Below are 54505 nucleotides of genomic sequence, written 5' to 3' on the forward strand. Positions count from 1 at the left end.
GCGCCGTGGCCGCCCTCCCCGCCCCGGCCCGGCCTCAGGCGAAGCGGCGGCGGGGGACCGCTTCGTGGTCCTTCATGACCATGCCCGTCACCGCGTCCACCTCCTGCAGCGCCACGTCGTAGCCCCACAGGTTGGCGAGGTGACGTAGCACCGCCTTGGCGTCGCTCTCGTCGAGCAGGATGCCGTTGACCACCCGGTGCTGCAGCATCAGGCGCCGGTTGCCGGCCAGATCGACGTCGACCACCTGGATGTCGGGCTCCACCCAGGCGATGTCGTACTGGCGGGCCAGCATCTCGCGGACACGGCGGTAGCCGCGTTCGTTGTGGATGGCCTCCACCGACAGCATGGGCTCGTCGGCGTCGTCCTCGATCTCGAACAGGTGCAGGTCGCGCATCACCTGCGGGCCGAGGAACTGCAGCACGAAGCTCTCGTCGCGGTAGTTGGCCCAGCAGTCGCGCAGCACGGCCATGGGCTCGCCGCAGCCGGCGATGTCGGGGAACCACTGGCGGTCCTCGTCGGTGGGGTCGAGGCAGACGCGCTCGATGTCCTTCATCATGGCGAAGCCGAGGGCATAGGGGTTGATGCCCGAGTAGCGCGGGTCGTCGAACTCCGGCTGGAAGACCACGTTGGTGTGGCTTTGCAGGAACTCCAGATAGGCGCCGTCGGTGATGAGCCCGCGTTCGTGCAGGCGCGTCATGATGGTGTGGTGGACGAAGGTGGCGCAGCCTTCGTTCATCACCTTGGTCTGGCGCTGCGGGTAGAAGTACTGGGCGATGTTGCGCACGATGCGCAGGATCTCGCGCTGCCAGTTCTGCAGGTTGGGCGCCGTCTTCTCCAGGAAGTAGAGCACGTTCTCCTGCGGCAGCTGCAGCAGCGAGCGGCGGCGCTCTTCCTCCCGCGCCGCCTCGTCGGGCGCCTTGGGGGCGGCCTGGGGCACCGTGCGCCACAGGTCGTTGAACATGCGTTCCTGGTGTTCCTGGCGCTCCAGCGCGCGGATCTGCTCGGACCGCAGGTCGGGCGTCTTCTTGCGCGGGTAGCGGAACACGCCCTGGCTGTTCAGGGCGTGCGCCGAGTCCAGCAGCCGCTCCACCGGCAGCGAGCCGTAGCGTTCCTCGCAGTCGGCGATGTAGCTCTGGGCGAAGGCCAGGTAGTCGAGGATGCTTTCGGCGTCGGTCCACTGGCGGAACAGGTAGTTGTTCTTGAAGAAGTGGTTGTGGCCGAAGGCCGCGTGCGCGATGACCAGCGTCTGCATGGTCGCCGAGTTCTCCTCCATCACGTAGGAGATGCACGGGCTGGAGTTGATGACGATTTCATACGCGAGGCCGCGCATGCCCTTGCGGTACAGCATCTCGTGCTGGGCGAAGTGCTTGCCGAAGGACCAGTGCTTGTAGAGCAGCGGCAGCGCCGACGACGAATAGGCGTCGAGCATCTGCTCGGTGGTGATGACCTCGATCTGGTTGGGGTAGACGTCGAGGCCGAGTTCGTCGAGAGCGATCTCCTCCACCGCCGCATGGACGCGGCGCAGGGTGTCAAAATCCCAGTCGGCGCCGCTGTAGAGGGGCTCGGCGGCGGTATGCACGGCGGGGGCCGCGGGGGATGCGGTCATGTCACCTCCTTCGCGGACGGTTCGGCATTGCGCTGGAACAGGTCGCGGAAGACGGGGAAGATGTCGCGGCGGTGCCGTACCTTGCGCATGGCGAGCGGCACGCCCGGCTGCACCAGCACCTTGTAGGTGCGCCACAGGTCGGTGTCGCGGCGGATGGGGCCGGCCGGCATGAAGTCGTCGTCGCGGCCGACCTCGATGTAGGCGTAGTACTGGCACACCGGCAGGATGACGTCGGCCATGAGCGCCGCCGTCTTGTGGGCGTCGATGGAGGTATTGTCGCCGTCCGACGCCTGGGCCGCATAGATGTTCCAGTCGGAGGTCGGATAGCGCTCGCGCACCACCCGCGCCATTTCCTCCAGCGCCGTGGACACCACCGTGCCGCCCGTCTCGGGGCTGTGGAAGAAGGTGTCCTCGTCCACTTCCTGCGCGATGTGGGTGTGGCGGATGAACACCACGTCCACATGGCGGTAGCGCCGCGTCAGGAAGATGTGGAGCAGCATGAAGAACCGCTTGGCGAGGTCCTTCATGTCCTCGGTCATGGAGCCCGACACGTCCATCAGGCAGAACATGACGGCCCGCGCGATGGGCTTGGGCACGCTCTCGAACCGCTTGTAGCGCACGTCCAGCGGATCGACGTAGGGGATGCGGGTGGTGCGGGCCAGCAGGCCTTCCAGCTGCTCCATCAGTTCGGCGAGGCGGGCCGGGTCCTTGCCGGTGCGCTCCAGGGCCTCGATCTCCTCCCGCAGGCTGCGGATCTCGGCGGCGCGGGGGCGCTTGAGCGCCAGGCGGCGGGACAGGCTGTTGCGCATGGTGCGCGCCAGCGCCAGGTTGGCCGGCGAGCCGGAGGCGGCATAACCGGCGCGCTGGAGGGAGGTGCTTTCCGACGTGGCGAGGCGCCGCTTCACCAGGTCGGGCAGTTCCAGGTCTTCGAGGAACAGGTCGACGAACTCGTCGCGCGACAGCATGAAGCGGAAATCGTCCTCGCCGCCGCCGTCGGCGCTGCCTTCGTTGCCCCGACCGCCGCCCGTCGGCGGCCGGGGGATCTTGTCGCCCTCCAGGTACTCCTTGTTGCCGGGCAACACATAATTGCGCAGGCCGCCGCCGCGGCCGTGATGGAAGCCCGGTTCGCTGACGCCGTCGCGGGGGATGGAAAGCTCGCCGCCCTGTTCCACGTCGCGGATGCCGCGGGACGACGAGTTCTCGTGCACCGCCTTGCGCACCAGGGCCTTGGCGCGCCGCAGGAAGCGCTGTCTGTTGGGCAGGCTCTTCCCTTTGGGATTGAGCCGGCGGTCAATGATGTGCATCGGCAGGTCCTATCTCGCCCGTGAGCGTGTCATCCCGCGTGCTTCACCCGCATGTACCACTCCACCAGACGCCGCACCTGGCGCTCGGTGTAGCCGCGATCGATCATGCGTTCGACGAACTCGGCGTGCTTCTTGTCGGTGTCGCTGTCCTTCTTGGAGCCGAAGCTGATGACCGGCAGCAGTTCCTCCACCTGGCTGAACATGCGCCGCTCGATGACCGTGCGGATCTTCTCGTAGGAGGTCCAGGAGGGGTTCTTGCCGGCGTTGGAGGCCCGCGAGCGCAGGGCGAACTTCACCACCTCGTTGCGGAAATCCTTGGGGTTGGCGATGCCCGCCGGCTTCTCGATCTTGCTCAGTTCCTGGTCGAGCAGGCCGCGGTCGAGCAGCTGGCCCGTGTCGGGGTCCTTGAAGTCCTGGTCCTCGACCCAGGCGTCGGCATAGTCGACATAGCGGTCGAACAGGTTCTGGCCGTAGTCGTGGTAGCTTTCCAGATAGGCCTTCTGGATCTCGTGGCCGATGAATTCCGCATAGCGCGGCGCCAGGTCGGCCTTGATGAACTCCATGTAGCGCTTCTCGGTCTCGTCGGGCAGTTGTTCCTGCCGGATGGACTGTTCGAGCACGTACATGAGGTGCACCGGGTCGGCCGCCACCTCCTGGGTGTCGTGGTTGTAGGTGGCCGCCAGCACCTTGAAGGCGAAGCGCGTCGAGATGCCGTTCATGCCCTCGTCGACGCCGGCCGCGTCCTTGTATTCCTGCAAGGACCGGGCGCGCGGATCGACCTCCTTCAGGCTCTCGCCGTCGTAGACCCGCATCTTGCTGTAGACGTTGCTGTTCTCGTGCTCGCGCAGGCGCGACAGCACGGCGAAGCGCGCCAGCATCTGCAGGGTGCCCGGCGCACAGGGCGCCGTCGCCAGTTCCGAGTTGCTGATCAGCTTGTCGTAGATCTTCTGTTCCTCGGTCACCCGCAGGCAGTAGGGCACCTTGATGACGTAGATGCGATCGATGAAGGCTTCGTTGTTCTTGTTGTTCTTGAAGGTCTGCCACTCCGCCTCGTTGGAGTGCGCCATGACGATGCCCTGGAAGGGGATGGCGCCGATGTTCTCGGTGCCGACATAATTCCCTTCCTGCGTCGCCGTCAGCAGCGGGTGCAGCATCTTGATGGGCGCCTTGAACATCTCGACGAATTCGAGCATGCCCTGGTTGGCGCGGTTGAGGCCGCCCGAGTAGCTGTAGGCGTCGGGGTCGTTCTGGGCGTGCAGTTCCAGGCGCCGGATATCGACCTTGCCGACCAGCGAGCTGACGTCCTGGTTGTTCTCGTCGCCCGGCTCGGTCTTGGCGATGCCGATCTGGCGCAGGCGCGAGGGGTGGATCTTCGCCACCTTGAAGCGCGAGATGTCGCCGCCGAACTCGTCCAGCCGCTTGACGCACCACGGGCTCATGAGGCCGGTGAGGCGGCGGCGCGGGATGCCGTATTCCTTCTGCAGGGTATCGGCCATGCGTTCGGGATCGAACAGGCCGAGCGGGCTTTCGAACACCGGGCTCAGCTCGTCGCCGGCCTTCAGCACGTAGATGGGGTGCGCCTCCATCAGAGCCTTCAGCCGCTCCGCCAGCGACGACTTGCCGCCGCCCACGGGCCCGAGCAGGTAGAGGATCTGCTTGCGCTCCTCCAGCCCCTGCGCCGCATGGCGGAAGAAGCTGACGATGCGCTCGATGGTCTCCTCCATGCCGTAGAACTCGGCGAAGGCGGGATAGACCTTGATGGTGCGGTTCATGAAGATGCGACCGAGCCGCGGGTCTTTGGCCGTGTCGACCATTTCCGGTTCGCCGATGGCCGCCAGGATGCGCTCGGCGGCGGTGGCGTACATCATCGGGTCTTCGCGACAGCCTTCCAAGTATTCCGCAAGAGACATCACCGTCTCGCGGCGACCTTCGTAGCCGCGTGCGAAGTCTCTGAAAAGTTCGTCTGCCAGAACCATCCGACTCTCCCTGCGAGGTTTAGTCCGATCGGCTCGCAACGCCCCTTCCGGATGCGAGCATGCGCAACGCCCCCAATTCAAACGCGAATTGGCCCGGTCCCGTTTCGACTACTGGTAAAAGAGCGCCTTCCACTCTCGCGACGCCCGCAGGCAGCTGGTGTGCGACCGTCCAGCGGGTCGCGGTGCCCTCTTCGGCGGGGCATGGGCGGCTGGAGTCCCTGCGCCGTCGCCGTCAGCCTTCCCTCGATCTCAGGGTAACGCCGAAAACACTAAGCTTTCACCAAAATCTTGGGCCTCTCGTGATTTATCTGGGGGCTTAAGCACGGCGACACCAGGGTGCACAGGCAGTTTTCGGGACCATGAAGTGTTCCGAGGGCGCGGTGCCGCACGCAAAAGAAGAACGGCGCGGTGCCCCCTCGGGGTCCGCGCCGTCCGCCTTAATTTCCGCACCTGTGAGATCAGGCCGCCGGCTGAGACTCCGCCGCCAGCATCAGATCCTGCACCGCCGGCAGGGGCGGCAGGTCGGCGGGGCCGAAGGCGAAGCACTCGCCCGGCGAGCGGATGAAGGCGAAGTCGGCGCTCTCGATCGGATCCATGGTTTCCGTCTCGAAGAAGAACCGGGCGGTGAAGGGGTTGTAGTCGAAGCGGGTGCATTCCACCGCCTGCTCGGCCACCACGTCGGCCTCGGGCAGCCAGGGGAAGGCTTCCTCGACGGTGTCGGAGACGATGGGTTCCTCCACCGCCGCCACGTCGGCGGCGATGAGGCGGCCGGTGACCCAGGCGTGGACGTTCTTCTGCCCGGTGTTCAGGACCTGGAAACGGCCGTGCTCCTGCACGACCATCTCGGCGTCGGCCAGCAGCAGGGCGTCGGCGTGATGGCCGACCCGCCAGATGCGGTGGTCGTCGGGAAACACCACCGACAGGCAGCGTTGGGCGAGGTTTCGGTAGACGCGGACGAGCACGCGCGACCTCCTTTCGCTTCGTGATGAGCCGGTTGTACCGTCGCCCACGGCAGCGCAAGCACCGCCGATCGTCGGCCACCGGATCGGGCGGCGCGGTCGGGACGGAGGGTTCGCAGGGCCGCACCCTACCCGCTCCCGCCCGCCCTGTCACCCCGCGGAGGGCGAAAAATGCCCTGCCGGAGCGCGGGCGCGTGCGTTATGAGGGAACCATGACCGTCTATTTCACCAGCGACACCCACTTCGGCCACGGCGGCGCGCTGGGCTTCATGAAGCGCCCCTTCGCCTCCGTCGCCGAGATGAACGCCGTCATGATCGAGCGCTGGCGCGAGCGCGTGGGTCCCGACGACGAGGTCTGGCACCTGGGCGACTTCGCCCTCACCCTGCGCCCCGACGCGCGGGCGGAGCTGCTCGACGGCCTGCCGGGGCGCAAGCACCTGGTCACCGGCAACAACGACGACGCCGACACCTGCGCCCTGCCCGGCTGGGCGAGCGTGCAGGCCTATGCCGAGATCACGGTGGAGGACACGGCGCTGGTGCTCTGCCACTACCCGTTCCGCACCTGGAACGGCATGAGCAAGGGCGCGCTGAACCTGCACGGCCACAGCCACGGCCGCCTCGCGCCGCTGCCGAAGCAGATGGACGTGGGCGTCGACGTGTTCGATTTCCGCCCGGTGACGCTGGCCGAGGTGCGGGCGGCCATGCGGCGCCGTCAGCCCATGTCCGGCGGGCGGCGGCAGAGCCAGACGCCGTCCTCGTAGACCACGCTGAAGCAATCGTAGGCCGGCAGGTAGCCGAACCCCTTCCACGCCGGGCGGTCGGGCGGCCGGCCGTCGCGGCCCTCTGCCGTGTCGAAGGGGCCGGCCCAGCGCAGGGTGCGGCTGTCCAGCGTGAACAGCCCGACGCCGCGCTGGTAGGCGGCGATGGCGGTGCTGCCCGGCAGATGCTCGCCGAGATGGACCCAGCTGGCGGTGGTGGTGACACCCGCCGGCAGCGGCGTCGCGCCCTCCAGCCGCTCGAAGGTCCCGCCGCCGGGGCCGTCGAAGCGGCGGCAGATCACCAGTTGCGGCGTCTTGCCGGCGGCCCAGGTGAGGTAGGCGGGACCGTCGGCGCCGGCCTCGCGGATCAGGGCCGAGGACGGCGAGGTATAGGTCGCCCGCACGCCGGACCGGCCGTCGGCGATCCGGCCCGGGCGCGTCTCGCCGACGTCGAACACCCGCACCACGCCGTCCTGGCCGGTGTAGGTGAACAGCCGCCCGTCCCCGAGCGACTGCGTCCAGGCGTTGTAGCCGTTGCTGTCGGTGGCGATGGTGTCGGCGCCGCGCCAGCGGAAGTCGGTGTCGTCGATGACCCAGATGCCGCCGGGCTTGGCCGAGCCGCCGGGGAAGCCGGCGCCGCCGTATACGTACAGCCGGCCCCGGTCGGGCATGGCGGCCACACCGCAATAGGTGTGCGTCGACAGCGGCGCGTGACGGCCGCGGATGTTGGGCCAGGGATAGTGGTAGCGGCTGCCATGGGGCTCGGCGCGCACCGGGGCGGTCGGGTCGAACAGGTCCGGCTCCACCGGCTCGCCGGCGCCGGCGCGGCCGACCACGTAGCGGGCGCTGTCCTCGGTGCGGTGCCAGCGGCGGGTGCGGTAGTCGAACACGCCGATCTCGCTGCCGAGCCAGTCGCCGTGGCCGCCGCCGGTGAACACGTACTTGCGCCGCTCCGGCAGGAAGGCGCCGCTGGAATAGGCGAAGGGCAGCCGGTTGGTGTCGTTGAGCGGCTCGTCCGTCTTGCCGGCGTGCCAGTAGTAGGGGTCGAAGCCGCCTTCCGCCGGCCGTCGCACGATGTCGCGGTAGCGGTTGAGGCTGATGCGGCGCCATTCCCCCGGCGCCAGCTCGGCCGCCACCGCCGCCGTCAGGTCGGGTTCCCGGTAGCCGAGGATGGGCTCCTCCGTCACCGGCGGCCGGGCGTCGCGGGCGAACTCCGGCCACAGGGCGGTCGGCTCGGCGGGCGGCGGCCCACGGCGGGGGCGGAACTCGACGACGATCGCATCCCCCGGCGCCATGGGCGGCAGGAGCAGGGTGACGGCCGCTTCGGCGAGGCTGCCGTCGGGGTGGGTGGCGATGGTCTGCTGGTCCCAGTCGAGCACCGGCAGGTCGACGGCGACCCGCGGCTCCACGTGCCAGCCGGCGGGCACCGCGCCGGCCGGGAAGGCGTGGCGCAGGGTGACGTGGTGCATGTCGGGCACGACCGCCCGCGCGGTCAAGCGCCGCGCGCCGGCCACGCCCTCCGCCACCGCCCGCTCCAGCAGGTCGGCATACCAGCCGGCCCCGGCCGCCCGCAGCCGCCGGGCGCCGCCGGCCCCGGCGAAGACGCTCATGCCGGCGCCCCGGCCGGTTCGGGCGGCAGCGCAGCGGGATCGGAGCGGCCGCCCACCAGCGGCTCGTAGACGCCGCGGTAGCGCGCCGCCACCGCCGCCCACGAGCGTTCCGTGGAGACATACGCATGCGCGCGGTCGAGCACCGCCCGCCACGCGGCGCGCGCCGCCAGCACCTCGTCCACCTTGTCGGCCAGCGCCTGCGGGTCGTCGGGGCGGAACAGCCAGCCGGTGCGGCCGTCGCGGATCAGCTCGCGGTGGCCGCCGACGTCGGAGGCGAGCACCGGCTTGCCCATGGCCATGGCCTCCAGCGGCTTCAGCGGCGTCACCAGTTCGGTCAGGCGGATGGAGGTGCGCGGGAAGACCAGCAGGTCGACCAGATCGTAATAGGCCTGCACGCGGTCGTGCGGCACGCGGCCGGTGAAGATCACCCGGTCGGCGACGCCGAGACGGTCGGCGAGCGCCTTCAGGCGGCCTTCCTCCGGCCCGCCGCCCACCAGCAGCACCCGCACCTCCGGCCGCAGCGCCGTCAGGGCGGGCACCGCCCGCAGCAGCACGTCGAGCCCCTCGTAGCCGTAGAACGAGCCGAGGAACCCGAGCACCACCGCCCGCCCCAGTCCCAGCTCCTGCGCCAGGCGCGGGTCCCGGCGGCCGCCGGCCTGGAAGGCGGCGACGTCGACGGCGTTGGGGATGACGGTGATCTTGTCGCGCGGCACGCCGCGGGCGATGAGGTCGTCGCGCAGGCCATGGGCGATGGTGGTGACGGCGCTCGCCCGCTTCACCGCCCAGCTTTCCAGGCCGCGCGTCAGGCGGTAGCGCCAGTTGCCTTCGCGGGCGGTGCCGTGGCTGGCCGCCGCGTCCTCCCAGAAGGCGCGGATCTCGTAGACCACGGGCAGGCCGAAGCGGCGCCCGACGCGCAGGGCGGGCACGGCGTTCAGGGCCGGCGAGTGGGCGTGCAGGATGTCGGGCTTTTCCTCCGCCACCACCTCGGCCAGGCGCTTTTCCAGCGCACGCATGAGCATCAGCTCGCGCAGCACCGGCTTGCTGCCGGCCCCATTGGCGGGCAGCTGCGGGGTGCGGTGGAATTCCAGGCCCTCGACGATTTCGCGCGGCAGGCTGTCGCGCACGTGCTTGGGCGAGGTCAGGTGGCAGGTCTGCCAGCCGAGCGCCCGCTGGTGCCGCAGAATGCCGAGGGTGCGGAACGAGTACCCGCTGTGCAGCGGCACCGAGTGGTCCAGCACGTGCAGGATCTTCATGCGCCGTCCTTCCGGGAATGGAATGCGGCCCTCATGGTGGTCGGGCGGCGGCGCGGCGGCAACCTATCGGGCGGACTACGCCCGGCGCGCCCCGCCCTTCCCCACCCACGAAAATGGGCCGGAGCACCTGGCTCCGGCCCGAGGTTCGTTCGTGCGAGACAGAGGATGACGCCGACGGATCAGGCGGCCTTGTCGCTGCGGCGGCGGCGAATGGCGCCGATACCGAGCATGGCCAGGCCGGCGCCCAGCAGACCCACCGTGCCGGGTTCCGGCACCTGGATCTGAGCATTCACCACGGTGGTGGCGGTGTGGTTGATGGAGAAGTTGTAGCGCACGCCGCGATCGAGGGTGATCGGCAGCAGCACGCTGCCGCTCTCGTTGAAGGCCGCGGAGGTGAACTCTTCCGAGATCGCCACGCCGACGTTCAGGTCGGCCGGGGCCAGCACGAGCGGGGTCGGGCCGCCGAGGATGGTGACGAAGAAGCTGGCGCCGGCGGAGGCGTCCTGGATGCCGCCGTCGATTTCATGCGCCACGAACAGGTCGATGATGTAGTCCAGCGACAGCACGAGGTCGACGGTGCCGGAGCCGTTGAGCTCCAGTTCGAACTCCACGCCGCCCTGCGAGGTGTTGGTCGAGGTGGCGCGGCCGATGGTATCGCCGTCGACACGGGACTCGCCCATCACGATGGAGGTCAGGCCGGTGGTCGGCCGCACGCCGGACACGATGGCGCCCTCGATCGACGCTTCGGCGCGGGCGAAGTCGGTTTCGAGCGGTGCGGAGCAGGCGCCGCCGTTCTCGACGCAGGTCGCGGTCGACAGGGAGTTGCCGGCGACGTCGTCGATGATCGTGGTGCCGTTGTAGCTGAAGTCGTCGGTGACCGTCGGCGCGGTGACGGTGCCCGAGGTGCTGAGGAAGGCGGTGCCGCCGACCGTGTCGGTGAACGACAGGTAGGAGAAGTCCGCCAGGTCCACCACGCCACCGCCGCCCGCATAGTTCAGCGTGACGTTGGAGAACTGGGAATTGGAGTAGCCGTAGACGTCGGCCTTCGCCGCGCCCGCGGTCGCGACCGAGAGCGCGAGCGCCCCGGCCAATGCCACGTACTTCAACGGTTTAACCATCTTTGCCATCCTTCTTGCAGCGGGTTCGGCGCCCTGCGCCACACTGACGGCGGCGTCCGCGACGCGCCTGCCCCGTAAAAGCACGGGCCGTGCCAAGCCGCTCAAGCCTTTGTAAAAGCTGCATTATCTTCTTATCGCGGGGCTTTTCGCGCGGCGGTTTGGCAAGAATTCCGACGCCACCTCCGGCGGGCATCCGGCCCGGATCCGCCATTTCGGGGCTCCCGTCCGCCTCCAGGCGGCAAAGCGGGCCGAACCGGGCGTCGAATGGCCTGTCCGCCAAGGAAAAAGGCCCGTGCGGGGCTGGAAGGCCTGCCGACACGAGCCTTTCGAGATACGCCGGACGGTGAAAGCCGCCGGCGCGGGGCGAACCCTCAGACCAGCACCTCCGCCGGGCCGCCGTGGCCGAGGAAGCCGTGCGGGCTCGCCGAGGCGCCATAGGCGCCGGACTGGAAGATGACGACCAGATCGCCCACCTCCGCCCGTGGCAGTTCGACGCGGTCGGCCAGCAGGTCGATGGGGGTGCACAGGCAGCCGACGACGCTCTGCGTCTCCACCGCCGCCGCCGCCATGCGGGTGCCGAGGACGACGGGGTAATTGCGCCGCAGCACCTGCCCGAAGTTGCCCGTCGCCGCCAGGTGGTGGTGCAGGCCGCCGTCGGTGACCAGGAACACCTGCCCGCGCGACACCTTGCGGTCGACCACGCGGCAGACGTAGACGCCCGCCTCGCCGACGATGTAGCGGCCGAGTTCGATGCCGAGCCGCGCCTCCGGCAGGTCGCGGGCGAGGCGGTCGGACAACGCCGCCATGCCCTCGCCGACCACCGCCAGCGGCAGCGCCTCGTCCTTCTCGTGGTAGGGGATGCCGAAGCCGCCGCCGACGTTGACCAGCTCCGGCGGGCCGGGGGCGTGTTCGGTCAGGCGCAACACCAGGTCGACGCTCTTTTCCTGCGCCTCGCGGATGAGCGCCGGGCGCAGGGCCTGGCTGCCCCAGAACACGTGGAAGCCGACGAAATCGGCGTCCAGCTCGGCGATGCGGCGCAGCAGTTGCGGCACCTCCTCGGCGTCGATGCCGAACTGCTTGGCGCCGCCGCCCATGCGCATGCCGGAGCCGCGCAGGTCGAAGTCCGGGTTCACCCGCACCGCCACGCGCGGCGCCACGCCGATGCGGGCGGCCTCGCGCGTCAGCACTTCCAGCTCCGCCGGGCTTTCGATGTTGACGGTGACGCCCGCCGCCACCGCCTGCGCCAGTTCCTCCGCCCGCTTGCCGGGGCCGGCGAAGCTGACGTGGCTCGGGTCCATGCCGGCATCCAGCACCTTGGCGAGTTCACCGGCCGAGGCGACGTCCATGCCGTCCACCAGCCGCGCCAGATGGCCGATCACCGCCGGCATGGGATTGGCCTTCACCGCGTAGGACAGGTGCAGGCCGGCCGGCAGATGGTGACGCAGGGCGGCCACCCGCTCGGTCAGCAGGCCGCGGTCGTAGGCGTAGAAGGGCGTCGTGCCCACCCGCGCCGCCAGCCGCCGCAGCGGCAGGCCACCGACCACCAGCTGGTCGCCGCTCACCGGGAAGCCGTGGATGCGGCGCAGGTCGGGGTTGGTCACGGGCGCGTTCATGCTCAGGCTTCCTCCCTGCGGAACAGATCCTGGTGGGCGAGTGCCAGACCCTTGCGGTCGGGCTTGCCGTTGGCGTTGCGCGGCATGGTCTCCAGGGCGACGACGTGGCGCGGCACCATGTAGGCCGGCAACTCCGCCCGCGCCGCCGCCAGCAGCGCATCGATGTCGAGCGCGCCGCCTTCCGGCCCGGTCGCCGCCACCACCACCGCCTGCCCGAGGTCCGGATGCGGCACGCCGATGGCGACCACCTCGCCGACCAGGCCGGTGGCATAGAGCACTTCCTCGATCTCGGTCGGGCTGGTGCGATAGCCCGAAGTCTTGATCATCTCGTCCTCGCGGCCGATGAAATAGAGGAACCCCTCGGCATCCATCTTCACCGTGTCGCCCGACCACACCGCCATTTCGGGGTGCGGGATGCCCGCCTCCTGCCCCGGCGCCGGCCTGAAGCGGGCCGCCGTGCGCTCCGGGTCGTTCCAGTACCCCAGCGCCACGAAGGCGCCGCGGTGGACCAGTTCGCCGGGCTCGCCGGGGGCGCAGGGGGTGCCGTCCTTGCGCACCACCATGATTTCGGCATTGGGCACCGCCTTGCCGATGCTGTCGGGGCGGCGATCCACCTCCGACGGCGGCAGGTAGGTGGAGCGGAAGGCTTCCGTCAGGCCGTACATGAGGTAGGGGCGCGTGGTCGGCAGCAGGGCGCGCAGGCGGTCCAGCACCGGGCGCGGCATGCGGCCGCCGGTGTTGGCGATGTAGCGCAGGCGGCGCGTCGCTTCCTCCGGCCAGCGGCACTGGGCCAACTGCACCCACAGCGGCGGGATGCCGGTGATGCCGGTAACGCCTTCGGCCGCCGCCGCCTTCACGGCGTCGCGCGGCAGCAGGTAGTTCATCAGCACCACCCGTGCGCCGACGGCGAAGGCGGTGGTCAGCTGGCTGAAGCCGGCGTCGAAGCTGAGCGGCAGCAGCGACAGGATGCGGTCCTCGGGGCCGTTCTCCAGGTACTGCGCGACGCTGAAGGCGCCGGCCAGCAGGTTGCGGTGACTGAGCACCACGCCCTTGGGCAGGCCGGTGGAGCCAGAGGTATAGAGAATGGCCGCCATGTCGGCGTCGATCACCCGGTACGGCAGGGCGCCGCCGACGGCACCGTCGGCCATCACCTGGGTCCAGCGCAGCACCTCCACCCCGTGCAGGCCTCCGGGCATCTCGGCAGGCGGATCGACCAGGACGATGCACCGCAGGTCCGGGCAATCGCCCAGCACCGCGCGCAGCGCCTCCAGCCGGGCGGTGGAGGTGACGAGGACGCGGACGTTGCAGTCGCCCAGGATGTGCGCCACCTGACGGCCCTTCAGCACCGGATTGACCGGCACGAAGACACCACCGGCGTGGGCGGCGCCGAAACAGCCGATCACCGTCTCCAGCCGCTTGTCGAGGTAGACGGCCACCCGCTCGCGCCGGTGCAGCCCACCGGCCACCAGGCCGCGGGCGAAGGCTTCCACCGCCTGGGCGAGGTCGCCGTAGGACAGGCTCTCGCCGTCGCAGCGCAGGGCGACCGCCAGCGGATCGCGCAGGGCCGACGACAGGATCAGCTCGGACAGGCGATGGTGCATGGATGTCTCCGGAAGAAGAGGAAGCGGTGCCGCGGCCGGCGGTTCAGCGGCGGTCCGGACGGGGCCGGCGGCCGGCGCGGGCGCGGGCCGCAGCCTGTTCGGCGGCGGTCGGCTCGTCGGCGGGCGGCGGCTTCATGCGGCACAGGCCGGTCTGGTCGCGGATGCGCTCCGCCCCGTCGTTGTGCACCAGCCAGTGCATGACGTAGAGCGTGGCGCCGAGCGCCAGCAGAAGCAGTCCAGTCTCCACGGGCGGCGGCCTCCGGCTGAGGGAGTGGGAGCCCGTCCATGAATACCAAGGGCTGGTCGCCCCCTCATCAACTCACGCGGTCTAAGCCGCGGGGCACGGGGACTAAACCCGACGGGTGACTCCTAATCGAGCCCCCTGCATGCCATCGTCTTGTGCGCCTACTCTTCCGCCAGGACCGCCGGGACGCCATGCGCGACATCGCCATCATTCTGTATTTCCTCGCGCTGGTGCCGATGATTCTGCGCTGGCCCTTCCTCGGCATTCTCGGCTGGTCCGTGGTGTCGTACATGAACCCCCACCAGCTGGGCTGGGCCTATACGGAAAGCCTGCCCTTCGCCATGCTGGTCGGGCTCGCGACCATCTTCGCCTTCGTCATCCAGCCGGGGCGCAAGAGCATTCCGCTGCAGCCGCTGACCATCCTGCTGGCGGTGTTCTTCGGCTACACGACGCTGACCACCCTGTTCGCGGTGGCGCCGACGGCGGCGACGTCCAAGTACGTCGAATTCTTCAAGATCATGCTGATGACGTTCCTGACGATCCCGCTCATGGCCTCGCGGGAGCGCATCCATGCGCTGGTCTGGGTCATCGTGCTGGGCGTCGGGTTCTACGGCGTGAAGGGCGGCATCTTCACCCTCATCACCGGCGGCGACCACCGCGTCTGGGGACCGCCGCACACGGTGATCGCCGACAACAACCAGTTGGCGACCGCCCTCATCATGCTGCTGCCGCTGGTGCGCTACCTGCACCTGCAGACGGCCGACAAGTGGGTGCGCTACGGCCTGCTGCTCGCCATGGTGTTCATCGGGGTGTCCATCGTCGGGTCCTACTCGCGCGGCGCCTTTCTCGCCTGCTTCGCCTGCCTGACGTGGATGTTCCTGAAGTCGCGCCACAAGCTGCCGGTGTTCATGCTGGGCCTCGGGCTGGTGGTCTTCATGCTGTTCCTCATGCCCGACCAGTGGTTCTCGCGCATGCAGTCCATCGAGGACTATGCCAGCGACCCGTCGGTGCAGGGCCGCTTCGACGCCTGGACCTACGCCTTGCGGCTGGCCGAGATCCGCCCGCTCATCGGCGGCGGCTTCGCGCCCAACTACAACGAGGAACTGTTCATGACCCTGGTGCCGGACGCCTTCAAGGTCCGGTCGTTCCACAGCATCTACTTCGAGGTGCTGGGCGAGCACGGCTGGCCGGGCCTGATCCTGTTCCTGACCATCGGCGTCACCGGCCTCGTCACCGCCCAGCGCATCGCCGCCCAGACCCGCGACCGCCCGGACCTGACGTGGGCCCACGACCTCGCCTCCATGGTGCAGGTGAGCCTGGTGGGCTTCGCCGTCGGCGGCACCTTCCTCAACCTGTCCAACTTCGATCTGTACTACCACATCCTCATCCTGCTGGTGCTGACCCGCGTCGTCATCGCGCCGGACCTCGCCAAGGCGCCCGAGCCCTTCCGCACCCGCCCCGCCACCGCGGGCGGCGGGGCGGCGCTGCCGGGGAGTGCGGCGTCATGAAGGTGCTGCTGGTCACCGGCTTCTTTCCGCCGCACGCGCCGCTCGCCGCGACCCGCGCGCCCGCCCTCGCCCGCTTCCTGCGCGAGCGCGGCCACGGCGTGCGGGTGATCGGCGCCCGCAACACCGATTTCCCGCCGGTGCTCGACCACGGCCTGCCGGAGGAGGACGTCACCTTCGCCCCCGTGGACGCACCGCAGAGCGCCCGCCTGCTGCTCGGCGCCCTCGTCCGCGGCAACGCCGCCGCCTGGAGGGGCCTCGCCGCGCCGCTGCGGACGGCGCAGGCCATCGCCGCCTGGCCCGACCAGCGCATCGGCTGGTTGCCGCACGCGCTGGAGGCCGCCGACCGCCTGTGCGCCCGCTGGAAGCCCGATGTCATGGTGGCGAGCGTGCCGCCCCATTCCGGCCTGCTGCTCGCCCGCCGCATCCACCGCCGCCACGGCATTCCCTGGGTGGCCGACCTGCGCGACCTGTGGACCGGGCACCCCTACTACGACGGCCGCGGGGTGGTGCGCCTGCTCGACGGCGCGGCGGAGCGGCTGGCGCTCGGCACGGCGGCGGGGCTGGTGACGGTGACCGAAGGCTGGCGCAGCCTGCTCGCCCGCCAGTGGCCGGGCAAGCCGGTGCGGCTGGTGCGCAACGGCTATGAGGAGGCCGACGACACGGCGGACCCGTCGGCCGAGGCCGAGGGGCCGCTGCGCATCGTCTATTCCGGCGTGCTCTACGGCGCCCGCCGCGACCCGCGGCCGCTGTTCGCCGCCGTCCGCACGCTCGGTCTCGGCCCCGACGACATCGCCATCCGCTTCTACGGCAGCGAGCCCGACCTCGTGCGCGCCCACATGGCCGAATACGGCCTCAGCGAGCCGGTCGTGGAGGTGCTGCCGCCGGTGAAGCGGGCGGAACTGCTGCCCATCCAGCGGGCCGCCGACGTGCTGCTGCTGCTGCGCTGGAACGACCCGCGCGAGAACGCCGTGCTGGCCGGCAAGCTGTTCGAATACATCGGCTGCCGCCGCCCCATCCTGTCGGTCGGCCTGACCACGGGGGAAGCCGCCGACATCCTGCGCGACGGCGGGCTCGGCGTGGTGGCCGACGACCCCGCCGTCATCGCCGCGCACCTCACCGATCTGCTGGCCGCCAAGCGGGCCGGCGGCGTTCCCGCCCCGCCCGCCGCCGCCGCCGAGAGCCACGCCCGGGCGCGCCAGTTCCTGCACCTGGAAGACCTGCTGCACGAGGTGACGGCGGCGCCCCGGCCCGCCCCGGCGGCCGCGCCGGTGGGCGCCGTGCGGCGGGGTTCCTAAGGTGTACGTCGTGAAGCCGAATGGACGCCGCTGCCGCCCGCTCCCTACCATCGGGAGGCACGCCGCTGCGGAGGGAAAGAGCATGTTCAGGAAGGCCCTCGCCGGGCTCGTCGTCGCCCTGTGCACCGCCACGGCGGCGGCCCCGGCCGTCGCCGACGGGCCGGAGAAGATGGTCGGCCCCATCTGGAACCCGCACACCAAGTCCTACTTCGGGCTGGTGGACTCGCTCAGCAACAGCCGCACCTGGGACGAAGCGGCGCGCGCCGCGGCGTCGCGCTGGTTCAAGCGCACCCAGGGGCGCCTCGCCGTCATTCCCGACCGCGACACCCACGACTTCGTCATGACCACCTTCGCCAAGGCGCTCAACGACGACACGTGGTTCGGCCTGCGCTACTTCTGCTCCATCCGCAAGCTCATGTGGGTGGACGGGCGCATCCTGGAGACCTCGCCGGCCGGGGTGTGGCACCCGCAGTGGTTCCGCACCGCCAAGTCGAGCTGCGAGGGCGTGCGCTCCATGGGCTACATGCCGGTCTATTACCGCGACATGGGCGGCGTGGCGTCGTGGCAGGCCTCGGGCGAGATCAAGCGGTTCTACGACTACCTGATCGAATTCCCGACCGGAAAGCCCTGAGCCCATGGCCGCCCTCTACGCCGTCTCCGGCCTGCCGGAGGACCGCCTGCGCGCCGCCGCCGACGGCCTGGACGACGCCCTGCGCCGCCAGGGCTTCGGCGGCCTGCGGCGGTTCCGCGGCGGCGCCGGCATCGTCGGCGTCACCGGCCCGCTGGAGGGCGAGGCGGCGGCGCTCGTCCATGCCGAACCCGACGGCAGCGCCACCATGGTCTGCGCCGGCACCTTGTTCTACCGCGGCCACGCCGGCGGTGCCGCCATGCCGCGGCTGCTGCGCGACGTGCTGGCGGGGCGTGTGGAGGAAAGCCTGCTGTGGGGCTGTTTCGCCGTCGCCGTGGTCGCCGCCGACCGGGTGATCGTGTTCGGCGACCGCACCGGCACCTTCCACCTCTACGCCGCCGAGGGCGGCCGGCTGGTGTGTTCGTCCTTCCTCGCCCTGGCCGAGATCCTGCCGCGCCGCACCGTCGATGCGACCGCCGCCTACGACTACGTGTTCCACGGCGCGCCGCACGGCGGCATCACGCCCATCGCCGGCATCGGCCTGCTCGGCCCCGCCACCCGCACCACCACCGACCGCGACGGCCGCCAGATCACCGAGGGCCGCCCCTGCCCCATCCCCGACGAGCGGCGCGGCGAAACCCTGGACCAGAGCGCCGAGCGCTGCCTCGCCGTGCTCGACTCCCGCTTCGAGGACGTCGCCGACGGCTTCCGCGACCGCGCCGACACCGCGCTGTCCGGCGGCTACGACAGCCGGCTCATCGTCGGCATGCTGCGGCGGCGCGGCAGCACGCCCGCCCTGCACGTCTATGGCCGCGCCGACAGCGACGACGTGCGCGTCGCCCGCGCCATCTGCAGCGGCGAGCGGCTCGCCCTCGACCACACCGACAAGGCGCGCCGCAAGCTGCCGCGCGACCCGGCGGAGATGGCGGCCATCGTCCAGCGCAACCTGATCGCCTTCGACGGCTGGCCGTGCGACGGCGTGTTCGACGGCGGCGGCGACCTCGATACCCGACTGTCGCGCGTGCGCGGCGGCCGGGTGGCGCTCAACGGCGGCGGCGGCGAGGTCTTTCGCAACTTCTTCTACCTGCCCGACCGCCCGCTGACGCCCGACGAGATGCGCCGCGTGTTCTGGCGCCAGTACGATCCCGAGGTCGGCGGCGAATTGTTCGACCGCCGCGCCTATGCCCGCGACTTCGCCCGCCGCATCGGCGACACCTTCGGTGTGCCGCCCGACCTGCCGCTCGACCGCCAGCGCATCGACGGGCTCTACCCCTACTTCCGCTGCCGCTGGTGGATGGGGCGCAACACCAGCCTCAACGCGCGCTTCGGCGCCGGCCTGACGCCCTTCGCCGACCCCGAGGTGGTGGCGGCGGCGCTCGCGAGCCCGCGTCGCCATCGCAACTTCGGCCGCCTGCAGGCGCGCATCATCCAGCGCGCCGACCCGGCGCTCGCCGCTTACGAGTCCGCCTACGGCCACGCCTTCGACCGGCCGCCGCCGCTGGTCCGCCGCGTGAAGGAGGGCCTGACGCTGGCCCGCCCGCCATGGCTGCGGGCGCGCGGCTACGGCCTGCGCCGCCTGCCCGCCAAGCTGCCGCCGGCGCTCGACCCGGCGCGGGTGGCGGGCGTGCTCGGCCCGACCATGGCCTATGTCGGGCGGCTGTTCCGCATGGACCGGCTGCGCGACCCCGGCCAGCTCAACCGGGCACTGACGCTGGAGGTGCTGTATCGCCACCTCGACGCCGAATGGGCCTGACACCGTTGCCAGGGAGCCGCCGCATGTTCCGCACCGCCACCCATCGCCCGGCCGACCTGCCGCCCGGCCATTCCCCGGTGCTGGCGGTGATCGTCGATACCGAAGAGGAATTCGACTGGACCAAGCCCCTGTCGCGCGGCAACCGCGGCGTCACCGCCATCGACGCGCTGGAGGCCTCGCACGAGGCGGTCTACGACGCCCTCGGCCTGAAGCCGGCCTACGTCATCGACCACCCGGTGGCGGCGACGCCGTCGTCGGCCCGCATCCTGCGCCGCCTGCAGGACGCGGGGCGGTGCGAGGTCGGCACCCACCTGCACCCCTGGGTCAACCCGCCCGACGCCGAGATCGTCACCAGCACCACCTCCTACGCCGGCAACCTGCCGGCGGAACTGGAGCACGCCAAGCTCGCCCTGCTGACGGACGTCATCGGCGACGCCATGGGCCGCCGCCCCATCCTCTACAAGGCCGGGCGCTACGGCGCCGGGCCGAACACGGCAGGCATCCTGGCCGGGCTCGGCTACCGCATGGACGCCAGCGTGGTGCCGTGGATGAGCTTCGGCGACGACGGCGGCCCCGACTTCCGGGCCATCCGGGTGCAGCCCTACTGGTTTTCCGGCGACGACGACGGCGCCGGCGAGCCGCTGCTGGAACTGCCGCTCACCAGCGGCTTCTGCGGCCTGCTACGCGGCCTCGGGCCGCGGCTGCACGGGCCGGTGACGCGCCCCCTCGGCATGCGCCTGCACCTGCCCGGCCTGCTCGCCCGCAGCCGCCTGTTCGAGCGCGTGCGCCTGTCGCCGGAAGGCTGCACCCTGGCCGAGATGCAGCGCCTGACCCGCGCCCTGCTGCGCGACGGCGTGCGCGTCTTCACGCTGACCTACCACAGCCCCTCGGTCGCCGTCGGGCACACACCCTATGTGCGCAGCGAGGAGCAGCGCCGCGCCTTCCTCGCCACCATCGCCACCTATGCGACGTGGTTCCGCGACAGCCTGGGCGGCACCTTCCGCACGCCGAGCGAGATCCTCGCCGTCCTGCAGCGCCCCGGCGCCGATCGCGCCCCCGGCGTCCCGGCCGACGGCGACCGCCCTGCCGCCGCCGCCCGCGTCGCCTGATTTCCTCCTGCCCCGGGAGACCGCCGCCATGTCCCAGATCCGTGCCGTCCTGCTCGCCGCCGCCCTGTCCGCCGCCGGCCTCGCCGGACCGGCCGTGGAGGCGGCCGCGGCCACCCTGGAGGTCGGGCCGACGCGCCAGTTCTTCCGCCCGAGCGACGCCGCCAAGGTGGCCCGCGACGGCGACGAGGTGGTCATCGACGCCGGCGTCTACGAAGGCGACGTGGCGGTGTGGAAGGCGAACGACCTGGTCCTGCGCAGCCGCGACGGCCGCGCCCACCTGCAAAGCAACGGCGCCGTCGCCCAAGGCAAGGCCATCTGGGTCATCGCCGGCAGCGGCGTCACGGTGTCGGGCATGGAGTTCTCGGGCGCCGCCGCCGCCGACAAGAACGGCGCCGGCATCCGGCTGGAAGGCGGCGGCGACCTGACGGTGCGCGACAGCGTCTTCCACGACAACCAGATGGGCCTTCTGACCGGCAACGAGGGTACGTCGACCATCGTCATCGAAGGCTCGGAGTTCTACCGCAACGGCGAGGGGGTGGAGGGCGGCAACCGCGTCGGCCACAACATCTACGTCGGCGTGGCGAAGAGCTTCACCCTGCGCCATTCCTCGTCGCACCACGCCGTGCGCGGCCATCTGGTCAAGAGCCGCGCCGCCCGCAACCTGATCGCCTACAACGAGCTCGCCGACATGATCGACGGCACCTCGAGCTATCTGGTCGACCTGCCGGTCGGCGGCGACAGCGTGCTGATCGGCAACGTGTTCCAGCAGGGGCCGGGCACCGAGAACCACACGCTGGTGTCCTACGGCGCCGAGAAGAAGAACGCGCCCATCGGCCGGCTCTACGTGGTCAACAACACCTTCGTGAACCAGAACGACGACGGCATCTTCGTCGCCAACTACGGCGTCGAGCCGGTGACGCTCGTCAACAACCTCTACCAGGGCCCCGGCCGGCTGGTGCAGGGCGACCACCGCCAGCAGGCCTTCCTGCACGCGCCGGCCCGCATCGGCGAGAAGGGCCTGGTGGCGAGCGTCATGGAAAACCCCGGCCAGTTGCTCGACCTCGCCAAGGCGATGATCGCCGACGGCGGCGACGTGGGCGGATTCGCCTTCCGCGACCCGCTGCAGCTCGACTTCCACCTCACCGCCGCCAGCCCCGCCATCGACCGCGGCATCGACCCCGGCAGCACCCCCTGGGGCGAGAGCCTGCTGCCCGCCGCCCAGTACCGCCACCCGCTGGCGGAGGAACCGCGCCGGGTGAGCGGCGCGGCGCCGGACCTCGGGGCCTACGAGTTCACCGACTGAGGCGCTTCACCCCGCAAACGGCAGATGGCCGGGGCGAGCCCCGGCCATCGACTTTCCGGGCGAACCCGGCATCCCAGTCCCGCGGTACCGCCGTGGGCCGCGATCACTCGCCCCGGTTTCCGAAGAAACCGCCGGCCGGGCGCATGCGCGACAGGCTGGCGAAGGGCGACAGGCCGGCGAAGGCCGGGGTGATGCGGTGAGCGCCGTCCAGCGCCGAGGCGCGGCGCGGCTCGCGCTCGCGGTCGACGGTCTTCCAGAAGTCCTCGAGATCGTGCGGACCCAACATAGGCTCAATCCCCTCGTCTGGTCGTGGTTCTTGCTTGCGTCCGTTCCGGCCCTGCTGCTCCCTCCTCGGATCAGCAACGCCGGTGCGATGGGCCATGTTGCTCCGCAGCATCCCTGGCGGAATGGCCTCTGGTTGAAGCCGTTACACACCACGGAAACAAATTTGTCAAATGACATCTGCTGACGAAACATCCTTGCGTATGCGCACGACGTGCGGGCGCCGCATAGACCAGAGGATGCAAGCACTTACCCGACAGGTGATACCTAAGGAGCATGCGACCTCGGCAAAGCGGCACCGGGTCGTCCTTCCGAGCTCGTGCCGGCGGCGGCGCGACTCTTCGCATCCGCGCAATGGTGGGGCGCGGCGCCGGCCGGCGGGCGGCCATGGGGGTCTACATGGGCGCCGCCGGCGCCGCTTCAACGGCCGTGGAACGGTTTCCGCTCAGCGGCCCGCCACGCGGTCGCGGATGCGGTCTTCCTGGGCGGCCAGGTCGGGGGTCAGGGCGTCGCCGAAGTCCTCGGCCTCGAAGATCGGGCGGATCTCGATGGCGCTCGGGCCCGGCATGGGGTTGGGGCAGCGCTTCAGCCACGCCACCGCCTCGTCCATGTCGGCGACCTGCCAGATCCAGAACCCGGCGAGAAGCTCCTCGGTAGCCGCGAAGGGGCCGTCGGCGACGGTGCGCGCGGCACCGTCGAACAGCACCCGCTTGCCCTTCGACGACGGGTGCAGGCCCTCCCCGGCCAGCAGAATGCCGGCTTCCGCCAATTCCTCGTTGTAGCGGCCCATGGCTTCCAGCATCTCGGTGGAGGGCATGATGCCCGCCTCGCTGTCGGCCGTCGCCTTCACCAGAACCATCACACGCATGATCGTCTTCCTCCTGGGCAGGGGGGCTCGCATCGGCCCCGTCTCCTGGAAGACGATCGGCACCGGGCGCCCCCGACAGCGCCGGGGTGGATTTTTCAGTCGGTGCAGCGGCCGGCGGCGCAATCGACCGCCTGTTCGACCAGCGCCTTCAGCAGGTTGGACTGGCTGTGGGCGTAGAACAGGAACTCGGGGTGCCACTGCACCCCCACCAGCAGCGGGTCGGCCTCGCGCTCGATGCCCTGCACGACGCCGTGGTCGTCGCGCGCCACCACGCGCAGGCCCTGGCCGGGCTGGTCCACCGACTGGTGGTGCAGGCTGTTGACCTTCAGCCGCCGCCGCCCGCCGAGCAGGCGCGACAGCCGCGAGTCGGCCTCCACCTCCACCCACTTCTTGGGCAGGATGGTCCGCATGTAGGGCGCCTCGTGGTAGACCTTGCGGATCTCCTGGTGCAGGGTGCCGCCGCAGTGGACGTTGATCATCTGCGACCCGCGACACACCCCCAGCACCGGCAGGCCGCGGCGGAAGGCCTCGTCGAGGGCGGCGCGTTCCAGGCGGTCGCGCTCGGGGTCGATGCGCACGTCGAGGGTCAGTTCGCCGCCGTAGATCTCGGCGCCGATGTCGTCGCCGCCGCCGAGCAGCAGGCCGTCCACCGCCCGCAGCGCCTCCGGCCCGTCGTCGGCGGTGATGCGCCGCGGCTGGCCGCCGGCGAGGCGGATGGCGAGGCGGTTGGCCATCCACATCCAGCGGCCGCCGCGCCGGCTGGCCGTCACCCCGATGACCGGCCTCACGGCGTCAGCCATCGCGTCGCCTCCCGCGCCCAGCGCCCGCGTGAGCCCGGCTCGGACCGGCCGCGATGGCGCATCCAGGCGTCGGCCATGGCCTCCAGGCGCGGCCGGTCCTCGGCCAGCATCTCCACCTGCACCCAGTCGTTCCACTCGGCGGCGAGGCTCCAGTCGGGGTCCGACAGGCGGGCGTCGGGCAGGCGGTAGTGGAAGGTCGGCCGCGCCTTGATGAGCGGATCGTCGGCCAGCCGCCGCACCCGCGGCCCGTCCAGGTGGGCGAACAGAGGATAGAGGTCGAGGCCGCGGTTGCGGCTCGGGTTGAAGCGGACATAGTCGTCGATGAGCGTCGGCAGATCGGGATCATAGCCGGGGCGCAGGCAGTGGCGCCCCCAGTCGCCGGGGAAATCGGTGGCGAAGGCCAGCAGCCGGCGGGTGTTGTCGGGCACGATGCGGATCTTCAGCCAGTCTTCCAGCACCACGTAGGCGCGCATGACCGCCAGGATGTAGTCGGCATCGAGGCGCGCCGCCTCCGGGTTGAACTGCAGGGCGAAGGCGTAGACGACGCTGGCGCTGGTGCCTTCCGCGCCGGCGAGGCGCAGGGCGTCGAGCACGCGCTCCATCTCGCCCAGGCGGCCCACGGGCACGGGCGGCGCGACGATCTCCACCGGCAGCCACCGGCTGGAGACGTCGCCGAAGGCCTCGGCGACGCGGCCGCGCAGCTTGTCGAGCAGCTCGCGTGCCTTGCCGGCCTTGGCGGCGCCCTTGGCATCGGGGTGGGCGTACTGGCTGTCGAGTTCGCAGACGAAGGTGCCGTAAGGGGTGTCGCGCACCTCGTGGCGATAGGGGTCGCGCAGGACGATGGTGCCGCCGAACAGATCCTGCACCAGCCGCGCCGCCGCCGCGGCGTCGAGGCCGGCGAACTCCACCTCGACGCCGACGCGCCGCTCGCCGCCGCCCTGGGTGCGGGTGTGCGGCGGCGGCAGCAGGTCCGGCCGCCCGCTGCGGGCGGCGGGAGCGATGTGGTGCGGGCTCACGCGCGGGCACTCCTGTTGTTTCCGGCTCCTGCGGAAGGTACGCGCGAGGGGGCGCCGAAGGTCCGCCGCAGGGCGTTTGCGCCCGGCGCGGCAGGCTGGCATGCTGGCCGCTCGCCTGGTTTCAACCTGCCGAGGAAGGATCCCGCATGTTCATCGCCATGAACCGCTTCCGCATCCGCAAGGGCCAGGAGGCCGAGTTCGAGCGCATCTGGCGCGAGCGCGACAGCCACCTGAACGAAGTGCCGGGCTTCGTGGAGTTCGCCCTGCTCAAGGGCCCGGAGCACGAAGACCACACGCTGTACGCCAGCCACACGGTGTGGCGCTCCGCCGAGGATTTCCAGGCCTGGACCACGTCGGACGCCTTCCGCAAGGCCCACGCCGGCGCCGGCGCCAGCCGCGACGTCTACCTCGGCCCGCCGCAGTTCGAGGGCTTCGAGGCGGTGCAGGTGCTGAAAGGGGCGTGAGGGACGCGCAGGCGGGCTCCCGCGAGCGGCACCGCCCGTTCCCGTGGCCCCGCCGCCCCGCCGCCCCGCCGCCCCTATGATCGATGCTTCCGCCGTCGGAGGACCGCCCATGCCCCTGCCCGTCCGCGCCGCCCTGGTCGGCCTCGCCACCCTCGCCCTCGCCGCCTGCGGTGCGGCGACGGTCGTCGGCAGCAGTGCGGAGGCGATCCTGTTGCGCGTCCCCGACCAGGCCGCCGTGCAAGGCACCCGGGCCCAGGCCGCGGAGCACTGCGCCGAACGCTACCGCACGCCCGTGCTGGTTTCCGCCGACCCGCTGGGGGACGAGGTGCTGGCGCGCTGGGAGTGCCGTTAGGGTCGGTCTGCGTCGCCGCGGGCCGCCAGATAATCGGCCGAATCGCGCGCCTGCCGCTCTTCGGGCGTGAGGTCCGGCACGGCTGCCGCCGCCCGGCGCCGTCGCAGCAGCAGGCCGCCGAGCAGCGCGAGGGCGCCGCCCACCAGTGCGATCAGCAGCCCGCCGGCCGCCACCAGCCCGAGGAACAGCGACAGGGGTCCGTCGCCGCCGCCCGGGATCAGGGTCGCCGCGGCCAGCGCCAGCCCGGCCGCCACGACCGCGCCACCCACCACTTTCAGAAGACTTCCCGCTCCCCGCCGGATGCCGTCGCCCATGGCGCGCCCTCCCCCATGTCACCCGAGGGCGGGCAGCGTAGCGCCCTTCGCGCGGCGGCGGAAGGACCAGCCCCTACGCCTCCTGCACCGCCACCGGCGCCACCCGCTGCGCGTTCTTCCCGCACATGGGATCTTCAACTGCAGGAGGATGCGCCATGGCGCACAGACGTCTCCTTTTCGCCGCCGCCGCGACCGCCGCCGCCGTCCTGGGGCTGGCGGCCTGCGCCGACCCCGAGGTCGCCGCCCATCAGCCCGACACCCTGACCCTGGTGGTGGAAGACGCCGACGAACTCGCCCAGGCCGGCGAGGATGCCGCCGAGTACTGCGGCCAGCAGGGGCTCGGCGCCGATCTGGTGGAAACGACGCAGCTCGACGACGGTGTGGTCGCCCGCTACGTCTGCGAGTGACGCCCGACCGCCGCCGCCGCCCGCGTCACAGGGCCGTCCGCACCGGCTGGCGGCCCTTGGCGCGGGCGTGCTCGCGGGCCAGTTCCACGAAGAACCGGGCCGTCTGCCCGACCGAGCTGCCCTTGCGCCACGTCAGGCCGACGTCCACCGTCGGCAGAGGCTCGGCGAAGGGGCGTACCTCCACCCGGTCGCCATCCAGCGACCACGGGCGGTAGGCCATGTCGGGCAGGATGGCGATGCCGATGCCGGTGCCGACGAGGGACCGCACCGCCTCCACCGACGCCGTCTTCAGCACCACCCGCGGCGCGATGCCCGCCTGCCGCCACTGGGCGTGGGTGAGCACGTGCATGTCGTCGGTGGTCAGCTGGATGAGCGGCTGGTCCGCCAGGTCGGCGACGCTCACCGTTTCCTGCGCCAGCAGCGGATGATTGGCCGGCAGCCACACGCGATAAGGCGAGCGCAGCAGCACCTCGGCCGCCAGCGCGTCCTGGTTCTCCAGCGCCGAGCAGATGAGGATGCCGACGTCGATCTCGCCGTTGATGAGCAGGTGCTCGATGAAGCGGCGCTGATCCTCCACCACCTTCACCGTCACGTCGGGATAGACCCGGCGGTAGCGCGCCAGCAGGTCGGCCAGGTAGTAGCCGGCGACCATGGCCGTCACGCCGAGCGTCAGCGTGCCGCCCACCGTCTGCGCGTGCGCCTTCACGGCCCGCCCCGCGTCCACCACCGCCCCCATGATGCGCTGGGCATGGCGCAGGAACTGGTGGCCTTCCTGGGTCAGCACCACGCCCTTGGCGGTGCGCAGCAGCAGCGCCGCCCCCACCTCGTCCTCCAGTTGCTTGAGCGCCACGGTCACCGCCGACTGCGAGATGCCGAGGTCGCGGGCGGCGGCGGAGACCGACAGCGTGCCGGCGACGGCGATGAAATAGCGGACCTGGCGGAGCGTGATGTTCACGACAGCGATCTCCGAAGCGCGAATTTCGGGCATGCTATCATGTTTTTCGATGGCGTGGCGCCCATCGGCAGCCTCTGGTACACCGGACGGATGAGCCTACGCCCCGTCCCCGCCCTGCCCGTCCGCGTGATCCGTGCCCTCGCCAGGGCCGCCGCCCTGGTGGGCGCGACGCTGCTGGTCGCCGCCGTAGTGACGACGGTGTGGAGCGTGCTCGGCCGCTGGCTGGCGGCGGCGCCGTTGTTGGGGGATACGGAACTGGTGGAGCGGCTGGTGGGGGCGGGCATCTTCCTGGTGCTGCCCTACGGCCATCTGGTCGGCGGCAACATCGTGGTGGACCTGCTGGTCCGCCGCTTTCCCGGCCGGCTGCGGCGTGCCCTGGCGGCCGGGGCCGAACTCCTGTTCGCCGCCGTCGCCGCATTGCTGGCGTGGCGCATGACGCTCGGCGGGCTCGACCTGCACCGCTACGGCGAAACCTCGATGATGCTCGGCTTGCCCACCTGGTGGGGCTTCGCCGCCGGTGTGCCGGCGCTGGTGCTGCTGGCGCTGGTGTGCCTGGTGCGGGCCTTCGCGCCGGGGCAGGGGCAGGCGCCGACGGGCGGCGGCGCCTGACGCGACCCCATCCCGGGCCGGCGCCTCAGCCCTTGGCCTCGGCGGGACGGCGGCGCTCTTCGCGCAGTTCCTCGACCACTTCGGTGTAGAGGTCGCGGTAGACGGCTTCCAGGTCGGGATGCTCCGTCAACAGATCCTCGATCACCTGCTCGGCCCGCATCTCCCCGAGGGTGGTGCGGAAGGTCTTGGACAGGAACTCCTCGATGGACAGGTCCTTCTCGCTGGCGCGCGCTTCCGCCATGTCCATCTGTTGGCGCACCAGCGTCTTGATCCAGTGCCTGAGCGCCTTGCGTTCGGCCGCCACGTCCCGATCCTCCCCGCCGACCTCAGGCCGACCGTCGGCCGGGCTCGTCGCCGGCGGCGACGCGCTCGCACTCGGCGATCATTTCGCGCATGATGCCGACCACATGCCGGCGCATGCCCGGAGCGAGGCTGGTGAACAGGCCGTAGAGCTCGTCGCGGTCGGGATCGTCGCCCCGCGCGGGCGCCGCGGCGGGCGCGACGGCAGCAGCGGCCGGGGCGGCCTCGACCGTGGCGGACTCGGGCACGGCGGCGGGCGCGGGCGCCAGCGGAGCCACCGGACGCTCGCCACTGAACCACGCGAGGTCGACCTGCAGCACCTGGGCGATGCGCGCCAGAATGGCGACAGGCACGCGGCGATGCGCCAACTCGAAGTTGCGCATGCGGGCCGGCGCGACGCCGACGCTCACCGCCAGTTCGTCCAGCGACAGCCCCAGTTCCTCGCGCCGGGCGGTGATCGCCTCGGCGACGGCACTGTCGCCCTGCGGCTCCTCGCGCGCGGCGGCGATGCCTTCGTGTCCGGCACGGGCGCGGGCGGCGCGAGTCGCACGCGCCGAAAGCATGCGGTTGATACGGAACAGCACCGCCGTACGGTCGTATTCGGCGAGGTCGGGGAAGCGCTCGTTCAGGACCGCTTCCGCCGCCCCCTCGCTGTCAGCCGTCAAGCCGCGGCGCGCGCCGGTGAGCTCGGCCAGAACGTCGCGGGCGATCGCCTGCGCGCGCTCGGGGGTCATCATCTCGTCCTTCATTCGATCAGCCGCCCTTCATCGTGACGTATATGGAATGAACCTCTACGCCGTCTTGCGTGTCACGTCAAACTTCACGGGGTATTAGAGGACGCCTTATTCCTCCTCACGGTTGCAGGCGAAACACAACCATCCAGTTGGGTTGTTTTCCGGGCCGTTCGGGGCATCGGGCCCGTCCGACAGGATAATGCGACGGCGCCACCAGGGCGAGACGTGAAAAGATGACCGGTGCGATCATTGATGATAGCCATGGTCCCATGAAGGACGCCTCGCCCCCTCCGCCGTCGCTCGCGGCCGCGGCACCCGATGCCGCCGACACCGAGCGGCAGCGCGCCGACCTGCGCCGCCACCGCATGGCCGCCACCGGCCTGCTGGTGGCCATGGGCGGCGTCTTCGCCGGCAGCCACGCCCTGCCCGGCCAGGGCACCTACTGGATGGGCCTGCTGCAGGCGGGCACCGAAGCGGCGCTGGTCGGAGGACTGGCCGACTGGTTCGCCGTCACCGCCCTGTTCCGCCGCCCCCTCGGCCTGCCCATCCCGCACACGGCTCTCATCCCGTCCAACCAGGACCGCATCGCGCGGCGGCTCGGCGCCTTCGTCACCCGCTATTTCCTGGCGCCCGAGATCCTGCAGGAGCGCCTGCGCACCCTGGAGGTCGCCGGCCGCGCCGGGGCGTGGCTCGCCAGCGGCGACAATCCGCGCCGACTGGCCGGGCGCATCGCCGACCTGCTGCCGGCCCTGCTCGACGCCGCCGGCGACGAACGCCTGCGGGCCCTGGTGGCGCGCGGCCTCACCGCCCGCCTGCGCCAGACCGACGTCGCGCCGCTGCTCGGCCGCCTGCTCGCCGCCATCCCCGACGAGGAATACGGCACCCTGCTCACCCAGGCGGTGACGCTGGCGCGCGAGCAGCTGGTGCGCAACGAGGATCGCATCCACGCCATCGTCACCGAACGCAGCGCCTGGTGGCTGCCGAAGGCGGTGGACCGCCGCGTCGCCCGCGCCCTCATCGGCGCCGCCTTCGAGCTGCTCGACGACCTGGAGGACCCCGACAACGAGGTGCGCCGCCGCTTCGCCGACACCCTGCGCGACTTCCGCGCCCGCCTCACCGACGACCCCGACCTGCACGCCCGCCTGCGCGCCGTGAAGAACCGGGCGCTCGACCATCCCCAGGTGCAGGACGCCCTGTCGCGGGTGTGGGACGAGATCCGCCGTGCCCTGACCGAAAGCGCCGGGCGCCGCGACGGCCGCCTGCGCGCCGGCCTGACGGAAGCGCTGCGCGGCCTGGGGGACCGACTGCTGGCGGATGCGGACCTGCGGCAGGCCGTCGACAGCCGCATCGAGGCCGCCGTCATGAAGGGCCTGGTGCCGTGGCGCGACCAGATCGGCGGCTTCATCGAGGACGTGGTGCGCAAATGGGACACCCGCACCCTGACCGAGCGGCTGGAGCTGACCGTCGGCCGCGACCTGCAGTTCATCCGCATCAACGGCACCCTGGTCGGCGCCCTGGTCGGCTGCGTGCTCTACGTGCTGGTGGAGGCGCTGTCGTAACCCGGACGGCCGGCCGCCTTGCCAGGGGCGCGACGGGCGGCCACACTGGCGCGACAGCAAGACCAACCCGGGAGGCCCCATGTTCGTCCATTCCCTGTCGCTCGACGCCGCCTCGCAGATCGTCGACGAAGCCCTGCGCCAGGGCCGCAGCCGCAACTTCCAGCCGCTGACGGTGGTGGTGCTCGACGCCGCCGGCGTCGTCAAGGCGCTGAAGCGCGACGACGGCGCCAGCCTCATGCGTCCGGAAATCTGCATCGGCAAGGCCTGGGGCGCGCTCGCCCTCGGCTTCGGCGGGCGGGAACTGGCGCGGCGGGCGGAGAAGATGCCCGGCTTCATGAACGCCGCCTCCGACCTCGCCGGCGGCCGCATGGTGCCGGTGGCCGGCGGCGTGCTGGTGAAGGACGACAAGGGCGTCATCGTCGGCGCCGTCGGCATCACCGGCGACACCTCCGACAACGACGAGATCTGCGCCGTCGAGGCCATCAAGGCCGCCGGGTTCACCCCCGACACCGGCGCCTGAGCGCCGCCGCCTTCCGCCGCTGCGCCCAGGCCTGCAGGCGCGGACGCAGCGGCAGGAACAGGCGGTAGGCCGCTTCCAGCACCAGGGGCAGCGGCGGCACCGTCGCCATCCGGCCGAGCCAGGCCAGCCGCGGCACCCGGCGCCACAGGGCGATGAAGGCCCGCGCGCCGGACTCCATCCGCCCGTCCGCCCACCGGACGTGAAAGCGTTGCAGCAGCTGCGCCGGGTCGAGCGGGCAGACCGCGGCGGCGCCCGGCGCGGCGACGTTCACCCAGCGCACGCCGTGCGGCCGCAGCGCCCGGTAAACGGCGATCTCGCGCCGGCACAGCGGACAGGCGCCGTCGTAGAACACGGTGAGCGGAGCGGGCACGGGGCGGTCGAGGGCGGCGGTCATGCCGTTCCTACGCCGCCGCCGACCCGGCGGACCAGTCGGCCGATCAGATCGGCGCCGACTCCGCCCGGCGCCGTTCCGCCAACGCCTCGCCGAGGGCCTGCACCACCCGGCGGGCATCCACCGGCTTCAGCAGCACCGCCGTCGCCACCCGCGTCACCGGATCGCCGTCGGCGATGACGGCGCCGGTCACGACCAGGGCCGGCAGGCGCGGGTCGCGCTCGCGCAGGCGGCGGATCAGGGTGGCACCGTCGTCGCCTCCGGGCAGGTTGAGGTCGGCGATCACCGCATCGGGCGGGTCCAGCCGCGCCTTGGCCGACGCCTCGCTGGCGTCGGAGGCGGTGGAAACGCGGAAGCCGTGCTCGATGAGGTAGACGGCCAGCGCCTGGCGGGCCAGCGGCTCGTCCTCCACCAGCAGCACGTGGCCGGTCGGCACGCCGGGCATCGGCGCACCGGTGCCGCCGCCGCTCAACCCCACCACCGGCGCCCCCGCCGCCTCGGCCACCGCATTGTCGGCCAGCGGCAGGCGGATGGAGAACACGGCGCCGCCGCGGTTCTCGACGCGCAGGGTGCCGCCCATCTTGGTGATGGCGTTCATGCAGATGGACAGGCCGAGGCCGGTGCCGACGCCCTCGCGCTTGGTGGTGAAGAACGGCTCGAAGATGTCCTGCAGCAGATGGCGCGGCACGCCGGGGCCGTTGTCGGACACCTCGATGAGCAGCTGCGGCGCCTGCGGTTCCGGCACCACGCGCAGCCGCGCCGTGGCCTGCCATCCCGGCTCGACGTCGCCGTCCGCCCGCCGTTCCAGCAGGGCGTCGAGGGCATTGCGCAGCAGGTTGATGACGACCTGCTCGAACTCCACCGGGCTGCCTTCCACCACGCCGGCGCGCGGCGGCACGTCGATCTCGAGCGCGACGCTCTCGCGGGCGAAGACCGGGCGCATCATGTCGACCGCCGCCGTAAGGGGACCGGCGGCGTCGAAGGCCGACAGCCGGCCCTTGCTGGAGCGGCTGAAGACGCGGATGTGGTCGATGATCTCGGCCATGCGGCTGCACTGGCGGGTCGCCATCTCCAGCTTCTCGGCCGTTTCCTGCGGCGGCACGCTGCCGCCGGCGAGACGCAGTCGCAGGCCCTCGAGGCCCATGGACAGGATGTTGAGCGGCTGGCTCAGTTCGTGGGCGACGCCCGCCGCCATCTGACCGAGGGTCGCCATCTTGGCGGTCTGCATCAGGCGCCCGCGCACCCCGTCGCCGACGTCGAGCGGCCGGATCACCGCCTGGGCCGCCGGGCGGTCGTGCAGGCGGATGGGGGCGCTGATGATCCAGGCGTCGAACAGGCTGCCGTCGCGGCGCTGCAGGTCTTCCTGGATGCCGTTCCATGGCACCTCGGCGGTGGCGCGAGTGGCCTCGCCCACCTGCTCGCGCACCGACGGCGCCACCAGATCGGTGACCGCCAGACCGTCCGGCACGTCCGCCGGCCCGAAGCCGAACAGGGTGAGGGCGGCGCGGTTGATGAACAGCACCCGGTCGTCGGCATGCACGACGATGGCCTCCGGCGACTGCTCCACCAGCGCCCGGTAGCGGCTTTCGCTCTCGCGCAGGGCTTCCTCGGCGGCGAGGCGGGCGGAGACGTTGCGGTGGAACCACACGCGCCCGAGCAGCGCCCCCGCCGAATCCCGCAGGTCGCCTTCCAGGGCGTCGACGATGCGGCCGTCGGTCAGCCGCAGGCGCGTCCACCCCGGTTCGTCGCCGGCGGTGGCGGCGCCGGGCACCACGTGGGACGCGACGTGCGCCAGCAGCGCCTCGGCCTCGCCGTCCTCCACCAGCCTTTCCGGCACCCGCCACAGCTCACGGAAACGGGCGTTGCACGACCGCACGCGGCCGCCGGCGTCGACCACCAGCAGGCCGTCGGGCGTCGCTTCCTGCTGGATGCGCAGCAGGCTGTTCTGGAAGGCGATGGCCTTTTCGCGCGCCTTCTGCTCGGTCAGGTCCTGGATGACGCCGACCAGCAGCGGCTCCTGGTCACCCATGCGCGGCTTCAGGCTGAGGGTGACCAGCGCCTCGACGTCCTGCCCGTCGCGGCGCAGATAGCGCTTCTCGTAGGCGATGCCCGAGGGCCCGAGCGCCTCCATGCGGCTGACGCGGTACATGGTGCCCAGGCGGTCGTCGGGGTGGGTCAGGTCCTCGATGTTGGCACCGGTGAGCCCGCCCGGCGGGTAGTGCAGCAGACGGTCGAAGCCCGTGTTGGCGAAGCGGATGGTGCCGTCGCGCGCCACCAGGGTGATGCCGACCCCGACGTTGTTGAGGATGGAGCGGAACAGCAGCTCACGTTCCGCCAGATCGTGCGCCGCCGCCTCCTCGAAGCGCAGACGGCGCATGGTCATGGGGTAGAGCCCGAACAGCACCAGCAGCACCAGGCCGCCGAAAGCCCATTGCAGCGTCATGGCCGCGGCCGCCGCCGCCCGCACGTCGCTGGTGGAATAGGCCGCCGTCACCGCCAGCGGCAGGTTGCCGACGCGGGCGAAGCTGACGACGCGCTGGCGGCCGTCGCTCACCGAGTCCACCCGCAAGGTGCCCGATTCGGCGCCGCGGCGGATTTCGGCGAAGACGGTGCTGTCGACGATGGAGCGGCCGACCATGCCGGACACGGCCGGATAGCGGGCCAGCACCACGCCGTCGGCACGGATCAGCCCGATCGCGCCGTTGCGGCCGAGCACCGAGTGGGAGAACACGTCGGCGAGGTCGGCCCCCGGTATGCCCAGCGTCGCCACGCCGAGGTAGGCGCCGTCGGCGCTGCGGATGGGCCGGCCGATGAGGAACAGGGAGCCGCTGCCGAAGGCGCCGGCGACGGGATCGCCGATCAGAAGCCCGTCGGGCGCGTCCACCGCCCGTCGTGCCAGCACCGCCAGGGCGTCGCGCACGGCGGCGTCGGCGGGTGCGGTGGCGATGCGACGCTCCCCGGCCGCATCGAGGAGCCACAGGCCGTGCACCCACGAGGATCCCTCCGCCAGGGCCTGCAGGTCGAGGCGGGTGCGGTCGAGGTTCAGCGCCTCCCAGCCGAGGGTGGCCACCTCCGCCGCCGAATGCCGCAGGATGACGTCGGCGCCTTCGAAATGATGCAGCATGTGCTGCTTGAGGATGAGTGCGCCGTCCGCCACCGCCCGGTCGGCATCGCTGCGCGCCTTGCCGAACTCGCTGACGGCCGACAGGCTGAGGCCGCCCAGGATGACGCCCACCATGGCGGCCCACAGGATGCGGAACCGGCGTTGGTTGCGGCGTCCGTGCGTCGGCGCCGGCGCCGCGGCGGCGGCATCGCCGGCGGCGGTGTCCAAGGACGGGGCCGGCGTCGGCGACGTCGGCGGAATACTCTCGGCGGTCACGATCTGTCCCCTGCTGCGGCCGCCGCTGCCGAGGCGCGCCCGCGAGGGGCGGCGCCGTCAGGCGACCAGCAGCCTGCGCATATCCTGAAGCGAGCCGGTTCCCGCGGCAACCATTCGCTGATGAGACATATGGGATAGACCGCCGGTACCGCTCGCGAGGCGGGTCTGGCGCAGGCCGCGCATCACCCGGTCGCGCAGCCCCTCGCCGCCCGGCAGCAGGCGCTCCACCCCCGGCTCCATGGCGACGGACGGCAGCAGCGCGCGCGCCGTCGGGCCGATCAGCGTCACGTCCAGCAGCCCGGCGACGCGGGGATCGTCCAGCCGCACCACCTGAAGGGCGCCGGCCATGAAGGGCGACAGCGGCAGGCCGGTGCCGGCCACGTGGCAGATCTCGGCCCGGTTGTGCGGCTCGTGATCGGACGCGCGGCCGTAGGTGGGCTGATCCGTCCCGCCGATATGGCGCAGCACGAGGTCGTAGAACTCCGCCACCGCGTCGTAATAGGCCATGCCGGTCAGGCCGCCCTCGGCGAAGGGTGCAAGCACCGCGTCGCGCCAGTGATCGAGGAAGCGGCGATGCTGCCCGGCATGGGTCGCCACCAGCTCGGCGTCGACGTGACCGCGGGCGAGCGACCAGGCGACGCCTTCCTCCTCGTCGAGGAAATGGACCCAGAGGTAGAGGGTCGCCACGTCGGTCAGCGTGCGGGTGCGGCGCTGGCAGCCGGTGCGCACGGCCTTCAGCAGATGCCGGTACAGGATGACCAGCATGGCGTGCTGGATGTCGTTGTACCAGTGGTCGGTGCGCAGATGCTCGGGCACCTGGAGGATCGCCTCCAGCGCCCGACCGTCGACGGTCGACGACTGGGCGGCGGCGGCGTCCGTGCTGGCAGTGGCTGGCATCGTCTTCATCCCCTCGACTTTGGTCTGGCGCCATTGTTCGCCGCGGTTCTAACAGACGGCATAGTCGAATCGCTCGCGCGAACTGGTTGGTCAAGACGATGAAAACGCATACCGAATTCGGCGGCCTGCGCTATACTTTGGGTGATCGCGGCACCGCCATCGCTACATGCGGAGCGGGAGATCCGTGCCGTCAACAGCGAGGTCGTCGAAGATGAAGAGGCAGAACGTGGAGGTCGGCCAACGGTTCCGTGAGCGAACCTCCTGGGCCGCGGAGTGGGAGGTGGAGTTCATCTACAGCGATGGCGCGCGCATTCCCCATGCCCGCCTGCGCAACATCCGCAGCCCCGTCGATGCCCGCACCCTGGCGATCGAGGCCCTGCTCGACCGCAACCGGTTCGAGCGGGTGGCCTGACGGTCGCCCCGCCGGCCTCACCCCGGCGGAGCAAAAGAAAAACGGTCGCACCCGGCGAGGGCGCGGCCGTTTTTCCGTGACCGAAGGGCGTGTCCTGCGTCAGCGGCGCGGCGGCGTCCGCCGGTCGCGCACCCGCACCGGAACGGGCTTGGGCTGCGGCGCGAGAGCCTTGGCAGCCGCGACCGCAATGGCGACGGCGGCCGCCGCGGCGGCGATCGCTGCCGTGACCGGGTCGAGAAAGAGCGTGGTGACGCTGGTCATGGGCAGGCTCCCGTGCATCGCGTGATCTCACCCACAAGAGGTGAGCCCATAAGGCCTCTTCGTCAAGATGCTCTTTGGTACACGCCGGTGCGGCCGTGGTGTCAGGCGTTGCCGCGCTGCTGGTCGCGGGCGATGAAGCGCATCATCCAGCCGCCGAGCAGGCCGAGCGCCACGACGGCGAAACCGACGAGCACGGCCACCGTCCCGTTGCTCTCGAAGCCGAACAGATTGCCCGACGAGCCTTCGACCATGAGGGTCGCCACGATCGCCCAGACGATGGCGGGCGCCGCCATGAAGCCGACGAGGACGAGCGGAAGGTAACGCATGCCAGTCTCCGATTGATCTCGTTGAATTTTGTGCAGCGCGCACGGCTTTGCCGCAGCGCAAAACGAAGCGCGCATCACCTAGCGCCCCGCCCCGCCCTTTTCAAGAGGCTCTGTCGACAATCGACATGGCGCGGGCGGCGAAAAAAAGCGGCCGGGAGGGGAAGCCCCGCCCGGCCGGAGTGTTGGGAGACTGTGGCGGAAACCGGCCGTGGCGGCCGGCTCCGTCGCAAAGGATGCTGCAACGGAACAAGGAAAGCAGATCCACCCCACCAAACGCATTGACATTTCTCAGCCGCCGGACCATTTTCTGCCTCCCTGCCGGGGCCGGCAGCGGGTACCACCCGATGCGTTGCAAGAAACTGCAACAAGGCCCTTGCAAGGGGGACAAAGCCTTGTTATAAGGCCGCCCTCCCCGGGAAATGCGGGTGTAGCTCAGTTGGTTAGAGTGCCGGCCTGTCACGCCGGAGGTCGCGGGTTCGAGCCCCGTCACTCGCGCCATCCCGAGGGGGAGACAGTAGGTAAGTCAGTGCATCCTGGATTGCGGGTGTAGCTCAGTTGGTTAGAGTGCCGGCCTGTCACGCCGGAGGTCGCGGGTTCGAGCCCCGTCACTCGCGCCACCAGGAACGCAACGAAAAGAGACCGGCCATCGCGCCGGTCTTTTTCGTTTTCCGGCCATGTCGAAACAACGGGGTGTTACACCGGAGTCGTGCGTCCACCGAGCGTTGGCGCTATGGTGGGAGTGTCTACTCCCATTGCTGCTGCGGAGACCCCGTGCCGTGCCCCCGTTCTCCGTGCCCTTCGAACGCCGGGCCTGCGTCGCCGTTCTCCTGATCGCGGCGCTGCTGGTGCTGGCCCCGGCCGCACATGCCGCCGAGAAGGTGGTGCTGCAACTGCGCTGGGCGCCGTCGTTCCAGTTCGCCGGCTATTACGCCGCCCTGTGGGAGGGCTACTATGCCCAGGCCGGGCTCGACGTGGAGCTGCGCTCGGGCCTCGACGCCGCGGGCAATCCGCTGTCGGGCACCCGCGAGGTGGTGGAGGGGCGCGCCGATTTCGGCATCGGCGGCAGCGACATCCTGCTCGCCAACGACCAGAACCACCGGCTGGTGGTCATCGGCAGCTTCTTCCAGCACAGCGGCGCCGCCCTGTTCATGCGGGACTCGCCCGACATCCGCACCCTCGGCGATGCCCTGAAGAAGGACATCCTGCGCCGGCCGGGCGACCTGACGGACGTGGAGCTGATGGCCATGGCCCAGGCCGCCGGGTTCGATCCGCCGCCGGCCGCCAAGCGCGGCAGTTCGCGCGACTTCTTCGGCGGCAAGGGCGACGGCTACGTCGGCTATGTGATTTCCAGCCCCTTCCACTTCGCCCAGAACGGCGTGCCGGCGCGCATGTTCCGGCCGCTCGACTACGGCGTCGACTTCTACGGCGACAGCCTGTTCACCACCCGGCGGCTGGTGCAGCAGGACCCCGCCCTCGTCGACGCCATCCTGCGGGCGACGCAACGCGGCTGGGAATATGCGCTGACCCACCCCGACGCCATGGTCGCCCGCCTGTCGGAACTGCCGCAGAACATCGCCTTCCTGGACGACAACCGCGCCCTCAACCGCTTCATGGTGGAGCCGGTCCGCCAGTTGACGGCCTGGCCCATGGTGGAGTTGGGCCACATCAACCCCGACCGCTGGCGCCGCATGCACCAGACCCTGGCCCGGTTCGGGCTGGTGAGCGAATCCTTCGCCCCCGAGACCTTCCTGTTCGACAAGGTGCGCCTGGAGATGGCGCGCACCGAGCGCACCTACATGATCCTCGGCATCGTCGCCGTGGTGCTGGCCGCCGGCCTCGGCATCGCCGCCGTCGGCGTGTGGGCCCTGCGCCGGGTGGTGGTGCGGCGCACCCGCGCCCTGCTCGACACGGAGCAGAGCCTGCAGCGCTTCATCGGCGCCGTGAAGGACTACGCCATCGCCCTGCTCGACGAGGAGGGCCGCGTGGTGAGCTGGAACGACGGCGGCACGCGCCTGTTCGGCTGGCACGCGCCCGAAGTCATCGGGCAGCCGTTCGCCCTGTTCCACCCCGACGACGCCCGCACCGAAGGACGGCCGGAGCAGGAGATGATCCAGGCCCGCCACGACGGCACCACGCCGCTCGACGGCTGGCGGCGGCGGCGTGACGGCAGCCGGTTCCAGGGCGAGGGCGTGCTCGCCGCCCTCACCACCCCCGACGGCCGCCTGCGCGGCTTCCTGATGGTGGTGCGCGACGTCACCAAGCGCCGCCAGGCGGAAGACCGCATCCGTTTCCAGGCCCACCTGCTGAACGAGGTGCGCACGGCCATCATCGCCACCGACGGCGACGGCGCCATCACCTACCTCAACCGCCGCGCCGAGGTCCTGTTCGGCCTCAGCCAGCGCGAGGCACTCGGGCTGCCGCTGCGGGCGCTCGACCTGCTGCCGACCGAGGTGCTGGCCGCCGATCCCGACCGCACGGCCGACCTGGACGTCACCCTGCGCCGCCGCGACGGGCAGATGCTGCCCGGCCTCGTCTCCGTGTCGCGCCTGCCGGGTGCCGACGGGGCGTCCGGCGGGCTCATCTATTCGGCGCTCGACCAGTCCGACCGCCGCCGCATGGAAACCATGCTGCGCCAGGCCAGCAAGATGGCGGTGCTCGGCGAGATGTCGGCCAGCCTGATCCACGAGATCAGCCAGCCCATGAACATCATCCGCCTGCTGGCCGAAAGCGCCGTGGCGAGCCTGGAACGCGCCCCCGCCGACACCGACGCCGCCGCCCTGCGGGCCATGCTGGGCGGCAAGTTCGGCGAGATCGTCAATCAGGCGGAGCGGCTGGTCGACACCTTCGATTACATCCAGGCCTTCTCCCGCCGCGACGGCGGCACCAAGGAGCCCTTCGCGGCGCAGGCCGCCATCGTCCAGGCGGTCAGCCTGTTCGAGCAGCAGGCCGCCAAGGACGGCATGCGCATCGACCTGCACCTGGAGCCGGAGACGGCGGACGCGGTGGTGGTCGGCCACCGCAACCAGCTCGACCAGGTGCTGCTCAACCTGCTGCGCAACGCCACGCAGGCGGTGCTGAGCAATCCCGGCCGCCGCCGCGCCCCGCCCTACGGCACGGTGCGGGTGACCGCCGCCGTGCAGGTCCGCGGCGATCAGGGCGAGCTGCGGCTGGTGGTGGAAGACGACGGCCCCGGCATCCCGCCCGAGGTGCTGGACCACGTCTTCGAGCCCTTCTTCACCACCAAGCCGACCGGCGAAGGCACCGGCCTCGGCCTGTCCATCTGCCTCGACATCGTGCACGACATGGGCGGCGACATGGGGGCGGCGAACCGGCCCGAGGGCGGGGCCCGCTTCACCATCTTCCTGCCGCTGGCCCGCCAGCCGGCCGCCGCGCCGCCGGCCGGCACCGCCGTCGACCAGGCCGCCGCCGCGGCCGCCGCCACCGCCGCCGCTGGCGGAGGCACGGACGAGGAAGCCGGCGGCGCCCGCATCCTGGTGGTCGACGACGAGGTGCTGGCCGCCGACGTCATCGCCGACGCCCTGCGCGAGTCGGGCTACGCCGTCACGGTCGCCCACGATCTGGGGGGCGCGCTGGCTGCCCTGGATGCGGCACAGCCCGACGCCGTGGTGACCGACCTGCACCTGCCCGACGGCCGCGGCGAGGACCTGCTCCAGCGCCTCGCCGAGGACTGGCCGCAGGTCTTCACCATCGTCATGACCGGCCAGCCGCTCGCCGAACGCCGCCTGCTGGAACAATTGCCGGGCGGGGTCGACGCCTTGCTGCGCAAGCCCGTCAGCATCCGCGACCTCAAGACCCGCCTGCGCACCCTGCTCGACAGCGACAGCCTGGTGCTGGAGGACTGACGGCGCCGCCTCCCTCAGCGCGAGGCCAGCAGGTCGGCGACCATGGTCGCCAGCACCTTGGTCTCGCGCGCGCCGCGGCGGGTGACCAGATCGAAGGGCGCCGTATAGGCCGTCGCTTCGGGCAGCAGCGCCTTCAGGCGACCTTGCGCCACCCACGGCGCGGCGTAGTGCTCCGGCAGGAAGCCGAGGTAGCCGCCCGACAGGATGAGCATGGCCTGCGCCTCCATGTTCTGCACCGTCGCCGCCGCCGACGATAAGGGCAACCCGACTCGGCGCAGGTCGTTCTGGTGCCAGTAGCCGCGGGCGACGATGCGGCAGGCGCGCACGTCCTCCAGCGTCGGCGCCGGCGCGTCGAACAGCGGATGGCCGGCGCCGCAGTAGAACGTCTGGCTCTCGGCATAGAGCGGCGCGTATTCCAACCCCGTGACCCGCGTCGGGAAGCTGCCGACGGCGATGTCGAGCGCGCCCGCCAGCAGGCGGCGTTCCAGGTCCTGCGGCGCCTCGATGCCGACGTGCAGGTGGACGCGGTGTTCGCGGCCGTTGAAGCGGGTCAGCGCCCGCACCACCGGGCTCGCCGGGTCGGTGATGGTGGTGTCGACCAGCCCGATCCGCAGGTCGCCGACCAGCTGGCCGCGCACCTGGGCCGCCTCGCTGCGAAAGGTTTCCGCCGCCGCCAGCAGCCGGCAGGCGGCGTCGTAGACCACCCGCCCCTTGTCGGTCAGGCGGAAGCCGATGCGCCCGCGCTGACACAGCTTGACGCCCAGGCGCTGCTCCAGCGCGCTCATGTGGTTGGAGACGGTGGAGCCGGCGACGTTGAGGGTCGCCTGCGCCGCCGAGAAGCCGCCCGCCTCCACCACGGCCACGAAGACGCGCAGGAGACGGATGTCGACTTCGGTGATCTGACCGATGCTCACGTTCGCAGACTCCCGCGATGACCAGGGGCTCACATTGAAGTTCATCAAAGTGAAGTTTCCTGATCCACTATTTTCCGCACGCCGGCCGTCCGCCACCTTCGTGGGCAAGGGCGGGCCACCGCCCACGGTTTGAGCAATCTGGAGGACCGGGCGTGACCTGGAGCGTGGATTCGGAGACGGGTGTCCTGCGGGACGTGCTGCTGTGCGCGCCGGACCATTACGCCTGGCAGCCCACCAACACCATCGCCACCGCCTCGCTCGACAGCGGCCGGCCCTATGACGCATCCCAGGCGGCGGCCCAGTTCGGCGAGCTGGTGGATGCCCTGCGGCAGGCCGACGTCGCCTGCCACTTCCTGAACCGCCTGGAACCCCACCTGCCCTACCAGGTCTATACCCGCGATTCGAGCCAGGTGACCCCCTGGGGCCCGGTGATGACGCAGCTGTTCCGGCCGCAGCGGCGGGGCGAATACGCCTCCATCCTCGACTTCTACGGCCGCGACGGGTTCTGGAAGATGGCGACCGCCGGCAGCCTGGAAGGCGGCGACATCCACATCATCCGCCCCGGCCTGCTGCTGGTCGGCGCCTCGGGCGAGCGCACCACCCTCGACGGCGCCCGCCAGTTCTGCGACTGGTTCGAGGCCGAGGGCTGGGACGTGCGCGTGCAGCCCTTCGCCGAGCACTTCCTGCACCTCGACGTGCTGTTCTGCATGGCGGCCGACGGGCTCGCCGTCGCCTGCCCGGACGTGCTGCCCGACGACCTGCTGGACTGGCTGCACGACCGCCAGATCCGCATCGTGCCGGCGACCTACAAGGAGGTCATGCAGATGAGTTGCAACGTCCTGGCGCTCGGCAATGATACGGTGATCTCGCCGCGCCACTCCACGGCGCTGAACGCCAGGCTGCGGGCGGAAGGACTGACGGTGCTCGACCCCGAGCTGGATCTCTTCGCCGCCGGCGGCGGCAGCGTGCATTGCATGACCATGCCGCTGCGGCGCGATCCCCTCTGACCGCCGGACACACGCTTCCCATGACCCCTTCCGACCAGCCGACGACCCCGCCGCTCAACCCGCTGCTCGCCGCCGTGGCGCCGCCGCCCATCGCCGACGCGCAAGGCTGGGTGCGCGGCCTTGCGCCGGTGCCGGGCCGCCCCCTCATCGACCTGTGCCAGGCCGTGCCGGGCCACCCGCCCGCCGCCGAGCTGGTGGAGCATCTGGCCGCGCGCCTGCACGACCCGGCCGTCCACAAGTACACCGACATCCTCGGCATGCCGGCCCTGCGCGAGGCGCTGGCGGCCGACATCGGCCGGGTCTACGGCGCCCGCCCGTCGCCCAGCCACGTCGCCATCACCGCCGGCTGCAACCAGGCCTTCTGCGCCGCCATGATGGCGCTCGCCAAGGCTGGCGACGAGGTGATCCTGCCGCTGCCGCACTACTTCAATCATAAGATGTGGCTCGACGCGCTCGGCATTCACGCCGTTCCCCTGCCCTTCCGCCCCGAGGCCGGCGGCGTGCCCGACGTGGACGAGGCGGCCGACCGCATCGGCCCGCGCACCCGCGCCATCGTCCTCGTCACCCCCAACAACCCGACCGGCGCCGTCTACCCGCCCGAGGTCATCGCCGCCTTCTACGCCCTGGCGCAGAAGCACGGCATCGCCCTGGTGCTGGACGAGACCTACCGCGACTTCCTGCCCGAGGACCGCCGCCCGCACGCCCTGTTCGACGACCCCGCGTGGCCGGAGACGCTGGTCCACCTCTACAGTTTCTCCAAGGTCTTTGCCATCACCGGCCACCGCGTCGGCGCCCTGGTCGCGGGGCCGCGCCTGATGGCGTCGGTGGAGAAGGCCGTCGACTGCGTCGCCATCTGCGCCCCGCGCCTGGGGCAGGAGGCGGCGCTGTTCGGCCTGACGTCCCTGCGCGACTGGGTGGCCGGCAACACGCTGCTCATGCGCAGCCGCGCCGCCGCCTTCCGCCAGGCGGTGGAGGGCTTGCAGGGCTGGCGGCTGGTGAGCATCGGCGCCTATTTCGCCTACGTCGAACACCCCTTCGAGGGCCGCGCCGCCTACGACGTCGCCCGGTCACTGGCGCAGGAGCAGAGCCTGCTCACCCTGCCCGGCTCCATGTTCGGCGAGGGCCAGGACCGCTTCCTGCGCCTCGCCTTCGCCAACGTGCCCGGCGAGGCCGCCGCCACCGTCGCCGCCCGGCTCGCGGCCTTCGCCGAACGCTGAACCCAGACAAAAAACGAAGTCCGAACAGGAGGCTTTTCCCCATGCGCAAGACCACCTACCGCTACGACCCCAGTCGCCGCACCGTGCTGAAGTTCTCCGCCGCCGCCGCCGCGGCCGGCGTGGTGGCGCTGAAGGCGCCGTCGGTGTTCGCCCAGGACCGCTCCATCAAGGTCGGCACCTACGGCGGCTACTTCGAGGAGAGCTTCCGCAAGCACATCTTCCCCGAGTTCACCAAGGCGACCGGCATCACCGTCGAGAGCGTGCCGGAGCCGACCGGCGAAGCCTGGCTCGTGCAGCTGGAGCAGGCGGCCAAGGCCGGCGTCGCCCCCGCCGACGTCAACATGATCGCCCAGGTGCCCATGATCCGCGGCATCCGCGGCGACCTGTGGCAGCGCCTGGACATGGCCAAGATGCCCAACGCCGCCAAGGTGTTCGAGGACTACCTGAACACGTACCCCGACGGCGGCGTCGCCGGCGTGCCGGCGGTGGCGTGGTTCATCACGCTGGTGACCAACACCGAGACCTACGCCGACGCGCCGCAGAGCTGGAAGTTCTTCTGGGACGGCGCCGGCAAGAACAGCCTCGGACTGCTGGCGCTGGCGTCCAACTCCTTCATGCTCGACATCGCCGCCAAGACCTACTTCCCCGGCCAGGACGTGCTGAAGAGCGAGGACGGCATCCAGAAGGTGCTCGACAAGATCGCCGAGCTGAAGCCCAACGTCGCCCTGTGGTACCGCGACGAGGGCCAGTTCCAGAACGCCCTGCAGACCGGCGAAATCCCCGCCGGCCAGTACTACCACGACGTCACCGGCCTCGCCGCCGCCGACGGCTTCCCCGTGCGCTCCACCTTCCCGCAGGAAGGCGGCGTCGCCGACCGCGGCTCGTGGGCCGTGACCAAGGCCTGCAAGAAGGTCGAGGAAGCGCAGGTCTTCATCGACTACATGTGCCAGCCGGCGGTTCAGGCGACGCTCGCCCGCAAGGTCGGCACGGCGCCCGTGATCCCGCGCGACCTCATGGACCTGTCGGCGGAGGAATTCGCCGCCGTCTCCAGCGACACCGCGCCGATCATCCCCGACTACACGCTCTACACCGACAAGGGCGACTGGGTGAACGAGCGCTGGACGGCCATGATCACCGGCTGACGGCACCCCGGCGCCCCGCCCCGCCATGACCGGCCCGCTGCCGGCGCGGCGGCGGCGGGGCGCCGGGCCGTCCCCTGCCCCCTTACCTCCGTTCCGGACCCGCCATGCACGATCTCGTCCTGGAAGGCGTCGGCAAGAGCTATGGCTCCGTCCTGGCCGTCACCGACGTCGACCTGCACATTCCCGCCGGCAAGCTGGTGTGCTTCCTCGGCCCCTCGGGCTGCGGCAAGACCACCCTGCTGCGCCTCATCGCCGGGCTGGAGCAGCCGAGCCGCGGCCGCCTGTTGCTCGACGGCGCCGACATCTCCGGCCTGCCGCCCGACCGCCGCGGCTTCGGCATGGTGTTCCAGAGCCTCGCCCTGTTCGACCACCTGACGGTCGGCGACAACATCGCCTATGCCCTGCGCATCCGCGGCGAGGGCAAGGACAGCCAGCGCCGCCGCGCCGAGGAATTGCTGGAGATGGTGCGCCTGCCGGGCGTCGCCGACCGCCACGTCAGCCAGTTGTCGGGCGGCCAGCGCCAGCGCGTCGCCATCGCCCGCGCGCTCGCCGTCGATCCCAAGCTGTTCCTGCTCGACGAGCCCTTGTCGGCGCTCGACGCCAAGCTGCGCGAGGCCATGCAGATCGAGCTGCGCCTGTTGCAGCAGCGGCTGGCCGTCACCACCATCCTGGTGACCCACGACCAGCGCGAGGCCATGACCATGGCCGACCTGATCGTCGTCATGGGCGACCACCGGGTGCAGCAGGTCGGCGCGCCGTCGCAGATCTACCGCGAGCCCGCCAATACCTTCGTCGCCGACTTCATCGGCACCTCCAACCTGCTGCCGGTGACGGTGGAGGCCGGCGCCGTGCAGTTCGGCGACCGCCGCATCACCGTCGCGGCTATCCCCGACGGCTTGCGCCGCGGCCAGCCGGCGACCCTGCTGGTGCGGCCCGAGGAGTTGCACGTGCTGCCGACGCCCGACGCCGCCGGCGAGGCCCTGCCCAACCGGCTGCCGGCCACCGTCACCTTCGTGCGCGACGTCGGCGGCACCGTCGAAGTCCATGTCGACTGCCAGGGCCACGCCCTGATCGCCGAAAGCCTGCGCAAGGACGCCGCCCCTGTCGCCCCCGGCGACGCCGTGACGGTCGACCTGCCGCGCGAGGCCTGCCGGGTGCTGGCGGCATGAGCCTGCAAACCCGACCCCGCGGCCTTCTCCAGCACCTGCCCATGGCCGGGCCGGCGCTGGTGCTGACGGTCTTCTTCCTGGTGCCCTTCGGCATCATGGTGGCCTACAGCTTCTTCCACCGCGTCGAGGGCGGCTTCTACGAGCCGGCCTTCGAGCTGGCCAACTACGCCCGTTTCCTGACGCCGCTGTTCCTCGGCGTGCTCGGCTTCTCCTTGACCGTCTGCGCGCTGGCGGCGGTGCTGTGCACGGCGGCGGCGGTGCCCTTCACGTGGTTCCTCGCGCGCCTCTCGCCCCGCGGGCAGACGGCGTGGCTGGTGTTCATCCTGTCGGTGCTGTCGCTGTCGGAGGTCATCATCGGCTTCGCGTGGTCGACCCTGCTGTCGCGCTCGGCCGGCATCTCCAACCTGTTCGTGGCGCTCGGCCTGATCGAGACGCCGCAGGCCTATTCGCCGAGCTTCCTCGCCCTGCTGCTCGGCATGTGCTTCATCACCTTCCCCTATACGGTGCTGGTGCTCTACCCGAGCGTCACCCGTCTCGACCCCGAGGTGACGGAGGCCGCCCGCACGCTCGGCGCCTCGCCGCTGCGCACGTTCTTCACGGTGGTGGTGCCGTCGCTGCGCCAGGCGGTGCTGGCGACGCTGGTGCTGGTGTTCGTCTTCACGCTCGGTGTCTACGTCCTGCCGCAGTTGCTGGGCGAGCCGCAGCACTGGACGCTGTCGGTCTTCATCACCGACCAGGCCATCTACCAGAGCAACATCCCCTTCGCGGCCGCCGTCGCCGTGTTCCTCATGCTGGTGAGCCTGGCGCTCATCGGACTCACCCTGCTGGCCGGCGGAGGCCGCAAGCCATGACCGACCGCCGCACGCGCATCTTCCGCGCCGTCTACATGGGGCTGATCGCCCTGTTCCTCGCCGCCCCGGTGATCGTGGTGGCAGGGGTCAGCCTCAACCAGCCGCGCCGCCTGCTGTTCCCGCCGCAGGGCCTGTCGTTGCGCTGGTACGGCGAGCTGTTCACCGACCCGACGTGGCTGAACGCGCTGAAGAACAGCCTCATCGTCGCCGCCAATGCCTCGGTCCTGTCGGTCGCCATCGCGCTGCCGCTGGCGTGGTTCCTGTGGCGCTGGCGGGTGGCCTATGCCAAGCCGCTGTTCCTCATGGGCATCGCGCCCTTCATGCTGCCGCCGGTCATCACCGCGCTCGGGTTCCTCATCTTCTGGAACACGGTCGGCTTCTACGGGCAGATCTGGGCGACCATCATCAGCCACGGCATCTTCTTCGTGACGCTGCCGCTGGTGAACATCTCGCTCGGGCTCGACAGCCTGTCGAAGGAGCAGGTGGAGGCCGCCCGCACGCTGGGCGCCGACGAGAAGACGGTGTTCCGCACCGTCGTCCTGCCGACGGTGACACCCTACGTGCTGGCGGGCCTCGCCTTCGTCTTCGTGCTCAGCCTGAACGAGTACATCGTCGCCTACATGGTGGCCGGCTTCACGGTGGAGACGTTGCCCATCAAGATCTTCAACAGCCTGCGCTACGGCTATACGCCGGTGATGGCGGTGGTGGCGGTGCTGTTCGTCGCCGTGGCGGCCCTGCTGTTCGGCCTGACCGCCCGCAAGGGACGGTTGCTGAAGCTGCTGGGCTCGGCGCGGCCGGAGCGGCGATAGCGGCCCGGTCAGTGGTGCCGCAGGGCATCGATCAGGTCGGTCTTCTTCATCCTGGACCGCCCCTCGATCCCCACCTTTTTAGCCTGCTGGTAGAGGTCGTCCTTGCTCCAGTCCTCGTAGGCGCCGTGGCGGCCGCCCTTGGCCGCCGGTTCCGACTTGCCGCCGCCCGTCTTGCTCCTGGCCTGGGCGTTGGCGATGCGGGCCGCCTTTTCCTTGCTGGCACCCTGATCGCGGATCGCCTCGTAGGTCTTGTCGTCCTTGATCTGCTTGCCGTGGTTCTCGACCATGACGGACCTCCTCGGTTTGCCATTGCTGCCATAACGCCGCAGACCCGCGCCGGCTGCCGGTTGCACGGCGGCGGCCGGCGCGGTATGACGCACCTCCTTGCGCGCACCACCGAGGCTTGTTCTTCATGTCAGACGATCGTTACCGCCGCGGACTCGACCGGCTGCGCACGCTGCACGACGTGGTCGGCGACGGTTTCCTCGACGACCTGCGCGCCATCGCGCCCGATTTCGCCCGCATGGTGGTGGAATTCCCCTACGGCGACCTGCACACCCGCCCCGGCCTGTCGGCCCGCGACCGCCAGCTGACCATCGTGTCGGCGCTCGCCGCCCAGGGGACGGCGCCGAAGGAACTGAAGATCCACATCCGCGCCGCCCTCAACGCCGGCCTGACCCGCGACGAGTTGGTGGAAGCTTTCATGCAGCTGGCCCCCTACACCGGCTTCCCGCTGGCGCTGGAGGCCCTGTTCGCCCTGAAGCAGGTGTGCGCCGAACACGCCCAGAGCGCCGAACCGGCGAAGGAGGACTGACCATGTCGGCCAACGGACGCTTCATCGGCCGCGCCCTGCAGGCGGGCGGCGTTCTCGTCCTGGCGGGATTCCTGGCGCGGGCGGCCTATTCGGCGGCGCACATGGATGCAGCCGCCTCGCTCGGCACCCAGGCCACCGTCTTCGTCTTCGCGCTGCTGCCGGGGCTGGTGGTCGGCGGCATGCTGATCTGGGCCGGCGCCGGCGTGGTGAAGCGCAACACCCCGCCGCCCGACGCCTGAGCCGCCGCCGCTACAGCGCCGGCACCCGCAGGTTGGAGAACGGCGTCAGCGCCGGCATGGGCTGCACCGCCGCCCCCTCCAGCGCCTGATAAAGGCAGGCGCACAGAAGCGCGTCCTCCAGCGCCCCGTGCACCGCCGTGGTGCGCCCGAGGCCGAAGGCGCCGCAGCAGGCATCCAGCGACGACGGCCGGCCGGGGAACAGGCCGCGCCAACTCTTCATGGTGCAATGGAGCGCCCAGGCGGGTGGCGGGAAGCCGGCCAGGGCGAATTCCTGGCGCAGCATGCGGTCGTCGAAGCCGACGTTGTGGCCGACCACCACCGCGTCGCCGATGAAGTCCCACACCTCGGCGGCGTGGTCGGCGAAGGGCGGCTGGTCGGCCAGGAAGGCGTCGGACAGGCCGTGCGCCTTGTAGGCCGCCCAATGGTTCCGCCGCCCCGGATTGAACACCAGGTGCAGCACGGCGCCGAAGCGGTGGTCGAGCAGTTCCACCGCCGCCAGGCTCACCACCCGGTCGGCGTGGCTGGTGCCGGTGGTTTCCGTGTCGACGACGACGACCCGCCGCGCCACCGGCTCAGCGCCCTTCCCACACGGGGTCGCGCTTGGCGAGGAAGGCGTCGATGCCCTCCTCGGCGTCGCGGGCGAGCATGTTGCGGGTCATGACCTCGCTGGCATAGGCGTAGGCCTCGGCCAGCGGCATCTCCAGTTGGCGGTAGAAGGCTTCCTTGCCGATGGCGAGCGTCAGCGGCGACTTGCCGGCGATGGTGCGCGCCATGCCCATGACGGCCTCGTCCAGTTCCGCCGCCGGCACCACGTCGTTGACGAGGCCGGCGAGCATGGCTTCCTCGGCGCCGATGGGGCGGCCGGACAGCAACATCTCCATGGCCTTCTTGCGGCCGACGGCGCGCGACAGGGCGACCATGGGGGTCGAGCAGAACAGGCCGATGTTGACGCCGGGCGTGGCGAACTTGGCCTCTTCCGCCGCATAGGCGAGATCGCAGCTGGCCACCAGCTGACAGCCGGCCGCCGTGGCCATGGCATGGACGCGGGCGATGACCGGCTTGGGCAGGGTGACGATGGACATCATCAGCTTCGAGCACTGCTCGAACAGCGCCGCATAGGCCTCGCGGCCGGGGTTGGCGCGCACTTCCTTGAGGTCGTGGCCGGCGCAGAAAGCCGGACCGTTGGCGGCCAGCACCACCACCTTGACCGCCGGATCGGCCTTCACCGCATCCAGTTCCGCCTGCAACGCCGCCATGAGGCCCACCGACAGGGCGTTGCGCGCCTGCGGGCGGTTGAGCGTCAGCGTCGCGATGCCGTCGGCGTCGTGGCGCAGCAGGATGGCATCGGAAGCGGAAGCGGCGGCGGCGGTCATGGACGGTCTCCTGGCGGTTTTCCCCATGGTGACGGCCCGCGGCGCCGGCTGCAAGCGGCTCTTGCCGTTGACGTAAGCGTAAAGCATCACCATGCTGGACCGGCCACAAGAAGAACCGCCCGGGGAGGACGCAGCGCCCATGACCACCAAGATCACCATTCCGGAAATCCAGGCGATCCTGGACGCCGAGCTGCCGCTGGTGGACATCCTCGGCATGCAGGTGGAGGACGTGGCCGCCGGCGCGTGCCGCGTGCGCATGCGCTTCAAGCCCGACCTGGTGCGGCCGGGCGGCACCGTCGCCGGCCCCGCCATGATGGCGCTGGCCGACCTGGCCATGTACGTGGTGGTGCTGTCGCTGATCGGGCCGGTGGAACTGGCGGTGACCACCAACCTCAACATCAACTTCCTGCGCAAGCCCGGCCCGCGCGACATGATTGCCGAGGGCCGCATTCTGAAGGCTGGCAAGCGGCTGGCCGTGGTGGAAGTCGACCTCTATTCCGAGGGCGAGGAAGGCATGGTCGCCCACGTCACCGGCACCTACTCCATCCCGCCGCAGGACAAGGCGCCGACCATCGCCCAGCTGACCGGCGCCGCCGGCGCCTGACCACACGAGCCGCCGCCGGCACCTGACGCGAGACGGCCGGCGCCACGGGAGGGAGGGCGCCGGCCGCCGGGGCGTGCAGCCGCGAGACGTCAGTTGGCCGAGCCGCTCGCGCCGCCGGTGGTGGTGCCGCCGGTGGAGGTCCCGCCGCTGGCGTCGTCGGGCTTGGACTGCGGCATGGGCTCGTCGCTGCTGCCGGCCGTGCCCGAGCCGGTGGTCGTGCCGGTGGTGCCGCTCGGGGTTTCCGCCTGCTGGGTGGCGCCGTCCTGGACGCCGGTGCCGAGGTCGAGGCCGAGCGCCGTCAGGGTCTCGTCGTCGAGCTCACCCGAGGCGGTGATGCCTTCCTCTTCCTGGAAGTCGCGCAGGGCCTGGGCGGTGCCGTCGCCCCACACGCCGTCGACCTCGATGTCCTGGCCGGCGTCCTTCAGGGCCTGCTGCAGGTCGCGGATTTCCTCCTGATCCATGTTCTCGCCGGACATGCCGGCCGCCTGCCCCGGCATGGCGGTCGACGCCCCGGCGCTGCCGGTGTCGCTGGACATGGACGACGACGCGCTGCCGCTCTGGGCCTGCGCCTCGGTCGCGGTGCCGCTCGTCTTCGCGGCATCGTCGGACCCGGCGGCGAAGGCCGGGGCACTGAGCGCGGTGGCGGCCGCCAGGGCGGCGGCGAAAGAGATCTTCCTCATGGCGCGTCTCCTCCGATGCGCTGTTGATGAGCGATCAACGAAGGACCTACGCCAAAGGCTTGTGTGGATTAAGGGGCAGGCGCGTGTCTTATGGGGGCAATAGCGCTACCAAAAGTATCGGAACTGCCGACGCGGCCACCGCCCACAACCTTACTTTACAACTTCGCGCAGCAGTGCTCGTATTACGGACGATTCCCTCTGTTCAGGAATAACCTCGCGAGGCGAAATCACGATGCCAGAATATCCGGTCCGGCTAAAGCGAGACAGCACAACAAGCAAACATCCCGCGCGATTGACACAGGTAACTCGCTTCAACGAAGTTGCGGAACTAATCGAACGCCACATAAATAGCGAATTCGAAAGGGAAGGCGGCGAGATTCAGATGTTTTCTTATGGCCGCCTCGCCATTGACCTTGAGCTACCCGAAGACACGATCGAGCGACATTGCAGTGAAGCAGGCGGCGGCAACGGCATTACCGTCTGGCGCGGCGCCGCTGACTGAGCGCAACAGTCTCGCTGCCAGACCTCAGGCGCTCAGGTTCACCCGGTTCTCCGCCGCCGTCAGGCGCAGGCGGAAGGACTTGAGGTCGTCCCACGCCGCCAGCAGCGGGCGCGAGGCGTCCACCGCCACCTTCAGCACCGTGCCGCGGCCGAGCGGGTCGGGGTCGTAGACCGATCCGACGTGCCGCAGCATGCGGCTGGCGCCGCTCATGGCGCGCTCCGCCCGGTCGGCCAGCGAGGCAAGCCCGGCGAAGCGCTTCGCCTTCTCACCGGCGGCGCCGTCGGCCGCGGCCGGTGCGGGGGCCATCGGCTGGCGCAGGTCGGCGACGGTGCGGCGGGCGAGTTCGCCGCCCATCTCGCGCACCACGGCGTTGATCTCGCGCGCCACGTGGCCGAGCGTCGCCGCCATGGGGCGGGCCGTCTGCGGCGTGGTGACGAGGCTGAGGTAGGGCCGCATGGCCTCCATGATCTTCTCCGCCGTTTCGAGTCGGCGGGAGAGGAAATCCTCCCTCATGGCCGTCAACGCCGCCGGCGACAGCCCGACGGGCGGCGCGGCGGGTGCGGCCGCCGGAGTCGCGGCGGCGGCGGTGGTGGACGCGGGCGCGGTCTTCTGGCGCGCCGGCAGAAGCGGTCCTGCCGCGGCGGGCAGGAGGGCGGATAGGGTCATGGCAACCTCCAGGCGGGCACTTCTGCGCCCATGTGCCGAGTATGACTCCGCCGTGCGGCACGTCAAGCGACCGGCGGGGGCGACGTCGCCGTGCACCCGATCGGCCGCAAACCCGCAGCCAGCCTCGGTTTGCTGCGACGGTAAAATAATACCTTTTTGCTAAGTCATTGATTTTGCAGCTTCTTATGTGTTTGACAAATCCGCGCATCGTGACATATTTCGCACCCTCAGTTCCGTGGGCCGCTCCTGCAGCGGTCCGTTTCGTTTTTCGAACGAGATGGTGCCATGAAGACCTATTCGGCCAAGCCCGCCGAGGTGGAAAAGAAGTGGATCCTGATCGACGCCGAAGGCGTCGTTCTGGGCCGCCTCGCCTCGCACGTGGCGAACATCCTGCGTGGCAAGACCAAAGCCACGTTCACGCCGCACATCGACGTCGGCGACAACGTCATCATCATCAATGCCGAGAAGGTCAAGCTGACCGGCAAGAAGATGAGCGACAAGAAGTTTTTCTGGCACACCGGTCACCCCGGCGGCATCAAGGAACGGACCATGGGTCAGATCCTCGGTGGCCGTTACCCGGAGCGAGTGATCGAGAAGGCCGTCGAGCGCATGATCCCGCGTGGTCCGCTCGGCCGTGCCCAGATGAAGAAGCTCCGCGTCTACGCCGGCGCCGAGCACCCGCATGAAGCGCAGCAGCCGGAAGTCCTGGACTTCGCCGCGCGCAACCCGAAGAACAAGAGGAGCGCCTAACCGATGGCCGAGGAAAAGCTCACCCTCGAAGACCTGAAGGGCGCCACGCAGGGTACCGTCGCCGAGGCTCCGCGCTACGAAGCCAAGCGTGACGAACTGGGCCGTTCCTACGGCACCGGTCGCCGTAAGGACGCCGTGGCCCGCGTGTGGGTCAAGCCGGGCACCGGCAAGATCATCGTCAACGGCCGCGACCTGGCGCACTACTTCCCGCGCCCGGTTCTGCAGATGCTGATCAACCAGCCGTTCCAGGTCGCCAACGTGTCGAACCAGTTCGACGTGATGTGCACCGTGTCCGGTGGTGGTCTGTCCGGTCAGGCCGGCGCCCTGCGCCACGGCCTGTCGCGCGCCCTGACGGCTTACGAGCCGGCCCTGCGCCCGGCCCTCAAGGCCGCCGGCTTCCTGACCCGCGACCCGCGCGCCGTCGAGCGTAAGAAGTACGGTAAGGCCAAGGCCCGCCGCAGCTTCCAGTTCTCGAAGCGCTGATCCCCGCGGATCATACGCCCGTTACGGAAGGGCGCCCTCTTGCGGGAGGGCGCCCTTTCGTTTTCACTGGCCCTCCCCGCGACTCCATCTTCCAGGGACACACGACGACATGAGCGCGAAGACCAAAGTGGCGATTCTCGGTGCCTCCGGTTACACGGGTGCCGAACTGGTGCGCATTCTGGCGCTGCATCCGCACGTCGAAATGACGGTGCTGACCGCCGACCGCCGCGCCGGCAAACCCTTCGCCGACGTCTTCCCGCATCTGGCCGGCATCCGCCTGCCCGACCTCGTCGCCATCGATCAGGTGGACTGGGCGGGCGTCGACTTCGTGTTCTGCGCCCTGCCCCACGGCACCACGCAGGAAGTGGTCGCCGGCCTGCCGGCGCACGTGAAGTGCTGCGACCTCTCTGCCGACTTCCGCCTCAAGGACGTCGCCGCCTACGCCGAGTACTACGGCCACGAGCACCTGGCGCCGGAGCTGCAGAAGGAGGTGGTCTACGGCCTGACCGAGGTCTACCGCGAGCAGATCAAGGCCGCCCGCGTCGTCGCCAACCCCGGCTGCTACCCGACCTCGGCACAACTGCCGCTCATGCCGCTCATCGCCAAGGGGCTGATTGCCGCCGACGGCATCATCGTCGACGCCAAGTCGGGCGTCACCGGTGCCGGCCGGGCGCCCAAGGAAGGCACGCTGTTCTCGGAAGTGACCGAGGGCATCCACCCCTACGGCATCGCGACCCACCGCCACGCGCCGGAAATCGAGCAGGGCCTGTCGGAGGCCGCCGGCCGCCCCGTGCTGGTGAACTTCACGCCGCACCTCATGCCCATGGCGCGCGGCATCCTGTCGACCATCTACGTGCAGTGCGCCGAGGGCGTGACGGCCGCCGACCTGCGCGCCGCCCTGGCCGACCGATACGCCGGCGAGCCCTTCGTGCGGGTGC

The 54505-nt window shown here is 70.9% G+C and carries 57 protein-coding genes and 2 tRNA genes (1 of these 59 running past the window's edge); 30 read left to right on the forward strand and 29 right to left on the reverse strand.

The genetic code is table 11. The features are described 5' to 3' along the window. Nucleotides 1-34: 34 nt before the first annotated feature. The 4 genes from CRP50_RS15945 to CRP50_RS15960 all read right to left on the reverse strand — a co-directional run bounded on the left by CRP50_RS15945 (nt 35) and on the right by CRP50_RS15960 (nt 5848). Nucleotides 35-1606 carry a SpoVR family protein gene (locus tag CRP50_RS15945; protein ID WP_097280174.1) on the reverse strand — a complete coding sequence of 524 codons (1572 nt, stop codon included), beginning with the start codon at nt 1604-1606 and terminating at the stop codon, nt 35-37. Continuing rightward, the gene (locus tag CRP50_RS15950) at nt 1603-2910 is read right to left on the reverse strand and encodes a YeaH/YhbH family protein (protein WP_097280175.1); all 1308 of its coding nucleotides are present in this window, start codon (nt 2908-2910) and stop codon (nt 1603-1605) included. The genes CRP50_RS15945 and CRP50_RS15950 overlap by 4 nt, the downstream gene beginning before the upstream one ends. A gap of 29 nt (nt 2911-2939) precedes the next feature. Further along, on the reverse strand, nt 2940-4886 hold the full coding sequence (locus CRP50_RS15955) for a PrkA family serine protein kinase (protein ID WP_097280176.1): 1947 nt from the start codon (nt 4884-4886) through the stop codon (nt 2940-2942). 458 nt (nt 4887-5344) lie between these two features. Beyond that, nucleotides 5345-5848 (reverse strand): hypothetical protein, encoded by a 504-nt coding sequence (locus CRP50_RS15960; protein ID WP_097280177.1) that lies wholly within the window; start codon nt 5846-5848, stop codon nt 5345-5347. A 209-nt stretch (nt 5849-6057) separates the two neighbouring features. On the opposite strand from CRP50_RS15960, the gene CRP50_RS15965 reads away from it, so the two are divergent. Beyond that, the gene (locus tag CRP50_RS15965) at nt 6058-6606 is read left to right on the forward strand and encodes a metallophosphoesterase family protein (protein WP_097280178.1); all 549 of its coding nucleotides are present in this window, start codon (nt 6058-6060) and stop codon (nt 6604-6606) included. On the opposite strand, the gene CRP50_RS15970 is transcribed toward CRP50_RS15965, so the two are convergent. The 6 genes from CRP50_RS15970 to CRP50_RS15995 form a co-directional block, all read right to left on the reverse strand. After that, nucleotides 6558-8213 (reverse strand): hypothetical protein, encoded by a 1656-nt coding sequence (locus CRP50_RS15970; RefSeq protein ID WP_097280179.1) that lies wholly within the window; start codon nt 8211-8213, stop codon nt 6558-6560. The two genes, CRP50_RS15965 and CRP50_RS15970, sit on opposite strands and share 49 nt — an antisense overlap. Next, nucleotides 8210-9466, reverse strand: coding sequence for a TIGR04063 family PEP-CTERM/XrtA system glycosyltransferase (locus tag CRP50_RS15975; RefSeq protein WP_097280180.1), 1257 nt, complete (start codon nt 9464-9466; stop codon nt 8210-8212). Before CRP50_RS15975 ends, CRP50_RS15970 begins: the two co-directional genes overlap by 4 nt. Nucleotides 9467-9645: 179 nt before the next feature. Then, nucleotides 9646-10584: an EDSAP-1 family PEP-CTERM protein gene (locus CRP50_RS15980; RefSeq protein ID WP_176525208.1), complete on the reverse strand. Its 939-nt coding sequence runs from the start codon at nt 10582-10584 to the stop codon at nt 9646-9648. Nucleotides 10585-10955: 371 nt separating this feature from the next. After that, nucleotides 10956-12197, reverse strand: a complete 1242-nt coding sequence (locus CRP50_RS15985; protein ID WP_097280182.1) for a pyridoxal-dependent decarboxylase, exosortase A system-associated — start codon at nt 12195-12197, stop codon at nt 10956-10958. Between the two features lie 2 nt (nt 12198-12199). Then, nucleotides 12200-13798 (reverse strand): acyl-CoA ligase (AMP-forming), exosortase A system-associated, encoded by a 1599-nt coding sequence (locus tag CRP50_RS15990; RefSeq protein WP_097280183.1) that lies wholly within the window; start codon nt 13796-13798, stop codon nt 12200-12202. Between the two features lie 43 nt (nt 13799-13841). Beyond that, on the reverse strand, nt 13842-14045 hold the full coding sequence (locus tag CRP50_RS15995) for a hypothetical protein (protein ID WP_097280184.1): 204 nt from the start codon (nt 14043-14045) through the stop codon (nt 13842-13844). A 188-nt stretch (nt 14046-14233) separates the two neighbouring features. Between CRP50_RS15995 and CRP50_RS16000 the strand changes: the two genes are divergently transcribed. The 6 genes from CRP50_RS16000 (at nt 14234) to CRP50_RS16025 (ending at nt 21638) form a co-directional block, all read left to right on the forward strand. Continuing rightward, complete coding sequence (locus CRP50_RS16000; protein WP_097280185.1) at nt 14234-15550, forward strand: putative O-glycosylation ligase, exosortase A system-associated; 1317 nt, start codon at nt 14234-14236, stop codon at nt 15548-15550. After that, a complete protein-coding gene (locus tag CRP50_RS16005) occupies nt 15547-16845 on the forward strand; it encodes a glycosyltransferase (protein WP_097280186.1) in 1299 nt (432 codons plus the stop codon). Before CRP50_RS16000 ends, CRP50_RS16005 begins: the two co-directional genes overlap by 4 nt. Nucleotides 16846-16927: 82 nt before the next feature. Beyond that, on the forward strand, nt 16928-17476 hold the full coding sequence (locus CRP50_RS16010) for a C-type lectin domain-containing protein (RefSeq protein WP_097280187.1): 549 nt from the start codon (nt 16928-16930) through the stop codon (nt 17474-17476). 4 nt (nt 17477-17480) lie between these two features. After that, nucleotides 17481-19226 carry a hypothetical protein gene (locus tag CRP50_RS16015; RefSeq protein WP_097280188.1) on the forward strand — a complete coding sequence of 582 codons (1746 nt, stop codon included), beginning with the start codon at nt 17481-17483 and terminating at the stop codon, nt 19224-19226. A gap of 23 nt (nt 19227-19249) precedes the next feature. After that, on the forward strand, nt 19250-20335 hold the full coding sequence (locus CRP50_RS16020) for a polysaccharide deacetylase family protein (RefSeq protein WP_176525209.1): 1086 nt from the start codon (nt 19250-19252) through the stop codon (nt 20333-20335). A gap of 28 nt (nt 20336-20363) precedes the next feature. Next, the gene (locus CRP50_RS16025) at nt 20364-21638 is read left to right on the forward strand and encodes a right-handed parallel beta-helix repeat-containing protein (RefSeq protein WP_097280189.1); all 1275 of its coding nucleotides are present in this window, start codon (nt 20364-20366) and stop codon (nt 21636-21638) included. A gap of 103 nt (nt 21639-21741) precedes the next feature. Here the strand turns inward: CRP50_RS16025 and CRP50_RS16030 are convergent, their stop codons facing one another. The 4 genes from CRP50_RS16030 to CRP50_RS16045 all read right to left on the reverse strand — a co-directional run bounded on the left by CRP50_RS16030 (nt 21742) and on the right by CRP50_RS16045 (nt 24604). Then, nucleotides 21742-21924, reverse strand: coding sequence for a hypothetical protein (locus CRP50_RS16030; protein WP_097280190.1), 183 nt, complete (start codon nt 21922-21924; stop codon nt 21742-21744). Between the two features lie 441 nt (nt 21925-22365). Then, on the reverse strand, nt 22366-22788 hold the full coding sequence (locus tag CRP50_RS16035; protein ID WP_097280191.1) for a YciI family protein: 423 nt from the start codon (nt 22786-22788) through the stop codon (nt 22366-22368). Nucleotides 22789-22883: 95 nt separating this feature from the next. Continuing rightward, nucleotides 22884-23588: a gamma-glutamyl-gamma-aminobutyrate hydrolase family protein gene (locus CRP50_RS16040; protein WP_097280192.1), complete on the reverse strand. Its 705-nt coding sequence runs from the start codon at nt 23586-23588 to the stop codon at nt 22884-22886. Next, nucleotides 23573-24604: an amidoligase family protein gene (locus tag CRP50_RS16045; RefSeq protein ID WP_176525210.1), complete on the reverse strand. Its 1032-nt coding sequence runs from the start codon at nt 24602-24604 to the stop codon at nt 23573-23575. Before CRP50_RS16045 ends, CRP50_RS16040 begins: the two co-directional genes overlap by 16 nt. 146 nt (nt 24605-24750) lie before the next feature. Between CRP50_RS16045 and CRP50_RS16050 the strand changes: the two genes are divergently transcribed. Together CRP50_RS16050 and CRP50_RS16055 are read left to right on the forward strand one after the other, a co-directional pair. Continuing rightward, the gene (locus tag CRP50_RS16050; RefSeq protein WP_097280194.1) at nt 24751-25068 is read left to right on the forward strand and encodes an antibiotic biosynthesis monooxygenase family protein; all 318 of its coding nucleotides are present in this window, start codon (nt 24751-24753) and stop codon (nt 25066-25068) included. Nucleotides 25069-25177: 109 nt separating this feature from the next. Next, a complete protein-coding gene (locus CRP50_RS16055; RefSeq protein WP_097280195.1) occupies nt 25178-25420 on the forward strand; it encodes a hypothetical protein in 243 nt (80 codons plus the stop codon). Here the strand turns inward: CRP50_RS16055 and CRP50_RS16060 are convergent. Continuing rightward, nucleotides 25417-25734: a hypothetical protein gene (locus CRP50_RS16060; protein ID WP_141415176.1), complete on the reverse strand. Its 318-nt coding sequence runs from the start codon at nt 25732-25734 to the stop codon at nt 25417-25419. The two genes, CRP50_RS16055 and CRP50_RS16060, sit on opposite strands and share 4 nt — an antisense overlap. 155 nt (nt 25735-25889) lie before the next feature. Here CRP50_RS16060 and CRP50_RS16065 point away from each other — a divergent pair, with 155 nt between their 5' ends. Next, the gene (locus CRP50_RS16065) at nt 25890-26141 is read left to right on the forward strand and encodes a hypothetical protein (RefSeq protein WP_097280197.1); all 252 of its coding nucleotides are present in this window, start codon (nt 25890-25892) and stop codon (nt 26139-26141) included. A gap of 25 nt (nt 26142-26166) precedes the next feature. Here the strand turns inward: CRP50_RS16065 and CRP50_RS16070 are convergent, their stop codons facing one another. Beyond that, nucleotides 26167-27096: a LysR family transcriptional regulator gene (locus CRP50_RS16070; protein ID WP_097280395.1), complete on the reverse strand. Its 930-nt coding sequence runs from the start codon at nt 27094-27096 to the stop codon at nt 26167-26169. Nucleotides 27097-27186: 90 nt separating this feature from the next. Here CRP50_RS16070 and CRP50_RS16075 point away from each other — a divergent pair, with 90 nt between their 5' ends. Beyond that, on the forward strand, nt 27187-27705 hold the full coding sequence (locus CRP50_RS16075) for a TRAP transporter small permease (protein ID WP_097280396.1): 519 nt from the start codon (nt 27187-27189) through the stop codon (nt 27703-27705). 25 nt (nt 27706-27730) lie between these two features. Here the strand turns inward: CRP50_RS16075 and CRP50_RS16080 are convergent, their stop codons facing one another. Beyond that, a complete protein-coding gene (locus CRP50_RS16080; RefSeq protein ID WP_097280198.1) occupies nt 27731-28009 on the reverse strand; it encodes a hypothetical protein in 279 nt (92 codons plus the stop codon). A gap of 22 nt (nt 28010-28031) precedes the next feature. After that, on the reverse strand, nt 28032-28754 hold the full coding sequence (locus CRP50_RS16085) for a helix-turn-helix domain-containing protein (protein ID WP_097280199.1): 723 nt from the start codon (nt 28752-28754) through the stop codon (nt 28032-28034). Nucleotides 28755-28972: 218 nt separating this feature from the next. Between CRP50_RS16085 and CRP50_RS16090 the strand changes: the two genes are divergently transcribed. Together CRP50_RS16090 and CRP50_RS16095 are read left to right on the forward strand one after the other, a co-directional pair. Then, nucleotides 28973-30298 (forward strand): DUF445 domain-containing protein, encoded by a 1326-nt coding sequence (locus CRP50_RS16090; RefSeq protein ID WP_097280200.1) that lies wholly within the window; start codon nt 28973-28975, stop codon nt 30296-30298. Between the two features lie 79 nt (nt 30299-30377). Continuing rightward, a complete protein-coding gene (locus CRP50_RS16095) occupies nt 30378-30818 on the forward strand; it encodes a GlcG/HbpS family heme-binding protein (RefSeq protein WP_097280201.1) in 441 nt (146 codons plus the stop codon). Here CRP50_RS16095 and CRP50_RS16100 read toward each other — a convergent pair. From CRP50_RS16100 to CRP50_RS16110, 3 genes are read right to left on the reverse strand one after another with little or no spacing between them, the layout of a single operon-like run. Next, on the reverse strand, nt 30796-31212 hold the full coding sequence (locus CRP50_RS16100; RefSeq protein ID WP_097280202.1) for a thiol-disulfide oxidoreductase DCC family protein: 417 nt from the start codon (nt 31210-31212) through the stop codon (nt 30796-30798). The genes CRP50_RS16095 and CRP50_RS16100 overlap by 23 nt on opposite strands. 43 nt (nt 31213-31255) lie before the next feature. Next, entirely contained in the window at nt 31256-34588 is a 3333-nt protein-coding gene (locus tag CRP50_RS16105) for a PAS domain S-box protein (RefSeq protein WP_141415177.1), read from the reverse strand. 57 nt (nt 34589-34645) lie between these two features. Beyond that, the gene (locus CRP50_RS16110; RefSeq protein WP_097280204.1) at nt 34646-35485 is read right to left on the reverse strand and encodes a hypothetical protein; all 840 of its coding nucleotides are present in this window, start codon (nt 35483-35485) and stop codon (nt 34646-34648) included. Between the two features lie 211 nt (nt 35486-35696). Between CRP50_RS16110 and CRP50_RS25215 the strand changes: the two genes are divergently transcribed. After that, entirely contained in the window at nt 35697-35897 is a 201-nt protein-coding gene (locus tag CRP50_RS25215; protein ID WP_141415178.1) for a hypothetical protein, read from the forward strand. A gap of 99 nt (nt 35898-35996) precedes the next feature. Here the strand turns inward: CRP50_RS25215 and CRP50_RS25625 are convergent, their stop codons facing one another. Both CRP50_RS25625 and CRP50_RS16115 read right to left on the reverse strand, forming a co-directional pair. Further along, complete coding sequence (locus CRP50_RS25625) at nt 35997-36158, reverse strand: hypothetical protein (RefSeq protein ID WP_176525212.1); 162 nt, start codon at nt 36156-36158, stop codon at nt 35997-35999. A gap of 101 nt (nt 36159-36259) precedes the next feature. Further along, on the reverse strand, nt 36260-36484 hold the full coding sequence (locus tag CRP50_RS16115) for a hypothetical protein (RefSeq protein ID WP_097280205.1): 225 nt from the start codon (nt 36482-36484) through the stop codon (nt 36260-36262). A gap of 421 nt (nt 36485-36905) precedes the next feature. Between CRP50_RS16115 and CRP50_RS16120 the strand changes: the two genes are divergently transcribed. From CRP50_RS16120 to CRP50_RS16130, 3 genes are all read left to right on the forward strand, one after another. Further along, a tRNA-Asp gene (locus CRP50_RS16120) sits at nt 36906-36982 on the forward strand. A gap of 42 nt (nt 36983-37024) precedes the next feature. Beyond that, nucleotides 37025-37101, forward strand: a tRNA-Asp gene (locus CRP50_RS16125). A gap of 159 nt (nt 37102-37260) precedes the next feature. Beyond that, the gene (locus CRP50_RS16130; RefSeq protein WP_176525213.1) at nt 37261-40347 is read left to right on the forward strand and encodes an ABC transporter substrate-binding protein; all 3087 of its coding nucleotides are present in this window, start codon (nt 37261-37263) and stop codon (nt 40345-40347) included. A gap of 14 nt (nt 40348-40361) precedes the next feature. On the opposite strand, the gene CRP50_RS16135 is transcribed toward CRP50_RS16130, so the two are convergent. After that, on the reverse strand, nt 40362-41261 hold the full coding sequence (locus tag CRP50_RS16135) for a LysR family transcriptional regulator (protein WP_176525214.1): 900 nt from the start codon (nt 41259-41261) through the stop codon (nt 40362-40364). A gap of 152 nt (nt 41262-41413) precedes the next feature. Between CRP50_RS16135 and CRP50_RS16140 the strand changes: the two genes are divergently transcribed. From CRP50_RS16140 to CRP50_RS16165, 6 genes are all read left to right on the forward strand, one after another. Further along, the gene (locus CRP50_RS16140) at nt 41414-42268 is read left to right on the forward strand and encodes a dimethylarginine dimethylaminohydrolase family protein (RefSeq protein ID WP_097280208.1); all 855 of its coding nucleotides are present in this window, start codon (nt 41414-41416) and stop codon (nt 42266-42268) included. A gap of 20 nt (nt 42269-42288) precedes the next feature. Beyond that, entirely contained in the window at nt 42289-43485 is a 1197-nt protein-coding gene (locus CRP50_RS16145; protein ID WP_097280209.1) for an aminotransferase, read from the forward strand. Between the two features lie 41 nt (nt 43486-43526). Continuing rightward, nucleotides 43527-44627, forward strand: a complete 1101-nt coding sequence (locus tag CRP50_RS16150) for an ABC transporter substrate-binding protein (RefSeq protein ID WP_097280210.1) — start codon at nt 43527-43529, stop codon at nt 44625-44627. Between the two features lie 104 nt (nt 44628-44731). Further along, nucleotides 44732-45796 carry an ABC transporter ATP-binding protein gene (locus tag CRP50_RS16155; protein ID WP_097280211.1) on the forward strand — a complete coding sequence of 355 codons (1065 nt, stop codon included), beginning with the start codon at nt 44732-44734 and terminating at the stop codon, nt 45794-45796. Further along, nucleotides 45793-46647 (forward strand): ABC transporter permease, encoded by an 855-nt coding sequence (locus CRP50_RS16160; RefSeq protein WP_097280212.1) that lies wholly within the window; start codon nt 45793-45795, stop codon nt 46645-46647. Before CRP50_RS16155 ends, CRP50_RS16160 begins: the two co-directional genes overlap by 4 nt. Beyond that, nucleotides 46644-47456 carry an ABC transporter permease gene (locus CRP50_RS16165; protein ID WP_097280213.1) on the forward strand — a complete coding sequence of 271 codons (813 nt, stop codon included), beginning with the start codon at nt 46644-46646 and terminating at the stop codon, nt 47454-47456. Before CRP50_RS16160 ends, CRP50_RS16165 begins: the two co-directional genes overlap by 4 nt. Nucleotides 47457-47464: 8 nt before the next feature. On the opposite strand, the gene CRP50_RS16170 is transcribed toward CRP50_RS16165, so the two are convergent. Then, nucleotides 47465-47743 carry a Rho termination factor N-terminal domain-containing protein gene (locus tag CRP50_RS16170; protein WP_097280214.1) on the reverse strand — a complete coding sequence of 93 codons (279 nt, stop codon included), beginning with the start codon at nt 47741-47743 and terminating at the stop codon, nt 47465-47467. Nucleotides 47744-47868: 125 nt separating this feature from the next. On the opposite strand from CRP50_RS16170, the gene CRP50_RS16175 reads away from it, so the two are divergent. Further along, the gene (locus tag CRP50_RS16175; RefSeq protein ID WP_097280397.1) at nt 47869-48270 is read left to right on the forward strand and encodes a carboxymuconolactone decarboxylase family protein; all 402 of its coding nucleotides are present in this window, start codon (nt 47869-47871) and stop codon (nt 48268-48270) included. A 2-nt stretch (nt 48271-48272) separates the two neighbouring features. Continuing rightward, nucleotides 48273-48509, forward strand: a complete 237-nt coding sequence (locus CRP50_RS16180; RefSeq protein ID WP_097280215.1) for a hypothetical protein — start codon at nt 48273-48275, stop codon at nt 48507-48509. Between the two features lie 10 nt (nt 48510-48519). Here CRP50_RS16180 and CRP50_RS16185 read toward each other — a convergent pair whose 3' ends face one another. After that, nucleotides 48520-49077 carry an exonuclease domain-containing protein gene (locus CRP50_RS16185; RefSeq protein WP_097280216.1) on the reverse strand — a complete coding sequence of 186 codons (558 nt, stop codon included), beginning with the start codon at nt 49075-49077 and terminating at the stop codon, nt 48520-48522. Between the two features lie 4 nt (nt 49078-49081). Continuing rightward, the gene (locus CRP50_RS16190; RefSeq protein WP_097280217.1) at nt 49082-49882 is read right to left on the reverse strand and encodes an enoyl-CoA hydratase; all 801 of its coding nucleotides are present in this window, start codon (nt 49880-49882) and stop codon (nt 49082-49084) included. A 139-nt stretch (nt 49883-50021) separates the two neighbouring features. On the opposite strand from CRP50_RS16190, the gene CRP50_RS16195 reads away from it, so the two are divergent. Continuing rightward, entirely contained in the window at nt 50022-50486 is a 465-nt protein-coding gene (locus tag CRP50_RS16195) for a PaaI family thioesterase (protein WP_097280218.1), read from the forward strand. Between the two features lie 89 nt (nt 50487-50575). On the opposite strand, the gene CRP50_RS16200 is transcribed toward CRP50_RS16195, so the two are convergent. After that, the gene (locus tag CRP50_RS16200; protein ID WP_097280219.1) at nt 50576-51166 is read right to left on the reverse strand and encodes a peptidoglycan-binding domain-containing protein; all 591 of its coding nucleotides are present in this window, start codon (nt 51164-51166) and stop codon (nt 50576-50578) included. A 232-nt stretch (nt 51167-51398) separates the two neighbouring features. Here CRP50_RS16200 and CRP50_RS25220 point away from each other — a divergent pair, with 232 nt between their 5' ends. Further along, nucleotides 51399-51668: a hypothetical protein gene (locus tag CRP50_RS25220; RefSeq protein ID WP_141415179.1), complete on the forward strand. Its 270-nt coding sequence runs from the start codon at nt 51399-51401 to the stop codon at nt 51666-51668. A gap of 24 nt (nt 51669-51692) precedes the next feature. Here CRP50_RS25220 and CRP50_RS16205 read toward each other — a convergent pair whose 3' ends face one another. Then, nucleotides 51693-52334, reverse strand: coding sequence for a hypothetical protein (locus CRP50_RS16205; protein WP_097280220.1), 642 nt, complete (start codon nt 52332-52334; stop codon nt 51693-51695). Nucleotides 52335-52619: 285 nt separating this feature from the next. Here CRP50_RS16205 and rplM point away from each other — a divergent pair, with 285 nt between their 5' ends. From rplM to argC, 3 genes are all read left to right on the forward strand, one after another. Next, nucleotides 52620-53084, forward strand: coding sequence for a 50S ribosomal protein L13 (rplM, locus tag CRP50_RS16210; RefSeq protein WP_097280221.1), 465 nt, complete (start codon nt 52620-52622; stop codon nt 53082-53084). 3 nt (nt 53085-53087) lie between these two features. Continuing rightward, complete coding sequence (rpsI, locus tag CRP50_RS16215; RefSeq protein WP_097280222.1) at nt 53088-53567, forward strand: 30S ribosomal protein S9; 480 nt, start codon at nt 53088-53090, stop codon at nt 53565-53567. Between the two features lie 109 nt (nt 53568-53676). Next, nucleotides 53677-54505, forward strand: partial view of an N-acetyl-gamma-glutamyl-phosphate reductase gene (argC, locus tag CRP50_RS16220; RefSeq protein ID WP_097280223.1) — the 5' portion only. It continues 215 nt past the right edge of the window; 829 of the gene's 1044 nt are visible here — the first part of the coding sequence; the start codon lies at nt 53677-53679; its stop codon lies beyond the right edge, outside the window.

The organism is Caenispirillum bisanense, from assembly GCF_900230255.1.
GTDB classification, from domain to species: Bacteria; Pseudomonadota; Alphaproteobacteria; order Rhodospirillales; family Rhodospirillaceae; genus Caenispirillum; species Caenispirillum bisanense_A.

Coding starts and splice junctions, on each gene's coding strand:
- CRP50_RS16205 (WP_097280220.1), bottom strand. CDS start 52,334: ATGACCCTATCCGCCCTCCTGCCCGCCGCGGCAGGACCGCTTCTGCCG.
- CRP50_RS16115 (WP_097280205.1), bottom strand. CDS start 36,484: ATGCGTTACCTTCCGCTCGTCCTCGTCGGCTTCATGGCGGCGCCCGCC.
- CRP50_RS16180 (WP_097280215.1), top strand. CDS start 48,273: ATGTCGGCCAACGGACGCTTCATCGGCCGCGCCCTGCAGGCGGGCGGC.
- CRP50_RS16195 (WP_097280218.1), top strand. CDS start 50,022: ATGACCACCAAGATCACCATTCCGGAAATCCAGGCGATCCTGGACGCC.
- CRP50_RS15945 (WP_097280174.1), bottom strand. CDS start 1,606: ATGACCGCATCCCCCGCGGCCCCCGCCGTGCATACCGCCGCCGAGCCC.
- CRP50_RS16010 (WP_097280187.1), top strand. CDS start 16,928: ATGTTCAGGAAGGCCCTCGCCGGGCTCGTCGTCGCCCTGTGCACCGCC.
- CRP50_RS16020 (WP_176525209.1), top strand. CDS start 19,250: ATGTTCCGCACCGCCACCCATCGCCCGGCCGACCTGCCGCCCGGCCAT.
- CRP50_RS16100 (WP_097280202.1), bottom strand. CDS start 31,212: ATGACCGCCGCCCTCGACCGCCCCGTGCCCGCTCCGCTCACCGTGTTC.
- CRP50_RS16170 (WP_097280214.1), bottom strand. CDS start 47,743: ATGGTCGAGAACCACGGCAAGCAGATCAAGGACGACAAGACCTACGAG.
- CRP50_RS16075 (WP_097280396.1), top strand. CDS start 27,187: ATGAGCCTACGCCCCGTCCCCGCCCTGCCCGTCCGCGTGATCCGTGCC.
- CRP50_RS16165 (WP_097280213.1), top strand. CDS start 46,644: ATGACCGACCGCCGCACGCGCATCTTCCGCGCCGTCTACATGGGGCTG.
- CRP50_RS16005 (WP_097280186.1), top strand. CDS start 15,547: ATGAAGGTGCTGCTGGTCACCGGCTTCTTTCCGCCGCACGCGCCGCTC.
- CRP50_RS16055 (WP_097280195.1), top strand. CDS start 25,178: ATGCCCCTGCCCGTCCGCGCCGCCCTGGTCGGCCTCGCCACCCTCGCC.
- CRP50_RS16000 (WP_097280185.1), top strand. CDS start 14,234: ATGCGCGACATCGCCATCATTCTGTATTTCCTCGCGCTGGTGCCGATG.
- CRP50_RS16085 (WP_097280199.1), bottom strand. CDS start 28,754: ATGAAGGACGAGATGATGACCCCCGAGCGCGCGCAGGCGATCGCCCGC.
- CRP50_RS16190 (WP_097280217.1), bottom strand. CDS start 49,882: ATGACCGCCGCCGCCGCTTCCGCTTCCGATGCCATCCTGCTGCGCCAC.
- CRP50_RS15950 (WP_097280175.1), bottom strand. CDS start 2,910: ATGCACATCATTGACCGCCGGCTCAATCCCAAAGGGAAGAGCCTGCCC.
- CRP50_RS15990 (WP_097280183.1), bottom strand. CDS start 13,798: ATGCACCATCGCCTGTCCGAGCTGATCCTGTCGTCGGCCCTGCGCGAT.
- CRP50_RS16060 (WP_141415176.1), bottom strand. CDS start 25,734: ATGGGCGACGGCATCCGGCGGGGAGCGGGAAGTCTTCTGAAAGTGGTG.
- CRP50_RS15965 (WP_097280178.1), top strand. CDS start 6,058: ATGACCGTCTATTTCACCAGCGACACCCACTTCGGCCACGGCGGCGCG.
- CRP50_RS16175 (WP_097280397.1), top strand. CDS start 47,869: ATGTCAGACGATCGTTACCGCCGCGGACTCGACCGGCTGCGCACGCTG.
- CRP50_RS16040 (WP_097280192.1), bottom strand. CDS start 23,588: ATGGCTGACGCCGTGAGGCCGGTCATCGGGGTGACGGCCAGCCGGCGC.
- CRP50_RS16200 (WP_097280219.1), bottom strand. CDS start 51,166: ATGAGGAAGATCTCTTTCGCCGCCGCCCTGGCGGCCGCCACCGCGCTC.
- CRP50_RS16090 (WP_097280200.1), top strand. CDS start 28,973: ATGACCGGTGCGATCATTGATGATAGCCATGGTCCCATGAAGGACGCC.
- CRP50_RS16030 (WP_097280190.1), bottom strand. CDS start 21,924: ATGTTGGGTCCGCACGATCTCGAGGACTTCTGGAAGACCGTCGACCGC.
- CRP50_RS16150 (WP_097280210.1), top strand. CDS start 43,527: ATGCGCAAGACCACCTACCGCTACGACCCCAGTCGCCGCACCGTGCTG.
- CRP50_RS15970 (WP_097280179.1), bottom strand. CDS start 8,213: ATGAGCGTCTTCGCCGGGGCCGGCGGCGCCCGGCGGCTGCGGGCGGCC.
- CRP50_RS16145 (WP_097280209.1), top strand. CDS start 42,289: ATGACCCCTTCCGACCAGCCGACGACCCCGCCGCTCAACCCGCTGCTC.
- CRP50_RS16025 (WP_097280189.1), top strand. CDS start 20,364: ATGTCCCAGATCCGTGCCGTCCTGCTCGCCGCCGCCCTGTCCGCCGCC.
- CRP50_RS16015 (WP_097280188.1), top strand. CDS start 17,481: ATGGCCGCCCTCTACGCCGTCTCCGGCCTGCCGGAGGACCGCCTGCGC.
- CRP50_RS16110 (WP_097280204.1), bottom strand. CDS start 35,485: ATGCCAGCCACTGCCAGCACGGACGCCGCCGCCGCCCAGTCGTCGACC.
- CRP50_RS15975 (WP_097280180.1), bottom strand. CDS start 9,466: ATGAAGATCCTGCACGTGCTGGACCACTCGGTGCCGCTGCACAGCGGG.
- CRP50_RS15955 (WP_097280176.1), bottom strand. CDS start 4,886: ATGGTTCTGGCAGACGAACTTTTCAGAGACTTCGCACGCGGCTACGAA.
- CRP50_RS16065 (WP_097280197.1), top strand. CDS start 25,890: ATGGCGCACAGACGTCTCCTTTTCGCCGCCGCCGCGACCGCCGCCGCC.
- CRP50_RS15980 (WP_176525208.1), bottom strand. CDS start 10,584: ATGGTTAAACCGTTGAAGTACGTGGCATTGGCCGGGGCGCTCGCGCTC.
- CRP50_RS16035 (WP_097280191.1), bottom strand. CDS start 22,788: ATGCGTGTGATGGTTCTGGTGAAGGCGACGGCCGACAGCGAGGCGGGC.
- CRP50_RS25220 (WP_141415179.1), top strand. CDS start 51,399: ATGCCAGAATATCCGGTCCGGCTAAAGCGAGACAGCACAACAAGCAAA.
- CRP50_RS15985 (WP_097280182.1), bottom strand. CDS start 12,197: ATGAACGCGCCCGTGACCAACCCCGACCTGCGCCGCATCCACGGCTTC.
- rpsI (WP_097280222.1), top strand. CDS start 53,088: ATGGCCGAGGAAAAGCTCACCCTCGAAGACCTGAAGGGCGCCACGCAG.
- CRP50_RS16155 (WP_097280211.1), top strand. CDS start 44,732: ATGCACGATCTCGTCCTGGAAGGCGTCGGCAAGAGCTATGGCTCCGTC.
- rplM (WP_097280221.1), top strand. CDS start 52,620: ATGAAGACCTATTCGGCCAAGCCCGCCGAGGTGGAAAAGAAGTGGATC.
- CRP50_RS16160 (WP_097280212.1), top strand. CDS start 45,793: ATGAGCCTGCAAACCCGACCCCGCGGCCTTCTCCAGCACCTGCCCATG.
- CRP50_RS16050 (WP_097280194.1), top strand. CDS start 24,751: ATGTTCATCGCCATGAACCGCTTCCGCATCCGCAAGGGCCAGGAGGCC.
- CRP50_RS16095 (WP_097280201.1), top strand. CDS start 30,378: ATGTTCGTCCATTCCCTGTCGCTCGACGCCGCCTCGCAGATCGTCGAC.
- CRP50_RS25625 (WP_176525212.1), bottom strand. CDS start 36,158: ATGACCAGCGTCACCACGCTCTTTCTCGACCCGGTCACGGCAGCGATC.
- CRP50_RS25215 (WP_141415178.1), top strand. CDS start 35,697: ATGAAGAGGCAGAACGTGGAGGTCGGCCAACGGTTCCGTGAGCGAACC.